The 57,671-nt window shown below is 65.9% G+C and carries 53 protein-coding genes, 1 tRNA gene, 3 pseudogenes and 2 riboswitches (1 of these 59 running past the window's edge); of the genes and pseudogenes, 38 read left to right on the top strand and 19 right to left on the bottom strand.

Features of this window, described 5'->3' with window-relative positions; translation table 11 throughout:
* The 6 genes and pseudogenes from gcvP to NG696_RS06980 all read left to right on the top strand — a co-directional run.
* On the top strand, positions 1-2,293 hold a 2,293-nt coding region (gene gcvP / locus NG696_RS06955), incomplete at its 5' end, for an aminomethyl-transferring glycine dehydrogenase (protein ID WP_252574911.1).
* A gap of 515 nt (positions 2,294-2,808) precedes the next feature.
* Positions 2,809-2,913, top strand: a pseudogene (locus tag NG696_RS06960) (DNA/RNA non-specific endonuclease); the annotation flags it as partial.
* 86 nt (positions 2,914-2,999) lie between these two features.
* A pseudogene (locus NG696_RS06965) lies at positions 3,000-3,254 on the top strand (DNA/RNA non-specific endonuclease); the annotation flags it as partial.
* Positions 3,255-3,266: 12 nt separating this feature from the next.
* On the top strand, positions 3,267-4,403 hold the full coding sequence (locus NG696_RS06970) for a lipid II:glycine glycyltransferase FemX (protein ID WP_374211189.1): 1,137 nt from the start codon (positions 3,267-3,269) through the stop codon (positions 4,401-4,403).
* Positions 4,404-4,487: 84 nt separating this feature from the next.
* A complete protein-coding gene (locus NG696_RS06975; RefSeq protein ID WP_252574912.1) occupies positions 4,488-5,804 on the top strand; it encodes a peptidoglycan bridge formation glycyltransferase FemA/FemB family protein in 1,317 nt (438 codons plus the stop codon).
* 39 nt (positions 5,805-5,843) lie between these two features.
* A complete protein-coding gene (locus NG696_RS06980; RefSeq protein ID WP_252564091.1) occupies positions 5,844-7,331 on the top strand; it encodes a threonine/serine exporter family protein in 1,488 nt (495 codons plus the stop codon).
* A 22-nt stretch (positions 7,332-7,353) separates the two neighbouring features.
* On the opposite strand, the gene NG696_RS06985 is transcribed toward NG696_RS06980, so the two are convergent.
* Together NG696_RS06985 and NG696_RS06990 are read right to left on the bottom strand one after the other, a co-directional pair.
* Positions 7,354-8,193: a siderophore-interacting protein gene (locus NG696_RS06985; RefSeq protein WP_252574913.1), complete on the bottom strand. Its 840-nt coding sequence runs from the start codon at positions 8,191-8,193 to the stop codon at positions 7,354-7,356.
* 9 nt (positions 8,194-8,202) lie between these two features.
* Positions 8,203-8,979, bottom strand: coding sequence for a uracil-DNA glycosylase (locus NG696_RS06990; RefSeq protein WP_252564080.1), 777 nt, complete (start codon positions 8,977-8,979; stop codon positions 8,203-8,205).
* A gap of 132 nt (positions 8,980-9,111) precedes the next feature.
* Between NG696_RS06990 and NG696_RS06995 the strand changes: the two genes are divergently transcribed.
* From NG696_RS06995 to NG696_RS07025, 7 genes are all read left to right on the top strand, one after another.
* Complete coding sequence (locus NG696_RS06995) at positions 9,112-9,441, top strand: DUF3263 domain-containing protein (RefSeq protein WP_252564077.1); 330 nt, start codon at positions 9,112-9,114, stop codon at positions 9,439-9,441.
* 51 nt (positions 9,442-9,492) lie between these two features.
* Positions 9,493-10,110 (top strand): LytR C-terminal domain-containing protein, encoded by a 618-nt coding sequence (locus tag NG696_RS07000; RefSeq protein WP_252574914.1) that lies wholly within the window; start codon positions 9,493-9,495, stop codon positions 10,108-10,110.
* A gap of 157 nt (positions 10,111-10,267) precedes the next feature.
* Positions 10,268-10,474, top strand: coding sequence for a cold-shock protein (locus tag NG696_RS07005; protein ID WP_141139551.1), 207 nt, complete (start codon positions 10,268-10,270; stop codon positions 10,472-10,474).
* Positions 10,475-10,485: 11 nt separating this feature from the next.
* Positions 10,486-11,763 (top strand): ABC transporter substrate-binding protein, encoded by a 1,278-nt coding sequence (locus NG696_RS07010; RefSeq protein WP_252564072.1) that lies wholly within the window; start codon positions 10,486-10,488, stop codon positions 11,761-11,763.
* 291 nt (positions 11,764-12,054) lie between these two features.
* Positions 12,055-13,683: a chaperonin GroEL gene (gene groL / locus NG696_RS07015; RefSeq protein WP_058929984.1), complete on the top strand. Its 1,629-nt coding sequence runs from the start codon at positions 12,055-12,057 to the stop codon at positions 13,681-13,683.
* A 310-nt stretch (positions 13,684-13,993) separates the two neighbouring features.
* Positions 13,994-14,260 (top strand): hypothetical protein, encoded by a 267-nt coding sequence (locus NG696_RS07020; RefSeq protein WP_252564068.1) that lies wholly within the window; start codon positions 13,994-13,996, stop codon positions 14,258-14,260.
* Between the two features lie 138 nt (positions 14,261-14,398).
* Complete coding sequence (locus tag NG696_RS07025) at positions 14,399-14,623, top strand: DUF2283 domain-containing protein (protein WP_252574915.1); 225 nt, start codon at positions 14,399-14,401, stop codon at positions 14,621-14,623.
* Between the two features lie 356 nt (positions 14,624-14,979).
* Here the strand turns inward: NG696_RS07025 and NG696_RS07030 are convergent.
* Positions 14,980-15,450, bottom strand: a pseudogene (locus NG696_RS07030) (transposase); the annotation flags it as partial.
* Positions 15,451-15,516: 66 nt separating this feature from the next.
* On the opposite strand from NG696_RS07030, the gene NG696_RS07035 reads away from it, so the two are divergent.
* Positions 15,517-16,518, top strand: coding sequence for an RNase H family protein (locus tag NG696_RS07035; RefSeq protein WP_252574917.1), 1,002 nt, complete (start codon positions 15,517-15,519; stop codon positions 16,516-16,518).
* Positions 16,519-16,538: 20 nt separating this feature from the next.
* On the opposite strand, the gene NG696_RS07040 is transcribed toward NG696_RS07035, so the two are convergent.
* The 4 genes from NG696_RS07040 to NG696_RS07055 all read right to left on the bottom strand — a co-directional run bounded on the left by NG696_RS07040 (position 16,539) and on the right by NG696_RS07055 (position 19,772).
* Positions 16,539-16,826 (bottom strand): WXG100 family type VII secretion target, encoded by a 288-nt coding sequence (locus tag NG696_RS07040; protein ID WP_058932786.1) that lies wholly within the window; start codon positions 16,824-16,826, stop codon positions 16,539-16,541.
* 109 nt (positions 16,827-16,935) lie between these two features.
* The gene (locus tag NG696_RS07045) at positions 16,936-18,483 is read right to left on the bottom strand and encodes a sensor histidine kinase (RefSeq protein WP_252564061.1); all 1,548 of its coding nucleotides are present in this window, start codon (positions 18,481-18,483) and stop codon (positions 16,936-16,938) included.
* Between the two features lie 2 nt (positions 18,484-18,485).
* Positions 18,486-19,196, bottom strand: a complete 711-nt coding sequence (locus tag NG696_RS07050) for a response regulator transcription factor (RefSeq protein WP_058929981.1) — start codon at positions 19,194-19,196, stop codon at positions 18,486-18,488.
* 75 nt (positions 19,197-19,271) lie between these two features.
* Positions 19,272-19,772: a DUF427 domain-containing protein gene (locus NG696_RS07055; RefSeq protein WP_252574923.1), complete on the bottom strand. Its 501-nt coding sequence runs from the start codon at positions 19,770-19,772 to the stop codon at positions 19,272-19,274.
* Positions 19,773-19,950: 178 nt separating this feature from the next.
* Between NG696_RS07055 and NG696_RS07060 the strand changes: the two genes are divergently transcribed.
* Together NG696_RS07060 and NG696_RS07065 are read left to right on the top strand one after the other, a co-directional pair.
* Entirely contained in the window at positions 19,951-20,208 is a 258-nt protein-coding gene (locus NG696_RS07060) for a hypothetical protein (RefSeq protein ID WP_252564055.1), read from the top strand.
* Entirely contained in the window at positions 20,205-21,083 is an 879-nt protein-coding gene (locus NG696_RS07065; protein ID WP_308291953.1) for an FHA domain-containing protein, read from the top strand. Before NG696_RS07060 ends, NG696_RS07065 begins: the two co-directional genes overlap by 4 nt.
* A 6-nt stretch (positions 21,084-21,089) precedes the next feature.
* Here NG696_RS07065 and NG696_RS07070 read toward each other — a convergent pair whose 3' ends face one another.
* Genes NG696_RS07070 through NG696_RS07080 form a run of 3 tightly spaced genes read right to left on the bottom strand, consistent with a single transcriptional unit; the run spans position 21,090 to position 25,483 of the window.
* On the bottom strand, positions 21,090-22,736 hold the full coding sequence (locus NG696_RS07070; RefSeq protein WP_252564052.1) for a DNA repair helicase XPB: 1,647 nt from the start codon (positions 22,734-22,736) through the stop codon (positions 21,090-21,092).
* Between the two features lie 13 nt (positions 22,737-22,749).
* The gene (locus tag NG696_RS07075) at positions 22,750-25,239 is read right to left on the bottom strand and encodes a helicase-associated domain-containing protein (protein WP_252564050.1); all 2,490 of its coding nucleotides are present in this window, start codon (positions 25,237-25,239) and stop codon (positions 22,750-22,752) included.
* A 10-nt stretch (positions 25,240-25,249) separates the two neighbouring features.
* Positions 25,250-25,483 (bottom strand): hypothetical protein, encoded by a 234-nt coding sequence (locus NG696_RS07080; protein WP_252564047.1) that lies wholly within the window; start codon positions 25,481-25,483, stop codon positions 25,250-25,252.
* 245 nt (positions 25,484-25,728) lie between these two features.
* On the opposite strand from NG696_RS07080, the gene NG696_RS07085 reads away from it, so the two are divergent.
* From NG696_RS07085 to NG696_RS07095, 3 genes are read left to right on the top strand one after another with little or no spacing between them, the layout of a single operon-like run.
* Complete coding sequence (locus NG696_RS07085) at positions 25,729-26,112, top strand: cold-shock protein (RefSeq protein ID WP_056347308.1); 384 nt, start codon at positions 25,729-25,731, stop codon at positions 26,110-26,112.
* Positions 26,113-26,121: 9 nt separating this feature from the next.
* Positions 26,122-26,667: a DUF3027 domain-containing protein gene (locus NG696_RS07090; RefSeq protein WP_252564045.1), complete on the top strand. Its 546-nt coding sequence runs from the start codon at positions 26,122-26,124 to the stop codon at positions 26,665-26,667.
* A gap of 45 nt (positions 26,668-26,712) precedes the next feature.
* Positions 26,713-28,047, top strand: coding sequence for an MFS transporter (locus tag NG696_RS07095; RefSeq protein WP_252564043.1), 1,335 nt, complete (start codon positions 26,713-26,715; stop codon positions 28,045-28,047).
* 83 nt (positions 28,048-28,130) lie between these two features.
* Here the strand turns inward: NG696_RS07095 and serC are convergent, their stop codons facing one another.
* Positions 28,131-29,261, bottom strand: coding sequence for a phosphoserine transaminase (serC, locus tag NG696_RS07100; RefSeq protein ID WP_252564040.1), 1,131 nt, complete (start codon positions 29,259-29,261; stop codon positions 28,131-28,133).
* A gap of 275 nt (positions 29,262-29,536) precedes the next feature.
* Here serC and NG696_RS07105 point away from each other — a divergent pair, with 275 nt between their 5' ends.
* The 10 genes from NG696_RS07105 (at position 29,537) to NG696_RS07150 (ending at position 40,902) form a co-directional block, all read left to right on the top strand.
* Positions 29,537-30,232: an iron-dependent transcriptional repressor DtxR gene (locus NG696_RS07105; RefSeq protein WP_252564037.1), complete on the top strand. Its 696-nt coding sequence runs from the start codon at positions 29,537-29,539 to the stop codon at positions 30,230-30,232.
* Positions 30,233-30,385: 153 nt separating this feature from the next.
* Positions 30,386-30,604, top strand: a riboswitch (cyclic di-AMP (ydaO/yuaA leader).
* A 3-nt stretch (positions 30,605-30,607) separates the two neighbouring features.
* Positions 30,608-31,432, top strand: a complete 825-nt coding sequence (locus tag NG696_RS07110; protein ID WP_252564034.1) for a M23 family metallopeptidase — start codon at positions 30,608-30,610, stop codon at positions 31,430-31,432.
* A 148-nt stretch (positions 31,433-31,580) separates the two neighbouring features.
* Positions 31,581-31,743: riboswitch (cyclic di-AMP (ydaO/yuaA leader) on the top strand.
* A 70-nt stretch (positions 31,744-31,813) separates the two neighbouring features.
* Positions 31,814-32,488: a C40 family peptidase gene (locus tag NG696_RS07115; RefSeq protein WP_252564115.1), complete on the top strand. Its 675-nt coding sequence runs from the start codon at positions 31,814-31,816 to the stop codon at positions 32,486-32,488.
* Between the two features lie 172 nt (positions 32,489-32,660).
* Positions 32,661-33,407 (top strand): C40 family peptidase, encoded by a 747-nt coding sequence (locus NG696_RS07120; RefSeq protein WP_252564031.1) that lies wholly within the window; start codon positions 32,661-32,663, stop codon positions 33,405-33,407.
* Positions 33,408-33,643: 236 nt separating this feature from the next.
* On the top strand, positions 33,644-34,144 hold the full coding sequence (locus NG696_RS07125) for an HNH endonuclease (RefSeq protein ID WP_104062827.1): 501 nt from the start codon (positions 33,644-33,646) through the stop codon (positions 34,142-34,144).
* Positions 34,145-34,203: 59 nt separating this feature from the next.
* Positions 34,204-34,974: an NTP transferase domain-containing protein gene (locus NG696_RS07130; protein ID WP_252574925.1), complete on the top strand. Its 771-nt coding sequence runs from the start codon at positions 34,204-34,206 to the stop codon at positions 34,972-34,974.
* Positions 34,971-35,264: a DUF6457 domain-containing protein gene (locus NG696_RS07135; RefSeq protein ID WP_056346664.1), complete on the top strand. Its 294-nt coding sequence runs from the start codon at positions 34,971-34,973 to the stop codon at positions 35,262-35,264. The genes NG696_RS07130 and NG696_RS07135 overlap by 4 nt, the downstream gene beginning before the upstream one ends.
* Entirely contained in the window at positions 35,230-36,666 is a 1,437-nt protein-coding gene (locus NG696_RS07140; RefSeq protein ID WP_252564026.1) for a molybdopterin molybdotransferase MoeA, read from the top strand. Before NG696_RS07135 ends, NG696_RS07140 begins: the two co-directional genes overlap by 35 nt.
* Positions 36,667-36,792: 126 nt before the next feature.
* Positions 36,793-37,728, top strand: coding sequence for a formate dehydrogenase accessory sulfurtransferase FdhD (gene fdhD / locus NG696_RS07145; protein WP_252574927.1), 936 nt, complete (start codon positions 36,793-36,795; stop codon positions 37,726-37,728).
* A 138-nt stretch (positions 37,729-37,866) separates the two neighbouring features.
* The gene (locus tag NG696_RS07150; RefSeq protein WP_252564019.1) at positions 37,867-40,902 is read left to right on the top strand and encodes an alpha-mannosidase; all 3,036 of its coding nucleotides are present in this window, start codon (positions 37,867-37,869) and stop codon (positions 40,900-40,902) included.
* Positions 40,903-41,193: 291 nt separating this feature from the next.
* On the opposite strand, the gene NG696_RS07155 is transcribed toward NG696_RS07150, so the two are convergent.
* Entirely contained in the window at positions 41,194-41,931 is a 738-nt protein-coding gene (locus NG696_RS07155; RefSeq protein ID WP_252564017.1) for a hypothetical protein, read from the bottom strand.
* The gene (locus NG696_RS07160; RefSeq protein WP_252564014.1) at positions 41,928-42,674 is read right to left on the bottom strand and encodes a hypothetical protein; all 747 of its coding nucleotides are present in this window, start codon (positions 42,672-42,674) and stop codon (positions 41,928-41,930) included. The genes NG696_RS07155 and NG696_RS07160 overlap by 4 nt, the downstream gene beginning before the upstream one ends.
* Positions 42,675-42,926: 252 nt before the next feature.
* Here NG696_RS07160 and NG696_RS07165 point away from each other — a divergent pair, with 252 nt between their 5' ends.
* Entirely contained in the window at positions 42,927-44,591 is a 1,665-nt protein-coding gene (locus tag NG696_RS07165) for an ABC-F family ATP-binding cassette domain-containing protein (RefSeq protein ID WP_252564012.1), read from the top strand.
* The gene (locus NG696_RS07170) at positions 44,588-46,501 is read left to right on the top strand and encodes an ABC transporter ATP-binding protein (RefSeq protein ID WP_252564010.1); all 1,914 of its coding nucleotides are present in this window, start codon (positions 44,588-44,590) and stop codon (positions 46,499-46,501) included. The genes NG696_RS07165 and NG696_RS07170 overlap by 4 nt, the downstream gene beginning before the upstream one ends.
* A gap of 24 nt (positions 46,502-46,525) precedes the next feature.
* Here the strand turns inward: NG696_RS07170 and NG696_RS07175 are convergent, their stop codons facing one another.
* The 3 genes from NG696_RS07175 to NG696_RS07185 form a co-directional block, all read right to left on the bottom strand.
* Positions 46,526-46,954, bottom strand: a complete 429-nt coding sequence (locus NG696_RS07175) for an NUDIX hydrolase (protein WP_252564007.1) — start codon at positions 46,952-46,954, stop codon at positions 46,526-46,528.
* Between the two features lie 23 nt (positions 46,955-46,977).
* Entirely contained in the window at positions 46,978-47,454 is a 477-nt protein-coding gene (locus NG696_RS07180; protein WP_252564004.1) for a DUF6314 family protein, read from the bottom strand.
* Position 47,455: 1 nt separating this feature from the next.
* Positions 47,456-47,528, bottom strand: a tRNA-Arg gene (locus NG696_RS07185).
* A gap of 83 nt (positions 47,529-47,611) precedes the next feature.
* On the opposite strand from NG696_RS07185, the gene NG696_RS07190 reads away from it, so the two are divergent.
* Positions 47,612-48,379: a DUF998 domain-containing protein gene (locus tag NG696_RS07190; protein ID WP_252564001.1), complete on the top strand. Its 768-nt coding sequence runs from the start codon at positions 47,612-47,614 to the stop codon at positions 48,377-48,379.
* A 56-nt stretch (positions 48,380-48,435) separates the two neighbouring features.
* Here the strand turns inward: NG696_RS07190 and NG696_RS07195 are convergent, their stop codons facing one another.
* Entirely contained in the window at positions 48,436-49,065 is a 630-nt protein-coding gene (locus tag NG696_RS07195) for a hypothetical protein (protein WP_252563999.1), read from the bottom strand.
* A gap of 32 nt (positions 49,066-49,097) precedes the next feature.
* On the opposite strand from NG696_RS07195, the gene NG696_RS07200 reads away from it, so the two are divergent.
* The 6 genes from NG696_RS07200 to sucD all read left to right on the top strand — a co-directional run bounded on the left by NG696_RS07200 (position 49,098) and on the right by sucD (position 57,075).
* A complete protein-coding gene (locus tag NG696_RS07200; protein WP_252563996.1) occupies positions 49,098-49,943 on the top strand; it encodes an inositol monophosphatase family protein in 846 nt (281 codons plus the stop codon).
* 98 nt (positions 49,944-50,041) lie between these two features.
* Positions 50,042-52,609 carry a DNA helicase PcrA gene (pcrA, locus tag NG696_RS07205; RefSeq protein ID WP_252563994.1) on the top strand — a complete coding sequence of 856 codons (2,568 nt, stop codon included), beginning with the start codon at positions 50,042-50,044 and terminating at the stop codon, positions 52,607-52,609.
* Positions 52,610-52,741: 132 nt separating this feature from the next.
* Positions 52,742-54,043: a glycosyltransferase gene (locus NG696_RS07210; protein WP_252563991.1), complete on the top strand. Its 1,302-nt coding sequence runs from the start codon at positions 52,742-52,744 to the stop codon at positions 54,041-54,043.
* Between the two features lie 18 nt (positions 54,044-54,061).
* Positions 54,062-54,769 (top strand): hypothetical protein, encoded by a 708-nt coding sequence (locus NG696_RS07215; RefSeq protein WP_252563988.1) that lies wholly within the window; start codon positions 54,062-54,064, stop codon positions 54,767-54,769.
* A gap of 222 nt (positions 54,770-54,991) precedes the next feature.
* Positions 54,992-56,161 carry an ADP-forming succinate--CoA ligase subunit beta gene (gene sucC, locus NG696_RS07220; RefSeq protein ID WP_252563985.1) on the top strand — a complete coding sequence of 390 codons (1,170 nt, stop codon included), beginning with the start codon at positions 54,992-54,994 and terminating at the stop codon, positions 56,159-56,161.
* A gap of 11 nt (positions 56,162-56,172) precedes the next feature.
* A complete protein-coding gene (gene sucD, locus NG696_RS07225; protein WP_058929951.1) occupies positions 56,173-57,075 on the top strand; it encodes a succinate--CoA ligase subunit alpha in 903 nt (300 codons plus the stop codon).
* Positions 57,076-57,162: 87 nt separating this feature from the next.
* Here sucD and rbsD read toward each other — a convergent pair whose 3' ends face one another.
* Both rbsD and NG696_RS07235 read right to left on the bottom strand, forming a co-directional pair.
* Positions 57,163-57,546: a D-ribose pyranase gene (gene rbsD / locus NG696_RS07230; RefSeq protein WP_252563982.1), complete on the bottom strand. Its 384-nt coding sequence runs from the start codon at positions 57,544-57,546 to the stop codon at positions 57,163-57,165.
* Positions 57,543-57,671, bottom strand: partial view of a ribokinase gene (locus NG696_RS07235; RefSeq protein WP_252574929.1) — the 3' portion only. 798 nt of this gene lie beyond the right edge of the window; only the last 129 of its 927 coding nucleotides appear in the window; its start codon lies off the right edge, out of view; the stop codon is at positions 57,543-57,545. Before NG696_RS07235 ends, rbsD begins: the two co-directional genes overlap by 4 nt.

Below are 57,671 nucleotides of genomic sequence, written 5' to 3' on the forward strand. Positions count from 1 at the left end.
GGCTCTCGGTTTCGAGGTGGAGGTCGCCGACCTGTCGATGGGGCTGCCCGACGGCGTCATCAACGGGATTGTCCTGCAGCAGCCGGGCGTGTCCGGCCGCGTCTTCAACCACGCCGACGTGATCGCGGCAGCCAAGGAGCGCGGCGCCCTCGTCACGGTCGCCGCCGACCTGCTGGCGCTGACGCTGATCACCCCTCCCGGGGAGCAGGGCGCGGACATCGCCGTCGGCTCCACCCAGCGATTTGGGGTGCCGCTGTTCTTCGGCGGCCCGCACGCGGCCTACATGGCGGTGGCGAAGGGCCTGGAGCGGTCCATGCCGGGCCGCCTCGTCGGGGTGTCCAAGGACGACGCCGGGACCCCCGCGTACCGTCTGGCGCTGCAGACCCGTGAGCAGCACATCCGCCGTGAGAAGGCCACGTCCAACATCTGCACCGCGCAGGCACTGCTGGCCATCGTCTCTTCCTTCTACGCCGTCTACCACGGCCCGGACGGGCTCAAGGCAATCGCCGAGACCACCCACAGCCACGCTGCAACCTTCGCGGCGTCCCTGAAGGCAGTCGGTCTGGACGTCCTGCACACAAGCTTCTTCGATACCGTCACGGTTTCCGTGCCCGGCAAGGCTGCGGCCATTGTTGCCGCCGCGGAAGCCAAGGGCATCAACCTGCGCCACATCGACGGTGACACCATCGGCGTCTCCGCCGATGAAACCACAACCCCGGCCATCGTCGCCGGTGTGCTGGAAGTCTTTGGTGCCGCAGCGGTGGACGCGGCCGCCGGCACTAACACTGAGTTCGCGCTGGATGCCGCCGTCGAACGTTCCTCCGGTTACCTGCAGCACCCGGTGTTCAACACGCACCGTTCCGAGACGCAGCTGCTGCGTTACATCCGCAGGCTGAGCGACCGGGACCTGGCGCTGGACCGGACCATGATCCCGCTGGGTTCGTGCACCATGAAGCTGAACGCCACGGCAGAGATGGAAGCCATTTCCTGGCCGGAGTTCGCCTCGATCCACCCGTTCGCCCCGGATTCCCAGACCGTGGGCTGGCGCGAACTGATCGGCGGGCTGGAGAATGACCTCGCGGAAATCACCGGGTACGACCAGGTGTCCCTCCAGCCGAACGCCGGTTCCCAGGGCGAGCTCGCGGGCCTGCTGGCCATCCGCGGCTACCACCTGTCCCGCGGCGATGACCAGCGCACGGTCTGCCTGATCCCGGCCTCGGCGCACGGCACCAACGCCGCCTCGGCTGTCCTGGCCGGCATGAAGGTTGTTGTGGTTGCCACCGCTGCGGACGGCAGCATCGACCACGATGACCTGAACGCCAAGATCGAGGCCAACAAGGACGTCCTCTCGGCCATCATGATCACCTACCCCTCCACTCACGGCGTCTACGACGCCGACGTCACCGAAATCTGCGACGCCGTACACGCTGCCGGCGGCCAGGTCTACGTCGACGGCGCCAACCTCAACGCCCTCGTGGGTCTCGCACAGCCGGGCAAGTTTGGCGGCGACGTCTCGCACCTGAACCTGCACAAGACCTTCTGCATCCCGCACGGCGGCGGCGGCCCCGGCGTTGGCCCGGTCGCAGCCAAGGCCCACCTGGCCCCGTTTATGCCGGGTGATGCGAACAAGGCGGCGCACGAAGCCGGCCACGGCGTGGCCATCAGTGCATCCAACTTCGGGTCCGCCGGCGTCCTGCCGATCTCCTGGGCGTATGTGAAGCTCATGGGCGCAGAAGGCCTGACCGAGGCGACCAAGTCGGCGCTGCTGGCGGCCAATTACGTTGCGGCCCGCCTGAACGAGTTCTTCCCGGTCCTCTACACGGGCGAAGGCGGTCTCGTGGCGCACGAGTGCATCCTGGACCTCCGCGACCTGACGGCCAGGACCGGCGTCACCGCCGAGGATGTGGCCAAGCGCCTCATCGACTACGGTTTCCACGCCCCCACCCTGGCTTTCCCGGTTGCGGGCACGCTGATGGTGGAGCCCACCGAGTCCGAGGACCTGGTGGAGATCGACCGGTTCATCGACGCGATGATCACCATCCGGAAGGAAATCGACCAGGTGGCCAACGGCGACTTCAGCGTGGAGAACAGCCCGCTGCGCCATGCACCCCACACCGCGTCCGCCGTCGTATCTTCCGACTGGACCCGTCAGTACCCGCGTGAGCAGGCCGCCTTCCCGGTCCACCACCTCAAGCAGGACAAGTACTTCCCGCCCGTCGGCCGCATCGACGGCGCAGCAGGGGACCGCAACCTGATCTGCTCTTGCCCGCCGCTGTCGGAATTCGAAGACTAAGGACCGCCGGCCGGCACGCCGGAGTTTTCACGCGTGCTGCGCCCACCGGCTCCCTAGCCTCGCAAGCTCGGCCAGGGAACCCTGCCGGCGTGGGCCCACGTCGCTTTGACGCACGCTTTCGAAACCCCGGCCCGCCGGCCCCTCGGGGGTTGAGCGGTTGGGGAGCGAAACCCCTGGATCTTGACAAGCTCGATCACTGGGGAGCGGTTCGGTCACTGAGTGGCCGGCATCCTTCGGGGGTCCGCGGTATCCGGCAGCATGCTCCCCACCGTCCCCCTATCCTCGCAAGCTCGGTCAGGGAACCCGGACGGCGTGGGCCCAGAGCATGCAGAGGATATAGGGGACCACCGTGCCACGACGGGTTGATGGCTAAGCGGACGGGGATGTAACAGGCTACGACGCAGGCTTCCTGCGCGTGCCCCTGGATCTGCCGGCTCCGGGCGAGCCTACGGTGCTTCTGGACTACGTTCATTTTCTCGGTCAGGCAGCTCCCGGCGCGGCGCCTCGCGGCCCTTGTGGGCGTCAACATCAACGGCCCGGAACTTCGTCCGCTGGCCCGCGAAGGCCGCTGGCACTTGGACGTGCGGATCCCCAAGGAGCAGCAGGCCGGCGCGGACCGCTACCGCAACAACGGCCTGGACCGCGGGCACCTGGTCCGCCGGCTTGACCCCGTGTGGGGCGCTGAGGAAACGGCCAAGGTGCGAACCAGGACACCTTCACGTACACCAACGCGGCCCCACAGGTGGATGACTTCAATCAGGGCAAGGACCTCTGGCCGGGACTGGAGGACCGTGTGCTGGACCAGTCACCCATGCTGGAACCGGCTGAACTGGAAGAGGCGGCCAGGGCCCGCAATCTGGTCTGTTCCTGCCTGGCAACACGACGGACTAAGATTCCGTGTCCGGCAGACCGGAGTTTTCAGAGGATGCCGGGGACCTACCGCCCTAACCGGAGGCTTTAGACTTGTGGCTACATGTCCGCACGTAACCACGAGTACAGAACCGCGCACAAACCCCTGAGATTGGACACGGCCCCCTTGCGAGAATTCACCGCCCGCTTTGCCACAGCGGAGGAAATTGAGAACTGGGACAAGCACGTCACGGCCAACCCGAACGGCGGCAACATGCTGCAGTCCGCTGCTTACGCGTCCGTGAAGAACGGCAGCGGCTGGACCGCCCGCTTCCTGGTCCTGGAGTCTGCCGGGACCGCCAGCTACAACCTGGTGCTGGAGAAGAAATTCCCGGTTCTGGGCCGCCTGTGGTACCTGATCAAAGGTCCTGACCTGGGTGCCGTCGAGGACCTGAAGCCGGTCTTGGACGCATGCGCTGCATTCGCCCGGAGCCGGAAACTCAATGTCTTCAGCATCAAGATTGAACCGGACATCGTGAGCACCCCGGAAGCCCGGGCACAGCTCGCCGCCGCCGGCCTGGTGAAGGCACCGAACATCCAGTCCAACGATTCCACGGCGCTGCTGGACATCGCGGCACCGGAGAACCAGGTGTTCCGGTCCATCTCCTCCCGCGCCCGCAACGCGATCCGCCGGGCAGAACGCGAAGGCTGCGCAGTGGTGCAGCAGGTGCCAAGCCCGGAAACGTATCGGGCGCTGTATGACCTGATGGCAGACACGGTGAACGCCAAGGGTTCCATGCCGTTGCGCAGCCTTGAGTACTACACCCAGTTCTGGGACGAATTCTGCACCCGCGGCCAAGGCAGCTTCTTCTTCGTTTACGAAGGCGGCAAACCCAGTGTGGGCGCCTTTGTGATCAACTACGGATCCAAGGCAACCTACAAGGACGGCGGCTCCACGCAGAACAGGAAGCAGTACGGCGACTCGCACCTAGTCCAATGGTCGGCCATCCGAAGAATGCAGGAACTCGGGTGCACCGAGTACGACTTCTGCGGCACGCCGCCGTCCGGCCTGATCAAGGACAAGTCCCACCACCTGTACGGCATGGGCATGTTCAAGACGAGCTTCACCAAGACGGTGACGGACTTCGTCGGCTGCTACGACTACGTGCTGTCGCCCGTCAGGCACACCTTGTGGGTCAAGGGCGCGGAACGGATCTTCCGCCGGCTTGAAACCGCACGCACCGGCCAGCAGTTCTACTGACAGCCCACCAGCCACTCTCACCACCCACACCACGAGGCCAGCGCCTGCCCCAGCGGCAGCGCAGCCATAGATGAGGTTATTTCTGTGAATCCAACCAAGGCCGGAGCCGGACTCGAGCTCAGCGTCCTCAGCGATGCCGAGTTTGAGTCTTTCTCCCACAAGCACCCGCAAAACAACTTCATCCAGTCCGCTGACTTCACCCGTTTCCAGCGTGCCCGCGGTCAGTCAGTGGAACTGTTCGGTGTAAGGCGCGACGGCGATCTGGTCGCCGCCGGCAAGTTGAACTACACCACCAACCGCTGGGGCTACAAGGTGTGCGAGTGCGCCAAGGGCCCCCTCCTGGACTACACGGACGCCGCACTGGTGCGTGACGTCGTCGGACTCCTCAAGGAACGTGCCGCGGAACGCAAGGCTGCCGAACTGCGGATTTCTCCGAACCTGACGTACATCACCCGCGATGCCGACGGCGCCGAACACCCCGAGATCGTGGACAACAGGCCGCTCGTGGCGGAACTGGCGGGACTGGGTCTTGATCACCAAGGCTCCGACATGAACTTCGCCAACGTGAACTGGATGTTCATCAAGCACCTCGACGGCTTCACGGACGTCGAGGAGCTCATTATGGGCACCAGCTACCGGACACGGAAGGCCATCCGGAAGGCTGAAAAGAACGGTGTGTTCCTGGAGCAGGCCACGCTTGAGACCCTCGACGAGTTCTACGATGCGCTGAGCACAGCGGGGGACGAGAAGGGCTTCTTCTACCGCGAACGCGAATACTACGAACAGCTCCTGCGGACCACCTCGGCCGAGTTCACCAAACTCATGATGGCCAAGATCGACATTCCCGCGTACAGGAAGTCCATTACCGAACGACTGGAAGCGGAATCCGCGTCCGCAGCCGAACTCCGCCGTGAAGTCGAAGAGACCGGCAGCAAAAAGAAAGCCAACCGGCTCAAAGTAGTCCAGGACCTCGTGGACAGCTACGAGCGCAGCCTCAAAGACATCGAGCGGTTCCCGGACTCGGTGGGTGTGGCTACAGTGGCCGCCATCCACTTCGTCTGCTTCGGCGACGAGGTGGTCTGCGTTATCGGCGGCACCAAGCAGGACTACATCTACTTCAACGGCGCCACGTCCCTGTACTGGGGAATGATGCTGCACGGGCTGGACAAGGGCTACTCGCGCTACAACTTCTACGGCACCTTCGGCATCCAGGGACAGGACGAGGAAGGCCACGGCGGCTACGAGTTCAAGAAGGGCTTCGGCGGCGACGTGGTCCAGCTGCTGGGTGACTTCGTGATGCCGGTGCGGCCGGTAGCCTTCCAGGCCAACCGCCTGTTCCGAGCGGCCATCGCGGCGGCGCGCACCCTGCTGGGCAAACTGCCACTGAAGCGCCAGGCCTAACACCAAACCACGAACTGCCAGAAAGGGAGGAGCACCAAGGTGAACGATCGACCTGAAAACCCAAGGCGCAGGCCTCCAACCGACGGTCTGCCCAAAACAGAGCCTCTCACCCCCTCCCAAATCCACCAGGATGCGGCGGCGAAGAGGATGCTGCGGCGCCTGGTGCGGGGGGAGAACCCGCCGACGGCGCCACTGAGCATTGTGGACAGGCTCGCCGGAAGCCCCTACGCCAACCCCATGATCCAGGTGGGAGGCGTGGACACGTCCGCACGCAAGACCCTGGACTTTTCCCTGCACCTGGCCGAGACCATGTTCCGGTACGGGGCAGGCGCCCTGGAAGTGGAGACGAGCATTATTGCCGTCACCGCGGCGCTGGGGCTGAAAAACATCGAAGTGGACATCACCAACCAGTCGGTGGCCATCAACTATGCGCCCAAGGACCAGACGCCCATCTCGCTGCTTCGGGTGGTGCGGTCCTGGACCAACAACTATGCCGGGCTGGCCAAGGTACACCGGCTGGTGACGGACATCGTGGCCGGGGGAGTGGGCCGCGATGAAGCCATCCGCCGGCTGGACGAGGCCATCACCAGCCCCAAACCCTTCCCGCGATGGATGGTCACCATAGCGTTCGGCGTGTTCGCCGCAGTCTTTGTGGGTGTGCTTGGCGGCGGCCCGGTGTCCTCGGGCATTGCCTTCGTGGCCAACATCGGCGTCAGCCTGCTCGCCCGCCAGCTGGGCCGGTGGCGGGTTCCGGACTTCTTTACGACGGCGGCATGCTCCTTCGCCGTCACACTCACCGCGTTGCTGTTGTGGCGCTTTGACCTCACCAACGCACCGGCGATTGTGGTGGTGGGCGGCATCCTCCTGCTCCTGCCCACCGGGCGCCTGGTCTCCTCGGTGCAGGATGCCATCAACGGGTTCCCCGTGACCGCAGCGGGCCGGTTTCTGTCCACCTTGCTGACCTTTGGTGCGATTGTGGCCGGGATTGCCGTGGCCTTTGTGGTGGGCGCCATGACCGGAATGCAGCCCATTAGTGTTACCCAGACATTCCCGCCGGCCTACGACCTCTGGGTCCTGGTGATCTTTATCGCCGTCGCAGTGATGGCCATCGGCGTGACGGAGCAGACCTCCTCGGAGCTGCTGCTGCCTACCGCGGGCGTGGGTGTGGTGGGCTATCTTGTGCTGCTGGGTGCCGCGTCCCTCGGCGTCGGTGACCGGTTCTCCCCGGCGCTCGCCGCCGTCGTGATTGGCCTGCTGGCGCGGGTGGTGGCGTTGAAGATGGGCGCACCGCAGCTGGTGGTGGCCGTCCCGGCGGCCCTGATCCTGCTGCCCGGGCTGACCATTTTCCGGTCCATGTATGTGCTGACCATCGAGGAATCCGAAATCCTCCTCGGCGCTGGCGGCATGCTCAACGCCGGCGCGATCGTCCTGGGCACAGCGGCCGGCATTGTCCTCGGCGACACCCTGGCCCGGCCGTTGACGCGGAGCCTGGCCAGCAACGAACGGCGACGCGCCCGGCGCCGCTAGGTACAGCTCAGATCTTCCCTGCTTAGATCTTCCCGACGGAGAGTTTCTTCTCGGCCTGGAAGTCGTCCTCCACCCGGCCCTGGGCCCAGTAGCCGGACAGCGAAACCTGGCTCCGTTCCAGGCCGCGCTGGACGAAAAACACGTCCCGCAGGCCCTTCATATAGCCGCGCTCGCCGTGGGCAAAAACGTCGACCCGGCCAGCGGCCCATTCGGCGTCGGCCACCGCTGAGACGAGGAGGTCCCCTACGCCGGCCGGCGCGCCGTGGCGGCGTAGCCAGGTCACCTTAACCCCCGCCGGGGACGCGAGGGGCTGGATGTCGGCGTCGCTGTCCACCTCGATGAACGCCAGGCCGGCCGCTTCAGCAGGCAACGATTCGATGGCGGCGGCGATCGCAGGAAGTGCGGCTTCATCGCCGGCAAAGAGGTACCAGTCAGCGTCCGGCGCCGGGTTGTAGGCACCGCCCGGCCCGGTGAAGGTGAAGGCGTCGCCGGGCTTGGCGGCAGCCGCCCACGGACCGGCCAGCCCTTCGTCGCCGTGGATCACAAAGTCGATGGCGAGTTCCTGCGCCTCGGTGTCCACCCAGCGGACCGTGTAGGTGCGGGTGAAGGGCCACTGCTCGCGGGGCATGGTTTCGCGGATGGTCCACAGGTCCAGCGGCTGGACATAGTCAACGCCGGGCTGCGGGAAGACAATTTTGATGTAGCGGTCCACGAAGCTGTTGTTCACGTAGGCGGTAAAACCTTCGCCGCCGGCCACGATCCTGACCATGTGTGGCGAGAGTTCTTCCCGTCGAATGACCGTGAGATCGATCTGCGGACGTGTTTTTTTCGTGGCGTTGGTGGCGGCCGGAAGAGTGATCATAAGGCAAGCCTAAGCTAAGGGATCGGGGGGGAGTTCCCAGGTTACGCCAGGGCTTCCCTGGTCCTCCAGCAGCTGGTTGATGGTGCTGAACGGCCGGGAGCCGAAGAACCCGCGCGACGCCGACAACGGGCTGGGGTGGGCGCTGGACACGATCGCCGCCCCCGGCAGGAGGGGCCGGACGCTCTCCGCGTCCCTGCCCCACAGCACCGCCACCAGCGGCGCCGGCCCGCCGTCGGAAGTGCGCCGGCTGGCAACCGCGGTGACTGCCGCCGTCGTGATGGCTTCCCAGCCCTTGCCCCGGTGCGAGCCGGCAGCCCCGGCGCGGACGCTCATGACCCGGTTCAGCAGCAGGACCCCTTGGCTGGCCCAGGCGGACAGGTCGCCGTGGGCGCGCGGGGCAAGGCCCAGATCGGACTCCAGTTCGCGGTAGATATTCGCCAGGCTCCGCGGGATGGGGCGGGTCCGCCCGTCAACGGCGAAGGACAGGCCGATCGCGTGGCCCGGCGTCGGGTAGGGGTCCTGGCCCACCACCAGGACCTTCACGGCGGCCAGCGGCTGCCGGAAGGCGCGCAGAACGTTCGACGGCGCCGGCAGGACCCGGTGCCCCGCGGCAACTTCGGCAGTCAGGAAGCCCAGGACACCGCGCAGCTCACTCTCTACGGGGCCCAGCGCCTCCGCCCAGTCGGCCGCCATCAGCTCACTGAGCGGCAGAATGGCCATCTCGGCAAAGCCAACGGGATCCGCCGGGTCCGCCGCCAGTTCGAACAGCGCGTCAGAATCAAACACGCTCCCATTCTCGCAGGGTTACCGGACACTGCGGCCGGGGAGCAAATGACAACCGTGTTATTCACGCCGTAGCATGAGGAGGAGATTTGTAACTCAACCGGTGATTCAGCGAGACCAGCGAAGGGGTGTGCCGTGGCGGAACCTGCTCGGGAACATTTGCCGGAGCCGGAGGAGCGCGGCTCTTGGCTGGCGGAATTTACCCTCCGCGACTCCCCATTGAGCGAGCGCGACCAGCAGATGCTGGCACTGGAGCGGCAGTGGTGGAAGTACGCGGGAGCCAAGGAACAGGCCATCAGGGAGCTGTTCGATCTGTCCGCGACCCACTACTACCAGCTGCTCAACGCCCTCATCGACACCGAGGCTGCACTGGCCCACGACCCCATGCTGGTCAAGAGATTGCGTAGACTACGTACGTCGCGTCACCGGGCACGCACTGCACGACGCCTGGGTTCCGACGCCTGACCACGCTCGTGCTGAGCCATCAGCAGCAATCAACAAGGACGTCTCCCCACCATGACCAAATACGCTCGGGATGAATTCGATAAGGTTCCGGAGTCCGCCTCGCGGCAGGGCGTCCACCGGGCGGCATCAGCGCCTGCCCGCCGGAAGCTGTGGCCCATCCTTGCTGTGGGGATTGTGGCATTGGCCATCGGAGTGGTGTCCTTCCTGATCCTTCCTAAGCTTGGGTTCACCCAGGCTGGCAGTGAAGCCTCCACCAGCCTGGAATCAACCGCGGCACCCGAGGCAAGCGCGGCTCCGTCGGTCACCGCTGAATCCACCGCGGACCCGGAGCCCTCTAAGAGCCCGGACGCCGAGCCCAGCGCTTCGCCCAGTAACGTTCCCTCCTCGGCTGTGCTGGACAAGACCAAGGGTGTTGCCATCTACAACGCGGCCGGTACGGCCGGACTCGCCGGACGCATCAGCTCGATGGTCCAGGCCGATGGCTGGACGCTGGGCCAGGTGGGAAACTGGGCCGGCGCTCCGCAGCAGACATCCGCAATCTTCTATGCGGGCCCGGCGCAGAAAGCCAACGCCGAAGCAGTCTCCGAACTCCTGAACATCCCCACGTTGGTGGAGAGCCAGGAATTCCAGGTGCCCTTGGTTGTTGTCCTAGGGCCGGGCTACCAGTAGTGCCTCGGGTCACGCCTGAATAACTTTTGGGCACCGGAGCGGCCGTGTGGTTCGGCCCGCCGGATGGCTTGTCGCTAGAGTGATTTCAGGCTTCGGTCCGTAACAAGCGGCACACTTCCGACGGGGACCGACGGCGCGACGGAAAAGAGTGGACATTATGGCATTGGGAACGGTTAAGTGGTTCAACGCCGAAAAGGGCTACGGCTTTATTACGGTGGACGGCTCCGGGGACGATGTCTTTGTGCACTGGTCGGCCATTGAGGGCGAAGGTTACCGCGCGCTGGATGAGGGACAGCGCGTCGAGCTTGAAGTCGGCGAAGGCGAGAAAGGCCCGCAGGCAGAAAACGTCCGGCCCGCTCAGTGATCTCCCGCAGCTTGCGTTCAACAATCGTCCGCACAACTACAGGGGCGGCACTCTTGCTCGCCCTGGCCGGCTGCGCCGGGGCAGGCGGCAACGCCCGCGTTGACTCCGCTGAAGCATCCGGTGACGGCACGCTGCGGATCGGGCTGATCCAGGACAGCATAGGGGAGCAGGCCTTCCTCAACGACTCGCAGCTCGCCGCGGCACAACTTGCCATCAAGGAAATCAATGCGGCCGGCGGTCACAAGGGCAGACCTGTTGATCTGGTGGTAGGCGCCGGTGATGGCGCAGATGCCCAGGCCAGGAATCTGGCCTCAGCCAAGGTTGATGCGGTGATCGGCCCCACGGATTCGAGTCACGCCGCCGCCGCCATCGACGTCCTCTCGGCCGCGCGCGTCCCGCTCGTCTCGCCGGCCAACTCCGCAGCCGGACTGTCCCGCTACAAGAGCGGCGGCTATTACTTCAGGACGGCCGCGGCGGACGTTGCCCAAGCCTCGGTGCTGGTGAAACTGGCCAAGGACGGCGGCGCCAAGAGCCTTGCGGTGGTCCACCAGGACAGTGCCTACGGCAAGGACGTTTCGGCCGCGGTGACCGGTGCCGCCAAGAACGCCGGCCTGGAAACCGTTTCCACAACCGCATTCAAGCCCGGCGACGCCGGGAACGCTGCAGCCGGTGCCAAGGCCGCCAGACCTGACGCGGTAGTGCTGATTGCGAGGGACGACGCCCAGGGCGCCATCGCAGAGCTCAATAACGCAGGGCTTTCGGGCAAGAGCATCATCCTGAGCGACGGCGCCTTCGCCCAGTACGGTTCGGGGCTGGGATCCAAGGCCCTCGACGGCGCCCGTGCAGTGGTGCCGGGTCTGTTGCCGTCTGCGGACTTCCAGGCCCGCCTTGTGTCGGTCAACCCTGCCCTGAAAGACCTTTCGTTCGCCGCAGAGACCTACGACGCCGTGAACCTTGCGGTCCTGGCGGCAGCGAAGGCTGACGACGATGCCGGCCGCTCCATCGCCGCCAACCTGATCGCCGTCTCCGGCGGAACAGCAGGCGGGACAGCAGGCGGGCAGCCCGCCGCGCAGGCCTCGGGCCCGGCCACCAAACCGTGCCTGTCCTACACCGACTGCCTCGCGGTCCTGAAGACCGGGGCAGGCATTAATTACGACGGCGAATCGGGGCCGGTTGCCTTCGACGCCAACGGTGACATCACCACGGCCAACTACATGGTGTTCACCTACGGCGCAGACAACCGGGCAGTGCTCAGCGGCCGTGAGGCGGCAGGCCGGGCCGCAGGCTGATCGCCGGTGGCGAACGGGCCGCCCTGACAGGACGATTTGCGGGACCTTTCGCTTGCACTCTCACCTAGGGAGTGCTAATTATTGAGTTAGCACTCCTACGTACCGACTGCTAAAGCAACGTCCGGTTTGTCCGGCATCGGGGCTTTGTGGCGGTCGTGGAGCGAGAGAAATACCTAGCTGGAGTGAGATCCCCAGCCGCGGCATACAGAGGCCGCCGGTGAAGGATCGTCCGTCGCGGGCACTGCAGTGAGGTTCATTCTTAACGACTGTCCCGAAAGGACTACTGCCGTTATGGCCAAGATCATTGCATTTGATGAAGAGGCACGCCGCGGTCTTGAGCGGGGCCTGAACATCCTCGCCGACGCCGTCAAGGTCACCCTCGGCCCGCGTGGACGCAACGTCGTCCTCGAAAAGAAGTGGGGCGCCCCCACGATCACCAACGATGGTGTTTCCATCGCCAAGGAGATCGAGCTGGACGACCCTTACGAAAAGATCGGCGCCGAGCTGGTCAAGGAAGTTGCCAAGAAGACGGACGACGTCGCTGGCGACGGCACCACCACGGCTACCGTGCTGGCGCAGGCCCTGGTCAAGGAAGGCCTGCGCAACGTCGCGGCCGGCGCTGACCCGCTGTCCCTCAAGCGCGGTATCGAGAAGGCTGTAGCGGCCGTCACGGTTGAGCTGCTGGCCTCCGCCAAGGAAATCGAAACCAAGGAAGAGATTGCTGCTACTGCCTCCATCTCCGCCGGTGACGACGAAATTGGCGCCCTGATCGCTGAAGCCTTGGACAAGGTGGGCAAAGAAGGCGTCATCACCGTCGAGGAGTCCAACACCTTCGGCCTGGAGCTCGAGCTCACCGAAGGCATGCGCTTCGACAAGGGTTACATCTCCGCTTACTTCGTTACCGATACTGAGCGCCAGGAAACGGTCCTTGAGGACCCGTACATCCTGATCGTCAACTCCAAGATCTCCAACGTCAAGGAACTGGTTGCTGTCCTGGAAAAGGTCATGCAGTCCAACAAGCCGCTGCTGATCATTGCCGAGGACATCGAGGGCGAGGCCCTGGCCACCCTGATCGTCAACAAGATCCGTGGCACCTTCAAGTCCGTTGCCGTCAAGGCTCCGGGCTTCGGCGACCGCCGCAAGGCCCAGCTGGCCGACATCGCTGTACTCACCGGTGGCCAGGTCATCGCCGAGGAAGTCGGACTCAAGCTGGAGACCGCCGGACTGGAGCTCCTGGGACGCGCCCGCAAGGTTGTTGTCACCAAGGACGAGACCACCATCGTTGAAGGTGCCGGCGACGCCGACCAGATCGCTGGCCGCGTTTCCCAGATCCGTGCCGAGATCGAAAACTCCGATTCGGACTACGACCGCGAGAAGCTGCAGGAACGCCTGGCCAAGCTGGCCGGCGGCGTTGCAGTCATCAAGGCCGGTGCCGCAACCGAGGTTGAGCTCAAGGAACGCAAGCACCGAATTGAGGACGCTGTCCGCAACGCGAAGGCTGCTGTTGAAGAAGGCATCGTCGCCGGTGGCGGCGTTGCACTGATCCAGGCCGGCGCCAAGGCGTTCGCGAACCTGAACCTGACTGGTGACGAAGCAACCGGTGCGAACATCGTCCGCGTTGCCATCGACGCCCCGCTGAAGCAGATCGCCTTCAACGCCGGCCTCGAGCCTGGCGTTGTTGTCGACAAGGTCCGCGGCCTGCCTGCAGGCCACGGCCTGAACGCAGCAACCGGCGAATACGTCGACCTGCTGGCTGCCGGCATCAACGACCCCGTCAAGGTAACCCGCTCTGCCCTGCAGAACGCGGCTTCCATTGCCGGTCTGTTCCTCACCACCGAGGCCGTTGTGGCCGACAAGCCGGAGAAGAACGCTCCGGCCATGGGTGGCGGCGACGACATGGGCGGCATGGGCGGCTTCTAGTCCCCAGCGCCCGGACTACGTTCCGCGCAAACCATAATGCGGCCCCCTCCACTGGAGGGGGCCGCATTTGTTGTACGCCCAGCGTGGGCATCCGCTTGGAGGTGTGAGTCCTCTGAAGGAGAAGGTGTTAACTTCTAGCCAATGGCAACTGCGTCATCGCGAGGTGGGGTGGCAACGAAGTCGGAGGCAATTCCCTGCACCGAGGGACACGATCCGCATAGAAGGCATGTTGGTCGGGGTAAGCCGGCAACAGATGGTGAAGCCCGTTCCACCGAAACGGCCAGTGTGTAGATGCGGCGGCAGGGGGAAAGTGAGTGTTCTTATCTGGGGAGGTCTGTCCCAGTGCGTCATCCAGGAGACCGGGTGGAGCGGCGCGGCTTTAAGGGTCGTCACTGATGCAACAGAATTCCTGATCGAGAACAACCGGTTGATTCAGAGGGTCCATTTCAACGCCACCTCCGCTTTTCCTGTTATCGCAGATCCGTTCTGGCTTCCTGTTCTGTTGATCCTGGCCCACGTCACCCGGCATGCGGCTATGCAGGCTGCCAAGCGCGGCGTACGTCAGGCACTCATCTAGCAAGTATTCCGCAACGGCGTTAGGTCCGCCCGAAACCAGGGGACATCCCGTCTTTACCAAGGATCAGGCACGAGCCGGATCCGGGTCATCGTTGACAACAGGACTGGCAATATCATTACGGTGACAAAGGGGTAGCCGATGAAAATTACCTATGACAAAGAAGCCGGCGCCGCATACGTCCAACTCGTCGATGAAGTCCGCGATGACGAAGCGTCGACGCAGGTGCATTCGATAGAAACACCCGGGCGGAAAGGCGAGATCATTATTGACTTTGATGCCGAAGGGCGCATTCTGGGCGTGGAAATTCTCGGGGCCAAGGATGTGCTGCGCGAAGAAACCCTCGCCCTGGCGGAACGTCTATAGCAGGCCCGGGCGGGCAGCGTGGACCGGCTGCCCGCCCAACAGGCGGCCCGCCGCAACCAATCTGCGCGGCTTTCCGGGCGTCCGCGGTCATCCGAAGCGGGACGGTGAATCCGAGAGATTCGGAATCTTCCCGACCGGCACAACAGCTGTCCGCACTAAGGGCGATGCTAACGACGGCGCCGGTCCTTCGCGAACTCGTGGTCCCGTAGCCGCTGATGTACGGTGCTCCGGCGGTCCTGATAACGATGCCGCGACGTCCAAACGGTCAACGCCTCGAACGTCTGGAAGGGCGAGGTCCCCGTTCGGAATCCCCGCCGTCTGCTAGCCGGATCGCTGGACTGTTCAGGCGGCCACCTGGCTGCCCTTACCGGGGCCGGGTTGTAGGTGGTGCCGGCGCGGAGCGGGGCCCAGAGGACGTTGAGACGGCGCCGTGCGAGGGAGAGCATGGCCTGGATGTGGGTTTTCCTTCGGTGCGTTTGCGGTCGTAGTAGGTCCGTGAGGCGGGGCAGCTTTTCAGGGCCGAGGGCCCGGAGAGGTAGAAGACCCGGAGGAGCCGCCGGTCGTAGCGCCGGGGCCGGTGGTGGTTGCCGGTTTTCCTGCCGGAGTCCCTGGGCGCCGGGGCGAGCCGGCGACGTCGGCGAACCGGTCCGCGGTTTGAAAAATCGTGAGGTCTCCGCCGGTGGCACCGAGGAACTCGGCGCGAGGACGGGTCTGAAGCCGGCCATGCTGAGCAAGGTCTGGGTGTGCCGGTGTTCGGTGACCTTGTCGCGGATCAGCGCATCGAGGTCGGCCCGATTGTGTCGCGCTTCGACTTCGGCGTCAAGGCTTTTCGGTAAGCGGTTTCCCGAATGCTGGCTGAACCGGTTGTCGCCGCTGTCTGGCAGGATGGTTAGGTGACAATTACTGCAGCGGCCGACGGTTCGGCTTTAGGAAATCCCGGCCCGGCCGGTTGGGCCTGGTATGTGAACGACGACTGCTGGCGCGCCGGGGGATGGCCGCACGGCACCAACAACCAGGGCGAGCTGATGGCCGTCCTGGATCTGTTCCGCGCCACGGCCCACGTCCCGGAGGAGGACCTGAGGGTCCTGTGCGACAGCCAGTACGTGATCAACTCCATCACAAAGTGGATGCCGGGCTGGAAACGCAAGGGCTGGCGAAAGGCCGACGGCAAACCCGTCCTGAACGTGGAGCTGCTCAAGGAACTTGACCGGGAAATCGCCGGGCGGAAATACACCTTCGAATGGGTCAAGGGCCACGCAGGCCACGACCTCAATGAGGCAGCCGATGTCCGCGCGCGTGCTGCCGCCACCGCGTACCAGCAGGGTGTGGCAGCGCGTTCAGGCCCAGGGTTCGCGGGAGCCCCGGAAGCGGTTGGCTCAGCGGTTGATAGCCGGGTCGCCGTCAGCTCCGGGGCAGGCACTGTAGTGACCGGCTCCGACGGTCAGGGTTCGTACGGCCAGGACCTCTTCAATCAAGGCCCCTACGACGAGCCGGACCTCTTCAGCGAACTGGAGAGCGACTCATTCATCCCGTCGGAGTCCGCCGGGGCTGAGATGAGCCCCGAAGCGATCGTCGAGGCCCTCGAACGCGAGTTGTCGGGCGCCGACATCCGTGGCGACATCGGCCGCACCGGCGTCCTCCTGCACCCTGATTTTATGGAGATCGGAACCTCGGGCAGGCTATGGACCCGTGACGCAACGATGATGGCACTGGAAGAGGAACCGGCCCAGCACACTGAACTGGAGGTCCTGGGTGCGGACCGCATCGGCACCAGCGCGATCCTGCTGACGTGCCGAAGCTACTCGCGCTTAGGCACGGTTCTCCATAGCTCATTGTGGGTCTTGGACGGCACCAGGTGGCGGCTCCGGTTCCGCCAGGGAACGCCGGAGGCCTAGAGGGCATTTCGGCCACGGACTCAGCTGAAACGCTGGGTGTTGCCCTGTTCGGCCTGGGCATAGGTGGACGCTGCCGATGCCAGCGCCATGTTGATGGATGCCAGCGACGCCTCCACCTTGCCCTGCGTGAGTGTCCACTCGGTCACCAGGGCCTGGAAGTTGTTGGCAGCCGAGCCTCGCCAGGTGGACTGCAGTTCGTCCAGGCCGCGCTTCATGGTCTGGACGTCCGAGCTGATCCGGTCCACGGTTGCTTTGACGTTGGCCGACTTGAGCTGAAGGAGTTCGGTGTCGACGGAAATGATGCTCATGGCTTGCTGCCTCTCGAAGTAGTGGGACAGCATCTGCTGCCCGCCCGGCTGCTCCGGGCCACTACAGCGAGCCTACGGACGGGCACTGCCCCCTTGCCACGCTCCATGGCTATATGTGGATAACCTTGCCATCTCCGTGGCCTCCGTCCAGAGGATCGCCATCCTGCCCGGCCGATCGGCCCGAAGGCGCTTCCGCTAGGTGCTCATCGCCGGAGGGAGCCTCGTTGGTGGCGTCGTCCCTGAGAGGCAGGCTGACCACCAAGGTAGCCCCGCCGCCGTCGGTCGTTTCCACCCTGACGGACCCGCCGTGTGATCCCACGATGGCAGCCACAATCGCGAGCCCCAGGCCGCTGCCGCCGGTCTCACGCGTCCGGGACGTGTCCGCCCGGTAGAAACGCTCGAACACCTTGGACGCATCCTCTTCCGAGATGCCAGGGCCATGGTCCCGGACCTCGATCACGGCGAGCGGCTGCCCGCCGTCGGAGGTCCGGACCCCGACGCCGAGTTCGATCGGGCTGCCCTCCGGGGTGTAGCGCAGGGCGTTCCCCACGAGGTTCCCCACCACCTGTCGCAGTTTGGCCTCGTCACCGAGCACCGGGGCGGGTGCGGCCCGGTCGTCACCAAGGCCGGTCAGGGATACGGGACGGGAGCGGTCGCTTGCCTGCGTGTCCACCACTGCATCGTGGGCGATCAGCTGCAGGTCAACGGGCTTTTGCTGGAGCGGGCGCTGTTCGTCCAGGCGCGCCAGCAGGAGGAGGTCCTCCACCATTGAACCCATCCGTTTGGCTTCACTTTCGATCCGCCCCATGGCCGTGGCCACGTCCTCGTTGGTGGCCAGCGCGCCATGGCGGTAGAGCTCGGAGAAACCCCTGATGGTCACGAGGGGGGTACGCAGTTCGTGGGAGGCGTCGGCTGCGAACCGGCGCATTCTGCCTTCGGAGGCTGTCCTGGCGGCGAAGGCCGTCTCGATGTGCGCCAGCATGGCGTTCAGCGAGCTGCCGAGCCGCCCCACTTCGGTGCCGGGATTCTCGACGTCCACCCGCCGGGACAGGTCGCCGGCGGCGATCGCCGCCGCGGTCTTTTCCACCTTGGCCAGTGGCCGGAACGACCGCGACACGGTCCAACTGGCGATCAGGGAGGCCAGCAGCAGGGTGAGCAGGCCGACGCCGGTGACCACCAGGGTGGCGTGCTTGAGGACATCGTCCACGCTTTGCAGCGGCAATCCAATGACAACCACGGCGGGACGGCCGATATAGAGCACGGTCACCGCGACCACCCGCCAGTTCTGGCCGTCGGTGCCCCTGACCTGGTACGGGCGGGTGCCCCGGTCCTGGGCGTCCTCAACGGAGATGGTTGAGATGTCGGGGTGGTCGTCCGGATCGCCGCCCAACAGCTGGGGGTCCTCACCAGGGGTGTAAAGGATCAGCGAATAGTCAGTGGGGACCATCGGGTTGGGTGCCTGCAGCTGGGTGAACGAGCGCTGCTTGCTGGCGAGGTCGACGGCGGCGTACAGCTTGTCATCCACCTGCCCCTGGAGGTAGCTGTGCAGCAGCGTGAGGGTGCCGGCGCCGGTTGAGGTCAGCGCAACAATCAGCAGTGCCATGATCATGGCCACCAGCTGGGACCTCAACGAGGCCGATTTCCACCGCTGGAGCAAGGTCAGCGCTTCTCTGCCGTCCGGAGCACGTAGCCGACTCCGCGTTTGGTCTGGATCAGGGCCGGTGCGTCCGGATCAATGTCCACCTTGCGCCGGAGGTAGGAGATGTAGGACTCCACGATCGAGGCGTCGCCGTTGAAGTTGTACTCCCAGACGTGGTCCAGGATCTGGGATTTCGACAGCACCCGGTTGGGGTTCAGCATGAGGTACCGGAGGAGCTTGAATTCCGTGGGGGACAGTTCGATCACGGTGCCGCCGCGGCGCACTTCGTGGGCGTCGTCGTCGAGCTCCAGGTCGTCCACCCGGATCACGGCGTCGTCGTCGAGCAGGGGCTGGGTGCGGCGCAGGACGGCACGGATGCGGGCTACTACCTCGTCCAGGCTGAACGGCTTGGTGACGTAGTCATCCCCGCCTACTGTGAGGCCGGTGACCTTGTCCTCGGTGTCGTCCTTCGCCGTGAGGAACAGGACCGGGAAGTGCTTGCCCGACGCCCGCAGCTTGCGGGTGACGGTGAAGCCATCCATGTCCGGCAGCATCACGTCCAGCACCGCCAAATCGGGCGCGTGGAGCTCGGCGGCGGCCAGCGCGTCACGGCCGTTGGCGGCAGAGACCACCTCGAAGCCTGCGAAGCGGAGCGAGGTGGACAGCAGCTCGCGGATGTTGGGTTCGTCATCAACAACTAGCAGCTTGGCTTCTGGGCCGGTCTTCTTCATGTTCCCATCATGCTCCCAGAATCTGTGAGTTGTCTGGATGTTCACTGTGCTTTGCGGGGGAGGCTGGAGGCCTTATCACCAGCCGAGCGTACCCGGGCCGCCTTTGAATGGGCCCACCACCTTGCCGGTGATCCAGCCTCCGTAAAAGCCGCCTTCCTGCGGGCGCACCCTTTCGCCGTCAATCTCACACCGGTCCATCCGGCCGGGGTAAAGAGCGACGCGGCCAGCAAGAATCTCAAACCCCGAGGCCGGCGTGGGGTAGTACCAGCCCGCTTCTTCCGCCACTGTCCCGCCGGAGCGAACGGTGAGGTACTTAGCCGTGCCCTTGAACTCGCAGAAACTGTTTCCGGGCGCCGGCTCCAGCATGCCCGGGCTGAACGCGGAACGGAGCAGGTAGTAGACCGGCGGGTGGCTTGTCTCCAACACCCGGACCGAGTCCGTCGTGTCCAGGATCAGTAGACCGCCCAGGAAGATCCGGACCCTTTCCTGACTTCGTTCAACGCCGGGCGGGCGTGGGTAGTCCCATACCGATTCCTGGCCGGGGAGGGGAACAACCCGCTTGATGTTTTTCTTCACTCTTCCAGTGTGGCAGGCGCCGTCGGGAACGTATTTGCAGTCCGGAACGTTCACGGCCTTTGGGTTCCCAGGTGGGGGGGCGCGGGAATATAGTGGGGCTATTGGCCCCGCCAGGGCCTACTTCCCGCTTCAAATCAGTGCCTCACAGCTTCACTGCCGCTTAAGGGGAACAACCACCATGACTGACTTCGACACGTCCGACAGCACCGCAACCACCGACCGCAGCATTCGGGACTGGGCCGACCTGGCGGAGGAGATGTGGTCTTATCTCACGGGCAAGGGCGCTGCCATCAATTACCAGTTCGTCGATATGACCGTAGAAGTTCCCCGGGACATCGGCCCCGATGCTCCGCGCGCGACTTGGAAGCTCAACGGCAGTCTGCGCGTGACCACCAGCGACAAGGATGCCCCAGGTTCCGACCAGAACGGCGCATGACTCCCATGTCCGGTTATCTGTTGGACATGAATCTGGACTTCTCCTACCAGGACGAATCCGGTTCCGTCACCCGCGGCAGTGCGAAGGCCGCGGGCACGGCGGTCAGCATCACCGTCGATGGCCTGGATGCGTTCCGCACCGGAGCAGTGCCTTCCCTGGACGAGATCCGGCCCCTGGCCAAAATGCTTGCCGACAAGGGACTGAGCGTGACCGTCAACGGGCCGGACGGTAGCATCGTCAGCCTGGGCGCGGTCAGCAGCCCGGCAGCCCAGCGGCTGGTCACCCGGTCCCCGCATATCAAACTGGGAAGGCTCGGCGCCCTTGTCCCCCTGATGCGGCGGGGCAAACGCCCGTCCCAGGTGTTCTCGCTGCTGCCTCCCGAGACCCCGCTGCCTCTGATGCCTATGGTCAGACGGAAGATCACGCGCCGCATAACAACCACGCATCACACCCGTGGCAGTGGGCGGCCCAGACTGATCTTCGTGCAGGACGCAGCCCATTGGACGGGCCAGATCCCACGGGAGGTGACCCTGGACCAGGAGACCTTCAGCATCGGCACCGATCCTGCCTCGGACTTGCAGCTCACCGGCCTGGATCCGTTGCACGCAGAGATCCGGCATGACCAGAATGACGAGTACATTCTGGTACCGCGCGGTCCCGTAAGCGGCAGTGTCAGCACATCCGGTCCCTCCGTGCTCCGCACCGGCGCCAGGATTCAGCTGGGCCAGTGGTGCGTTGCCTTCTTCCGGGAGGAGTTTGCCGATCACGGCAGGCCGTTCGGGGGCCGCAGCGGCGGCGAGCTGGCCTACCAGCGGCCCCAGTTTGATCCGCGTACCGGCACGACCGAACGTGACGGCTCACAGGGCATCACCTGAGCGGTCCTAGCCGGGCTGATCTACATCCTTGGCGTCCATGATCCGGTAGGCGTACCCCTGCTCTGCCAGGAAGCGCTGCCGCTTCGCCGCGAAATCCTGGTCCAGGGTGTCCCGGGCCACCAGCGAGTAGAAGCGGGCCGCCCGGCCGTCCTTCTTGGGGCGGAGCAGCCGGCCCAGCCGCTGGGCTTCCTCCTGCCGTGACCCAAAGGATCCCGAGACCTGGATGGCCACCGAGGCCTCCGGCAGGTCGATGGAGAAGTTGGCCACCTTGGAAACCACCAGCGTGTTCACGTCGCCGGCCCGGAATGCGTCGAAGAGCTTCTGCCGTTCCTTGACGGACGTATCGCCCTTGATGACGGGAGCCTGCAGGCGCTCGCCGATCTCGTCCAGCTGGTCAATGTATTGCCCGATCACCAGCAGCTGCTCGCCCTGGTGCCGGGCCACCAGCTGTTCCACGATCAGGGTTTTGGACTCGGACGTGGCGCACAGCCGGTACTTGTCGGCGTCCTCGGCCATGGCATAGGCCACGCGTTCGTCCCGGGGCAGGTCAATGCGGACCTCCACACAGTCCGCGGGGGCGATGTAGCCCTGGGCTTCGATGTCCTTCCACGGCGCGTCGTACCGTTTGGGCCCGATGAGGCTGAAGACCTCGCCTTCGCGGCCGTCCTCGCGGACCAGGGTGGCGGTGAGGCCCAGCCGGCGGCGGGCCTGCAGGTCCGCGGTCATCCGGAAGATCGGCGCCGGCAGGAGATGCACTTCGTCATAGATGATCAGGCCCCAGTCGTGGCCGTCCACCAGCTCCAGGTGCGGGTACAGGCCGCCGCGTTTGGTGGTGAGGACCTGGTACGTGGCGATGGTGACCGGCCGGATCTCCTTGACCGCGCCCGAGTACTCGCCGATTTCGTCCTCCGTCAGGGACGTCCGCTTGAGCAGCTCGTCCTTCCACTGCCGGGCTGCCACTGTGTTGGTCACCAGGATGAGGGTTGTGGTGGAGCTCGTGGCCATGGCCGCGGCACCTACCAGCGTCTTCCCGGCCCCGCAGGGCAGCACCACCACGCCGCTGCCGCCGGCCCAGAAATTCTCGGTGGCGAGCTGCTGGTAAGGGCGGAGCTTCCAGCCGTTCTCGTTCAGGGCGATCAGGTGGGGTGTACCGTCCACGTAGCCGGCCAGATCCTCCGCCGGCCACCCGATTTTCAGGAGCAGCTGCTTGAGCTGGCCCCGCTGTGAGGAGTGGACCACAATGGTTTCGCCGTCGATCCGCGGCCCCAACAAGGGCTGGATTTTTTTGGCCCGGATGACCTCCTCCAGTACGGGGTAGTCGTCCGTGCGCATCACCAGGCCGTGCTGGGGGTCCTTCTCCAGCCGCAGCCGCCCGTACCGGGACATGGTCTCTTCGACGTCGATCAGCAGCGAATGCGGCACCGGGAACCGCGAGTATTTGAGCAGGGTGTCGAGGACTTTTTCCGCGTCCAGGCCGGCGGCGCGTGCGTTCCACAGGCCCAGCGGCGTCAGGCGGTAGCTGTGCATGTGCTCCGGGGCGCGTTCCAGTTCGGCGAAGGGTGCGATGGCATGGCGCGCCTCGGTGGCCAGTTCGTGGTCCACTTCGAGCAGGATGGTCTTGTCACTTTGGACGATCAGCGGGCCGTCGTTCACGCGGGGGAGTCCTTCACTGGCGCAGTTCTTCTGCGGCCTCAATATCGATAATGCGGTGGATGGAGAGCACCCGCTCGGTTTCCTTGGCAGGATCGAAGACCCTGACGCGTCCGCCGTTTACGGAAAGGGGAACAACTGTCTCCAGGCAGGAATTCCCCTGGCTGTCCACCACGTTCATGCTCACGCGCTGCTTGAGCCGGATAGCCCGCTGCAGGGTCTCCAGCCCAAGCTGGGTCGCAGCTTCGCCGGAGCCAGGCACGGCGCCTGCATGGTTTCCGGCGGCTTCGGCCCGCCTGTTCCGCAGGACGGCCAGCTGCGCGGCGACGTCGTCCTCGGCGGGTGCGGTCCGCGGCGCCGTGTAGACGGGGCGGGCGCTTCCCGGAACACTGTTAGTACGGCGGAGCCGGACCACTCCGGGCTCGGCCTGGTCCACCGACGGCGAGAGGCCCAGTCCGCGCAGGACCTGGGCTGTTTCCCGCGGCGGAGCGGTGGAGATCAGTACAGTCGGCGCAATCCGGGCCAGCCCCAGGCCAGCCGCTTTGGACTCCGCCGCCAGCTCCAGCACCGTTGCCTCATCATCGCTTTGGATAAAGCTGGCGGCCGTTCCCACCCGGAGCCGGCCGTGCCGGGACGCGGTGTCCTCCACCAGGTATTCCAAGGGCTGGGGCACGGCCGTGGCCGAATGCTCACGCAGGAACTCCAGCAGGCTCGACGCGTCATGCCCGGCGTCCAGCGCCCGCCGGACCGAACTGGCGGAGAACCGGTAGATAGTGGCGGGCCCCTGCCCCTCGGCGTCGGCCATCACCAGGAGCTTTTCGGCCAGCTCGGGAGCCAGGTAGCCCGGGGCAACTGCGGTCAGGTCCGCCTGGAGCAGGACGTGGTTCAGTGCCGCAGGCAGATGCTCGCCCAGGATGCCCAATGCTTCGTCCGGGTTGTCTTCGGCAATGGCGCTACCCAGCTGGCTCAACGCACCGGACCCAGTCAGTCCCAGCAGCTCCGCCTCCGCCAGCACACCCCTGATCAGGGAACTGAACCGGCGGGCCATCCGCGGCTGCGTCCATTCAGCCCGCTGGAGCACAGCCGCGGCATCCAGGACCGGTGCCGTGCCGTCCGCAGCGGCAGCCTCCTGGGTGAGCTCCTCCAGAATTTCCAGGATCCGCTTCCTGACCACCGGGGCGTCCGGCCGCTGCGCCTCGGCTGAAAGGGCATTGACGGTGTTCCCGGCCAGGGCGCGGTGCGCGGCGGGGACACCGCCGGGGCCGTTAACGGGCTGGCCCACCAGTGAAGGCACACGCTCGCTCGCGAGCCAGGCGTTGACCAGCCACAGCCACTGCTCCTGGCGGGGGAGGGCCAGCCACTCGAGCTGCGGGGGCTGCACCCACGAGGACGAGTCCACATCAAGGCGCAACAGGCCGGAGAGGGCGCTGAGCTCCAGCAGCAGGCCCGCCCGGTGCTGGTCGATGCGCAGCGTCTCGGCCAGACGCTTCATTTCCCGGACACCTACGCCGCCGCTGCGCAGCGTGGCCAGCGGCTGCTCGCGGACGGCATGGAGGAGATCACCCACCAGCCGGAGGGTTTCAGCGATGGCGCCCAGCGCCGCGTTCCGGCGAAGCGCAGCGGTGGTGCTGCCCAGCTCCGGAACCGGCGGGGACAGGGAGAAGTCATTGATGATGGCGCCGCCACGCAGCGACAGCCCCACGCTGTGTGGCAGTTCCACGTGCGCGGCGTCCAAGGGGACCAGCAGGCCCCGGGCGAGGAGCCAGTCCACGGGCCCGACGTCGGCGCCCTGGTTCGAGACCGACGCTTTCCGTTGCGCCTGGGGGACGGCACCCATGGCCCAGTTGCGGAATTTGGCGAGCAGCGCCGTCGTGCGTTCCGGGGCGTCGGCCAAAGCCTCGCTGAGTGCCTCAGGCGAGGATGTCCAATGCTGCAGCGCGAGGGCTGCCTCCATGGGGGTGGTGGCGTTCTGGATAGAGACGCCGCTGCGGTGCAGCTCGGCGACGAGCTGGACTACCCGCTGGGCAAACGCGGGCTGAAGCCTGACCAGCTCGGTGTAGCTGCGCCCCAGCCCCGCAGGATAGATTCCCACCACGTCCTTGAGGCTTCCCACCGGCAGGTAGTACCGCTGTCGCTGGCCCGAAACCGCCATTCCATGCGGCGGCTCTGCCCGGTGCACCAAAGCCAGTTCCTGGAGCGAGGCCAGGATGCGTTCCAGCGCCGCCACCGTGGACCCTGCAATGAGTTTCCGGACGCCTGCCGCCGAGGCGCTGTGTTCGGTGTCCGTGTTCGTGCACAGGTGCAGGGTTTCCAGGACTTGCATCTGCGGCCTGTTAAGCCGTTCGAGAGCGCGCTGGACGCTGACCCGCGCGCTTGCCCGGGCGGCCAGGGCGGAAAAGTCAGGAACCGCGGGGGACATAAGGTCCGGCCGCGCTGCAAAGAGCGCCCGCAACGAGTCATCGCTGCGTGCTTCCAGTTCTTTGCTGAGAGCGCGGATAAGGGACATCAGTCCAACGTTACCGCCCGCTGGACTTTCCTGCCCGGCGCCGGCCCGCCACGCTGTCCAGGACCAGGAAGAGCATCAGCAGGAACGCCACAGGCAACCCGTACAGGGCAGTGGCAGTGACCCAGGCCGGAGCAGCGGAGCCTGCGAAGGCCAGCGCCATGACGGCTCCCACCGCCACGAGGGAAAGCATGGCAACAACCGCTGCGCAGATCATCAGTGGGCGCCGGTATCGCGAGGGTGTCATGCAGGTAACGCTAACAGCCGGGCGGCCGGCGGCGGCGCCACGGGCGGGCCTGAGCGGCGGGCGCACAGCCGCGGCAGGCGGCAGGACGAAGGGTGCGTGAAAGCAGGATTCCGGGCCCCGGCAGGATAACCTTGAAGAACAGACCAACACGGTCCGTCGCTGTCATACCCTGAACCCGCACATCAGTGCGGATGCGGTGACTGCCGGCCGTGTCAGAAGACGTCAGAACGAAGAAGGTTGATTACGTGCCTACCGGCAAGGTCAAGTGGTATGACAAGGAAAAAGGTTTCGGATTCCTCGCAGGCGAGGACGGCCAGGAAGTCTTCCTGCCCAAATCATCGCTGCCCGAAGGCATCACGGAGCTGAAGGCCGGCACCCGGGTTGAGTTCGGCGTTGCCGACGGCCGCAAGGGTGCACAGGCCCTGGGCCTGCGCGTCCTGGACAAGACGCCGTCCATCGCCAAGGCCAAGCGGCCCAGCGCCCGGGACCTCGCGCCGCTGGTCCAGGACCTGGTCAGCGTGCTGGACAACCTCTCCGGAACCCTGTCCGCGGGCAAGTACCCGGAAGGCAACAAGGGCAAGGCCATCGCGGCTGCCCTGCGTAAGGTTGCCGACGAGCTGGACGTTTAGGTCTTGGCCATGAACGCGGAAGCTGAACAGCCGGACACCACAACAGCGGGGAAAGCGGGCGCCAAGGCCGAGGCCAAGCGCCGCGCCGGCGTGCCCGTGTGGCGTACCGGAAAGCCGGATGCCTTCCTCGCTGCTGCCGTTGGCGAGGCGCGAACCGCCATCGAAGGCATCGCGGCGGCGTCGGACATTGGTGCGCACCTGGCTGCCAAAAGTGAGGGCGACCGCCTGGTCACCCACCTCTTCGAATCAAGAATGGCCGGCTACCACGGCTGGCAGTGGTACGCGGTCCTGACCAGGAACTCCCGCTCCAAGGTGGTCACGGTCAGCGAGCTTGGCCTCCTGCCGTCGGAGGACTCCATCCTCTCCCCGGAGTGGGTGCCCTGGGCCGAGCGCGTCCGCCCCGAGGACGCACAGGCGGCAGAGGAAGAGGAGTCACCCGCTGCGGAGGCTTTCGCTTCGGGGCCGGACACTTCGCAGGCCGAGGCTGACACTCCCGGGTCCGAAGACCGGGACGAAGAATCCGAAGAGGACGACCCCGCCGGCGAGGCTGACTAGGCAGTTGCGAATACGCAGGGTTGAGAACCAAGAAGGCCGGCACTGATGTCCACCTTCAAATCCCTGCACATCCCCAACTACCGGATCTGGTTCCTCGGCGCGCTGGTTTCCAACATCGGAACCTGGATGCAGCGGACTGCCCAGGACTGGCTGGTCTTTGACCACCTCACTGATCACGACGCCGGAGCCATGGGCATCACCATGGCACTGCAGCTGGGGCCGCAGCTGTTCCTGGCGCCCGTCGCCGGCCTCGTGGCGGACCGCTTCAGCCGCCGGCAGCTGCTGGTCATCACGCAGTCGCTGATGGCACTACTGAGCACCGGCCTGGGCATCCTGGTGGTGCTCGGCGCCGGCCAGCTGTGGCACGTCTACGGCTTCGCCCTGCTGCTGGGCATGGTCTCCGCCCTCGATGCCCCGGTGCGGCAGACCTTCGTTTCTGAACTCGTGCGGGACGACTACCTGCCCAATGCCGTGGCCCTGAACAGCGCCTCCTTCAACGTCGCCCGGATGATCGGGCCTGCCGTGGCTGGCGTACTCACCGTGGCGGTAGGTCCCGGCTGGGTGTTCCTGATCAACACCTGCACCTTCCTGGCCATGCTCCTGAGCCTGTGGAAGATCCCCGCCGCGTCACTGCGCCAGCTTCCCCGGGCGGCTCCGGGCAAGGGCCGGATCCGGGAGGGGCTGCGCTATGTGCGGTTCCGGCCGGACATTGTGGTGGTCCTGGTGGCCGTGTTCATCGTGGGAACACTCGGCCTTAACTTCGTACTGTTCATCGCCGCGATGGTGGGCACGGAATTCGGGTTGGATGCCAGCGCCTTCGGGCTCATGAATTCCATCATGGCCATCGGTTCCGTGGCAGGCGCGCTGCTCTCCGCCGGCCGCGGCAAGCCCCGCTTGCGGATGATCTTCGGCGCTGCGGCTGCCTTTGGGGTGACGTCGGGACTGGCCGCGCTTGCCCCGGACTACTTCTGGTTCGGCGTCGCGCTGGTGCCGGTCGGCCTGTTCGCGATCACCATGATGACCAGCGCCAACGGCTACGTCCAGACCACCACCGATCCCGTCATGCGGGGCAGGGTCATGGCCCTGTACATGGCCATCTTTATGGGCGGCACCCCCATCGGCGCCCCACTCGTGGGATGGGTGGCCAACGTCGCCGGCCCCCGGTGGTCGCTTGCCGTGGCGGCCGCCTCCGGGATCATCGCCGCCGTGATCGGAATGATCTGGATCATCCGCGCCCAGCAGCTCCGGCTCACCTTCAACCGGCGGGCCCGCGGCCTGCGGTACTTCGGCGTCGTCTCCCATCTGGGCGTCCAACAACCGGGGGACAACGCAAACGGCGCCGCCCGGGACGAAAACCCGGACGACGCCGTCGGACACTGACAACTGGCGTCACCACAAAACAGTGCGAACGGACACTTGGGGTCCCGGTATCTGGGCCCCAAGTGTCCGTTCGCGCGGGTGCGCTACTTGCGCAGCTCGCCCACCACGTAGTCGATGCTTGCCAGCAGCGCGGAGACGTCGGCCGGCTCGATGGCCACAAATGTGGCGATCCGGAGCTGGTTGCGGCCCAGCTTGCGGTACGGCTCGGTGTCCACGATGCCGTTGGCGCGCAGGACCTTGGCGATCGCGGCGGCGTCGATCGAGTCGTCGAAGTCGATGGTGGCGATGACGTTGGAACGGTCCTCCGCTTTGGCCACAAACGGGGTCGCGTACTCGGAGGCCTCGGCCCAGGAGTAGATCCGGCCGGCGGAGTCAGCCGTGCGGGCGGACGCGAAGTCCAGGCCGCCGTTGGCGTTCAGCCACTGCACCTGCGCGTCGAGGGTCACCAGCGTGGAGAGCGACGGCGTGTTGTAGGTCTGGTTCAGCCTGGAGTTGTCGATGGCGGTCTGGAGGTCCAGGAAGTCCGGGATCCAGCGGCCGCTGGCCTTGATTTGGGCGGCGCGTTCCAGCGCGGCGGGGGAGAAGAGGCCCAGCCACAGGCCGCCGTCGGACGCGAAGTTCTTCTGCGGGGCGAAGTAATAGACGTCGGCCTCGGAGACGTCCACGTCCAGGCCGCCGGCTGCGGAGGTGGCGTCCACCAGGACCAGGGAACCGGCGTCGGCGCCCGCCACGCGCTTGACCGGAGCCGCGACACCGGTGGAGGTTTCGTTCTGCGGCCAGGCGTAGACATCCACGCCTGCCTCGGCGGCCGATACCGGGCGGGCGCCGGGCTCGGACTTGATGATGGAGGAGGCGTCCAGGAACGGGGCCTTGTTGGTGGCTGAGGCGAACTTGGAGCCGAACTCGCCGAAGGACAGGTGCTGGGCCTTCTTTTCCACCAGGCCGAAGCTGGCGACGTCCCAGAAAGCGGTGGAGCCGCCGACGCCGAGGACCACTTCGTAGCCTTCGGGGGCGCGGAAGAACTGGCTGAGGCCTTCACGGACGGAGCCCACGAGGTTCTTGACCGGAGCCTGGCGGTGGGAGGTGCCCAGGATGGTCTTGGACGCCGCTGAGAGCGCTTCGAGCTGCTCCGGCCTGACCTTGGAGGGTCCTGCGCCGAACCGTCCATCTTTTGGCAGGAGGTCGGCAGGAATAGTGATGCTGGTTTCGCTCACGGGGGCTCCAATTTCGGCATGGACGTGACTCACGTCCGGGCGGTGGGTTGGCCGGTAGTCGGCGGTGACTGCATAAGGACCTCCTATATTCTGCCTGAACCCCTTGATTGGGCGGGAACCGGCGCCGTCATAGTCCGGCCAATGAGACCGTTCGTCCCCGCCCGGGGATTATCCAGACAAATTCAAAATAGGCTAAGCTTTTTACCGGACCTCGCCGCTGCTGGACGCGATACGGTGGGACAACGCAAGGTACTGCGCTCGAGGAGCTGAGCTGGATGACGGATCTGATCGATACTACGGAGATGTATCTTCGGACCATTTTGGAGCTTGAAGAAGAGAACATCGTTGCTCTTCGTGCACGCATCGCCGAACGGCTGCGGCATTCCGGACCCACGGTGTCCCAAACCATCGGCCGGATGGAACGCGACGGACTGGTCGTGGTCTCCGGAGACCGTCACCTGGAGCTCACGGAAGCCGGGCGGAAACGCGCTACGGAAGTGATGCGCAAGCACAGGCTCGCGGAACGGCTCCTGGCGGATGTGATTGGCCTGGACTGGGCCTATGTCCACGATGAAGCATGCCGCTGGGAGCACGTGATGAGCGAACGCGTAGAGCAGCGCATCTACGAATTGCTCAACCACCCGACCGAGTCTCCGTACGGCAACCCCATCCCAGGGCTGGCCGCCCTGGGCGGGCCGGCACCCGCGCTCCCTGACGCCGATGTGATTAATCTCCTTGATGCGATGCAAGGCTACGGGCCGGCGTCGAACGTGACAGTCAGCCGGCTGGCTGAGCCCATCCAGGTGGAACCTGAGCTGTTGGTCCAGCTGGATGAAGGCGGGATCAGGCCCGGTGCCTCGGTGTCCCTAGAGCGCGTGGGGGAGTACATTTCCGTGCGGGTTCCGGGAATCGAAGGGGCGCTCGAGCTGCCCCCGGAAGTGGCATCCCACGTCTTCGTTTCCGTCCGTTGACGGGAAGGCGGTCCGCCTGTGGGGCCGCCCCATAGCGCAGTGACCCCCGGTTCCGCAAAGATAACGGAATTGTTACTGTCCAGGTTAATCACTTATAGTTGGAACTCAGCGTCGATACAAAAGCGTTACCTGATCCGGAGCCGAGCTCTGCCAGCGGATCAGGTGCATCAGTCACCAACTGGCAGAGGCGGGGGAACCACAACCGGCAGTCGTAAGACTGCCTTGGGGTGAAGTCCGTCAGCAGCAAGCCTCTTCCAGCGAAGGATCCTCACGGGATATCTCTGCGCCAAGTGCTTGTCACGGCGGACCGGGTCTTTGAACTCTCTGACCCGAATCCGACAGCTAACTTCGCAGGCTATCCAGAGAGGAACATTCTTGACCACGCAATACTCCAGGGGCCGCCGCCGTGCGGTGGGTCCCGCCTCGGCGCCCAGAGTGGCCGAGGATTTCACCGCGGAGAGGCCCCGCGACCCACAGCGGGAAGCGCGCCGCCGCCGGGGTCCCTTCCGGCAGATGACGGATTTCGCCGCTGCCAGTGGCCTCGGCCAGAAGGCCGGCATCGCCTTGGCAGCAACAGGCCTGGCTCTCACCGTGACGGTTCCCGTAACCGGCCCCGTGATGGCCACTCCGGCACCCGGCCAGGCCGCGTCGGCCGTTTCCGCTGCTCCGCAGCCCGAAGTTACCGCCGAAGCCGCCGCCCAAATTGATTTCAGCCGCTCGTCCGTGGTGACCCAGGGTGATCCCGACGGCAAGCTGAAGCAGCTGCTGAGCGCACAGTCCGCGGGATCCATTACCCGCGCGGCCTCTGCCGGAAGCCTCGGCTCGCCGCTGGCCCAGCTGGCTACAGTCTCTCCGTTCGGATTCCGGGTCAGCCCCATTACCGGCGGCGCCGGAGACTTCCACCGTGGCCAGGACTTCGTGGCACAGTGCGGAACCTCCGTCCTGGCTGCTGCCAGCGGCACCGTGACGTTCGTCGGCTGGCACCAGTACGGCGGCGGCAACCGCGTGGTGGTGGATCACGGCAACGGCCTTGAAACCACGTACAACCACCTCTCCTCCGCCAGCGTCAAGGTAGGCCAGACGGTCAGCCGCGGCGACGTGGTTGCCCTCAGTGGCACCACGGGCGCGTCCACGGGCTGCCACCTCCACTTCGAGGTCCAGGTCAACGGCGAAGTCGTTGACCCCACCGGCTGGCTCTGACCCAAGTGATGGCGAACTCTCGAATCGCGGCGACGTGCCGTGACCTGAATGTGACATTGGCTCGGAACTCCTGTAACGTCTAAAGCGCGTCAACTTTTCCGAAGTTGACGTTCTTGAGTGGATTGCCTAGCTCTGCCACCGCTCAAGGTCCGTTCGCATGACATCGTCTGGCAGGGGCGGGGGAACCAATTTTGGTCTTCGATTCTGAAGGCCTTGGGGTTAAGTCGCAAAGCTTCCACTGTGAAGCAGCGCGGCCGGGTGACTCCCATCCGAATCCGACAGCTCACCTCGCAGGCATTGGGAGAGGCTACCTTCGTGTCTTCACGCCATACTTCTGCGCGTCACCGCGCACAACCGGTTCGCACCAACCCCTTGGGCTCCGTGTCCAAGGCCGTCAGTGCCAATGCCGGGACCGTAGGTCGCCAGGCTGCTGTTATCGCAGCTGCATCAGGTCTGATCCTGAGCATGGGGCTTCCGGCCAACGCCGCGGACACCACCGCCGGCGTTTCCGCCTCTACCGAGTCCGGTTCCGCGCAGACGGCACTTGCCGTAACTGCCGCGCCCACGGCTACCGTTTCCTTCGAACGCCCCGTCATCAAGACGACGCCGGCGCCGAAGGTTGAGACGGTCCGTGCGCAGTCCACGGCCTCCGAAACCGGGACTCAGGGTGGTGCCGCAACCGAGGCTGCGGCCTCCAAGCTCGCTGACACTGTCTCCTCCGCCGCCGCTTCGGGTCTGGCAGCACTTGCCTACACCGGTATCGGCAACCCCTACCTCTGGGGCGGCACCACTCCCAATGGCTGGGACTGCTCAGGCTTCACGCAGTGGGTCTACGCCCAGGCAGGCATCAGCATTCCCCGCACCAATGCCTGGACAGCCATGCGGCCCACGGCCACACCGGCCTCCGGTGACCTGGTCATGCAGAATGGCGGCGCCCACGTTGGCATTTACGTCGGCAACGGCATGATGATCAGCGCACTGAATCCGTCACAGGGCACGCTGCTCCACTCGGTGGCATCCACGGGCTCCTCCGCGTTCTTCACGATGGCCCCGTAGTTCCTGCAGTCCAGTAGTTCCTGCAGCCCTGTGCTGCCGGAACCGTTTCTTCACGAGAAACTCTTCGCTAAATCCCCGTTCGGGGCGTGCCGGCGTACCCCCAAGATGCCGGCGCGTCCAAAGCCCTTGGGCTGCCCACGCGGTCCTGAGGAAAACGAAAGAGAGAAAATTAATGACTACACGTGCAACTGTTGCACGGCACCGCGCCGAGGTCGCCAAGACCAACTCGCTGGCTGTCATTGCCAAGGCTGTCGGCGACAACGCCGGCGGCATGGGCCGTCAGGCTGCGGTTATCGCTGCTGCTTCCGGCCTTGTCCTGACCAGTGGTATCGCTGCGAACGCGGCTGACACCGGCATCCAGCGTGAAGCTGCATCCGCTTCGAACCTTGAAGCTGAGGTTTCCGCCCCGGCCATCATTTCGGCTGCTTCCACCATTGCCATCTCCTACGAGAAGCCCGCAGTGACCACCACGCCGGCTCCGGTTGAGGCTCCCGCACCTGTTGTTGAAGCTCCGGCTCCGGCCAAGGCCGCGGCCACCATCAAGGTAGCGTCGGCAACACCGGCCGCTCCGAAGGCGCCGGTCTCCGCAAGCGGCAAGGGTGCTGCCATCCTCTCCGCTGCCTACGCACAACTCGGTGTCAGCCAGGACTGCACCATGCTGGTCACCAACTCGCTGGCTGCCGTGGGGATCAACTTCCGCGACTGGCCCGCAGGCTACCTGTCCCTCGGTCAAACCGTGAGCGCCGCCGAGGCCCAGCCCGGCGATCTGTTGTACTACGCCGACGGCGGCGCGGGCGTTGCCCACATTGCCGTCTACGCTGGCAACGGCCAGGCCGTGCACGGGGGCTACAACGGCAACCAGACCGTTGTGTTCAGCGCCAATGTCGGCTCCGGCCCCGTTTACATCCGCGTGTCCTAGCACCAAAGTCAGCCTTCAAGGGACCCCTGCCTCACGGCTGGGGTCCTTTGCTGTTTCAGGGCTGCTGGCCTGATCCGGTGAGGTGCACGAATTCGACACGTGACGGCGGCCGCTTCTGCGATTAGCTGATCCCGGGATTCTTTGTTTACTCTTGTGGTGTCGATCCATAGCCCGGATATGCCGGGGGCAGCCGGCCCTCGTGCCCCTGACGGGTGCGGCCACAAAGAGGTACGTGCATGCGCACTCTCGTTCTGAATGCTGGATATGAACCGCTGGCGGTAGTCACCTTCCGCCGGGCGCTGGTGCTTGTGCTCACGGGCAAGGCCAGTGTTATTGCCGAGGGCGATGACCCTGTAGTGGGACCGCAGGAGATCCTGGGCCGCCCGTCCGTGATTCTTCTGAACCGCTACATCCGCCCCAGATACAACCAGGGCACCGCGGTCAGCCGCCGCGGAGTCCTGCGGCGGGACGGTCACCGGTGCGCGTATTGCGGCAAAGGTGCCCACACCATCGACCATGTGCAGCCCAAATCACGTGGCGGCGCCGACTCCTGGGAGAACCTGGTGGCCGCGTGCCTCCGGTGCAACAACACCAAGGGCGACCATACGCCGGCTGAAATGGGTTGGAAGCTCAGGTTTGTTCCGGAACCGCCGCATGGCACCATCTGGCAGATCAAAGAACTTGAGAAGCCCACTCCGGCCTGGGATCCGTTCCTGCTGCCTGAACGGGCCGCCTGAACGGGCCGCCTTGTTCCAGCCCCGCGGGGTATTCCAGCCCGCACGGTTAAGCTGGGAGGGTGGACGCTGACCCCCTCGACTTCGATGCCGTCATCCTCGCCGGCGGCCGTTCGTCGCGGCTCGGTGGTGTGCCCAAGCAGAGTCTGACGTACGACGGCGACTCCCTGTTGCGCCGCTCCGCCGCCGCTGCCGGGGGAGCCCGGGCCGCCGTTGTGGTTGGTCCGGACGCTGGCGAAGTGCCGGCCGGGGAAATCCCTGCCGGATTTCTCCGCTGCCGCGAAGAACCGCCGTTTAGCGGACCCGCGGCCGCTATTGCGGCCGGGCTCGCGGCCCTGGCTGCTGCGGGCGGCAGCCGCCCCGGGCTGACGCTGGTGCTGGCCTGCGACATGCCCAACGTGGAGCAGGCGGTGGTGGCGCTGAAGGCTGCGCTGCGTGCCCGGGCACGGGGCGCCGGAGGACCCGCCGCCGGAGGACCTGCCGCCGGAGAACCCGCCGCCGGGGGACACTCCGCAGGGCAGCCGGCAGGCTTGGGACCGGACGGCGTGGTGGCGGTCTCGGAGGATGGCCGCCGCCAGCCTTTGGTCGGTTTTTATAGCACAGTCGCGCTACAACGTTCCGTGGCGGAACTGGAAAGAACGGGACGCTTAATCAACGGGTCGGGGAGGGCACTCCTTGCTAGTCTGGACGTGCAGCTTGTCGCCGTTCCGGCCGGCTCCACGGCAGACGTGGACACCTGGGACGATGCCGCCGCACTTGGAGTGGCCGGTCCGGATCCCATAACCGGGCTCCGGGGCAACACTGCCGCAGACGATTTGGGAGGCAGAGCGTGAAAAGCCAGGAAGAGACGCTGGAAGAGTGGTGCAGGTCCTTGCTCCAGGCGTATGAACTGGAGGACGTCCAGATCGACGTCAACACCATCCTGTCGCTGGCCGGCGTTGCAGCCCACTCAGTGGTCCGCCCGGCCGCCCCGCTCACCACCTTTATTGCCGGTTTCGCCGCCGGCCTGGCTGCGGGAGCAGGGCAGGCCACGAACGCCGCCGCCATGACCGCTGCCATGGACCGTGCCCGCACCCTGGCTGCTGACTATGACGCCGAATCCGCCGGGACCCCCGTCGAATGACTCCCGTTCAGTGACCACCGCCCCCGGCGACGAATCCGATATCCCCGAGCAGCAGACAGCCCCGGCAAAGCACCTTGCCCACACCTGGGATGAGGCGCGCAAAGCCGCTTTTGATATCGCCACGCCGATTCCGCCGGGCCGGGTTCCCCTGGGCCAGGCCCTGGGCAGGGTCCTGGCCGGCGACATCACCGCGCTGCACGACATGCCCCACTACGCCTCGTCTGCGATGGATGGATGGGCCGTCAACGGCGGTGGCCCGTGGATCGTGGCGGAGGCCGGCCAGCGGCTGGCACCCCACCAGGCCAGCCCCATTGTCACCGGCGGACTGATCCCGCCCGGCGCCAAAGCGGTGCTACGCAGCGAAAGTGCCATGCTTGGAACGGACGACGACGGCCTGCCGCTGCTGATGACCGGCGGCACCGCCCGCCCCGGCGAACCCGGGAACGGCCAGCATATCCGCAGGGCCGGCGAGGAAGCAGCGGCGGGAGAGGTGCTGGTCAAGGCCGGTGTCACACTGAACCCGGCCCATCTGGCGGTCGCGGCGCTTGCTGGGCACGATGACCTGCTCGTCCAGGGCAAGCCCGTGGTCAAACTCCTGCTGACCGGCTCCGAAGTTGTGGCGCACGGGTTGCCGGTCCCCGGACAGGTCCGGGACACCTTCGGCCCGCAGCTCGCGGCCGTCGTGGAAATGCTTGGCGGTATCAACGGCGGCCAGGAACGGATCGGCGACTCCTATGCCGAGTGGCTGGACGGCCTGGCGGACCTCCCGCTCGAGGTGCCGGACCCCTCCGCGCTGCCGGCCGACGTCGTCATCACCACCGGCGGTACGGGCCGCTCGGACACCGACCACCTCCGCCGGGCCGTGGCGGAACTGGGCGGGCGGCTGGTCATCGACGGCATCGCCATGCGCCCCGGCCATCCGGCTGTCCTGGCAGAGCTCCCCGACGGGCGCTTTGTCCTGGGGCTCCCCGGGAACCCGCTGGCCGCCATGATGGCCCTGTCCACGGTGGGCGAACCGCTGCTGGCGGCGCTGGGCCACGGCACCCTGCCGCCGGTGCAGGAGGTCCCGTGCGGCACCACCATCGAGCCGGAGCCGGGCCGGACCAGGCTGATGCCCTTCCGCCTGCTGTACGGGATGGCCTCACCGGCCAAGCACACGGGGCCGGGGATGATGCGCGGGCTGGCGTCGGCACATGGGGTGATGGTTGTTCCGCCGCATGGCGTGCAGCTTGGCGAACCCGTGCCGGCGTTCGCCTTGCCGTGGGGGCCGCCCGTGCCCGCACCCGAGCAGCCGGGTACCAAGCCCAAGGGCCGGCCCGCCGCCAAGGCAGCCACCCGGGCGGTAGGTAAGGACACGGCGAAGCCCGCCGGCCCGGTGGACTGGAGTGCCCTGCTTGGGTAGGCGCCGGGCTGCTGGACCCAGTACGCCACAGGCTCGCCCGTGGTGCGATGATGGACCTATGAACAGTCCCAGCCGGCAGGTCCGGAACGTCCGCGGGGCCCTTCGAGACAGTCTGGCGGTTCGCTGATGGGGCGGGTGACGCAGCGCCGCAAGGTGCACAAGTACGTTCTGGATGGCTCGCCGAATGCCCTTGAATTCCCGGTCCGCCACCGCGAGGACGTCCTTGCGGTCGAAGAGCCGCTGGAAATACGGATCGGGGCGCTGTCGTTTTCGGTGACCATGCGGACGCCCGGGGACGACTTCGACCTGGTGGCCGGCTTCCTGGTGTCCGAGGGGATCATCTGGGCTCCCGAGCAGCTGGTGTCGTTGCGGTTCTGCGCCGGCGAGGACGAAAACGGCGTCCAGACGTTCAACGTGGTGGAAGCCCAGCTGCGGCCCGACGTCGAACTCCCGGCGAAGGGACGAAACGTCTTCACCTCGAGTTCCTGCGGTATCTGCGGCACGGACTCGATCAAGGCAGTGCGCAAGTCCTCCCATTTCAGCCCGGCGGCGGATCCGTTGACCGTACCGGCCGACGTTTTGGCTTCCCTGCCCGGCCGGCTCCGAGAAGCCCAGGACGTTTTTGACGTCACCGGCGGAGTGCACGCCGCTGGCCTCTTCCGCATAACGGACGACGGCGGCGTACAGCTCTTGTGCCTCCGCGAGGATGTGGGACGCCACAACGCCGTGGACAAAGTGGTTGGCTGGGCCCTGCGGGAGCGGTTGCTTCCGCTGGCCGGGCTGGTCCTGCAGGTCTCGGGCCGCGCGTCGTTTGAACTCGTCCAGAAAGCCGCGTTGGCCGGCATTCCCGTGCTGGCGGCGGTGAGTGCGCCGTCGAGCCTGGCCGTGGAGCTGGCCGAGGCCAGCGGCATGACCCTGGCAGGATTCAGCCGGGGCACCAGCCTGAATATTTACGCCGGACAGGGCAGGATTACGCTGCCCGCCGCGCAGGTTCCCTCGCCGGTTCCCGCGACGGTTCCGGGCGAGGACCCGGCGGAGGAAAAAGCGAACGTACCGGGATAAAAACGGCGCCAGTACCTTCGGCGAAGATTTCCGGTGACGCTTGGCTATTGAGCTACTAGCCGGTAGATTTTATCCATCGATTGGACGCGTTTGGTCCGGATTCGAGTACTCCAGTTCAAGCACCTAAGAGGGTTTACATTGCATGACGACCGCCGGATCACCGAAGTCCGCCTGGACCGGTTTGTCCGCGAGCGGATCATTCCCGCCGTATACGCCCGCACCGTTCCGCTAAACCTGAGCAGCTGGGATGCGCCCGGCGAACCTGTGTCAGTGATGGAAGCCCTGCGGAATCACTTCGCGCCGCAGGAACAAGGTGCCGCCTGGGGCCAGCCGTGGGGCACCAAGTGGCTGCGCCTGCAGGGCGACGTCCCGGAGGCCTGGGGCACCGGCCCGGACACCGCGGTGGAAATCGTGGTGGACCTTGGCTTCATCAACGAAGCCCCCGGATTCCAGTGCGAGGGAATCGCCTGGCGCCCGGACGGCACCATCATCAAGGCCATTTCGCCCCGCAACCAGTACATTCCCCTGAAGCTCCTGGGCAGCGGTATGTCCGTTGACTTCTATGTTGAAGCGGCCGCCAACCCGGACATGGCGCAGGGCTGGACCTTCGCCGCCACACCCTACGGGGACAAGGCAACGGCAGGCACGGCGCCGCAGTACAGGCTGGGCAGGATCGCCATCGCCGAACTCAACCAGACGGTCTGGGAACTCCAGCAGGACATCTGGACCCTCGCCGGGCTCATGCACGAACTCCCCCCGGAGCAGCCGCGGCGCCATGAAATCCTCCGTGCGCTGGAGCGCATGATGGACCAGATGGATCCCGACGACGTCCCCGGCACCGCCGCAGCCGGGCGGGCAACCCTGGCCGAGGTCCTGGCCAGGCCCGCCTACGCTTCCGCCCACCAATTGGTGGCTACGGGCCACGCGCACATCGATTCGGCCTGGCTCTGGCCGGTGCGCGAAACCATCCGCAAATGTGCCCGGACGTTCTCCAACGTGGTGGCCCTGATGGATGAGGATCCGGGCTTTGTGTTCTCCTGCTCCTCAGCCCAGCAGCTGTCCTGGATGAAGGAGTTCTACCCCGAGCTTTTCGGCCGGATCCGGGAGAAGGCCAAGGCCGGGCAGTTCGTTCCGGTGGGCGGCATGTGGGTGGAGTCGGACACCAACATGCCCGGCGGCGAGGCAATGGCCCGGCAGTTCATTGAGGGCAAGAACTTCTTCCTCGACGAGTTCGGCGTCGAATGCCGCGAAGCCTGGCTCCCGGATTCCTTCGGCTACTCCGCGGCCCTGCCGCAGATCGTCAAGGCGGCGGGCAGCCGCTGGTTCCTCACGCAGAAGATCTCGTGGAACCAGGTCAACCGCATGCCGCACCATACCTTCAACTGGGAGGGCATCGACGGCACCCGGCTGTTCACGCACTTTCCGCCCGTTGACACCTACAACGCCGAGCTCAGCGGACGCGAACTGGCGCACGCCGAACGGAACTTCCGTGACCACGGCCGCGGCAACACCTCGCTCGTCCCGTTCGGCTACGGCGACGGCGGCGGCGGGCCCACGCGGGAAATGCTGGCTGCCGCCAGCCGCACCGCAGACCTTGAAGGTTCGCCCAGAGTCCGTGTGGGTTCTGCCGAGAGTTTCTTCACCCAGGCGGAGGAGGAATATTCCTCCCTGCCCGTCTGGGTGGGGGAGATGTACTTGGAACTCCACCGCGGCACGTACACCAGCCAGGCCCAGACCAAACGCGGCAACCGGCGCAGCGAACACCTGCTCCGCGAGGCCGAACTCTGGTGCGCCACCGCTGCCGTCCGCAGCGCCGGTTCCTTCGAGTACCCGGCGGCCGAGCTGAAGCGGCTCTGGCGGCTGGTGCTCCTGCAGCAGTTCCACGACATCCTGCCCGGCAGCGCCATCGCCTGGGTCCACCAGGACGCGGAACGTAACTACGCCGCCATCAGCGCCAGCCTCGAAACCCTCATTGGGCGGGCGGCGGCCGTGCTCCTCGGCGAGGGATCGCGGACCTTCCTGCTCAACGCCGCACCCCACGCGCGCAACGGCGTTCCGGCCCTGGCTGCCGCAGAACTTTCGCCGGCCGGCCAGCCCGTTCAGGCAATCGCCGTGAATGGCGGATATGTGCTGGACAACGGCATCATCCGGGCCGTCCTGGATGCCGATGGCCTGATTGCCTCCCTCACCGACTACGCCACGGGACGCGAAGCCATCGCTCCCGGCGCCCGCGGCAACCTGCTGGAACTGCACCGGGACACGCCCAACGAGTGGGACGCCTGGGACATCGACGAGTTCTACCGCCGCAACGTCATGGCCATCACGGTGGCGCAGGCCATCCGGGTGGAGCACACCGGAACAAGTGCCGTTGTGGTGGTGGACCGGGTTGCCGGCTCGTCACCGCTCACCCAGCGGATCACGCTGGATGCCGGCAGCGGCTCCCTCACCATCACCACCACCGTTGAATGGCAAGAGAGCGAGAAGCTGCTCAAGCTGGGCTTCCCGCTGGACGTCAGGGCGGACCGCTCCGCCTCGGAGACCCAGTTCGGCCATGTCTTCCGTCCCACCCACGTCAACACCTCGTGGGAGGCTGCGAAGTTCGAGATCTGCGCGCACCGCTGGATCCACGTGGCCGAGCCCGGCTATGGCGTCGCGATTTCCAACGCGGCCACCTACGGACACGATGTCACCAGGAGCGTGCGGGACTCCGACGGCGGGACCACCACCTCGGTGCGTCTCTCCCTGTTGCGCGCACCGAAGTTCCCGGACCCGACGGCGGACCGGGGCCGCCAGGAACTGACCGTGACCATCCGCCCCGGAGCCGGAATCGCCGAAGCTGTGGAGGAGGGGTACCGCACTAACCTTGAACCCCGGCTGGTGAAGGGCGCCCGCGGCGTGGAGTCGCTGTTCTCCGTGGACAACCCGGCCCTGGTCATCGAGGCGGTCAAGCTTGCCGAAGACGGCTCGGGCGATGTTGTGGTCCGTCTTTATGAGTCCCTGGGGCAGCGGTCCGCCGGCGTGCTCACGGCCAGCTTCCCGGTCACGGCCGTCCAGGCCACGGACCTGCTGGAGCGCGCCACCGACGCGCCGGGCGTCAACACTGCCGCAGCAGAGCAGTCGGTGGAGCTTTCGCTGCGCCCGTTCCAGCTGGTCACCCTGAGGTTCGCTCGGTAGCTTCCATAGTTCCACCCGGATCCGCTTACCACTCATCGACTGCTCCGTAGAGGCCGTTTTGAGGGCTCAAAAGGGCCGTTACGGAGCAATCGATGATGGTTGGCGTGACCTGGCCGTTAAATGGCTGAGTGGGGGCGGTCCCCAACGGCCCGCCACCACTCATCCCCCCAAAGAATGCAAAGACCCAACGGGCCCGGCGTCCAGGAATCTATCCCCGTTCGCGAACGCCGGCACCCAACTTCACACATTCATGATTGTGCCATGTCTAATGATTTTGTGAAAGTTTGAAGGCTACTTTGCAGTAGAAGTCTTTTGTCTCGGCTCATTCTGCCCGGACCGCAGCTTGGCTACCCAGATCAGCGCCAGCCCGATGACAAAACATAGGACGGCTGTGTAGTTGATGACAAATTCCACTGAACCCAACGCCGATGGGAGCACAGGGAACAACAGGCTCGCGCCAATGGCAACCGCTCCGAGGGCCAGCAGGAATGCCGCGACCCGGACCAAGAGCGGAAAAGTACTCCGGCAGGCCCGCGCCATGGCAGGCAGCAGGACCAGCGAAACGTACGCAGGGTAGGCGCGGCCTGCGGCACCGTAGTACTCAACCAGCAGTCCGTGCCGGGCGTCCTTGACTGACACCGAGCCCATGCCCGCGGAGGACCCCGCCGTGTCCATCATGAGGAACACAACCACCACCATCAGCGAGGTCAGGCCCAGCACAGCCAGTCCGATCCGTCCGGTCAGCAGCCGGTAGGCGTCGTCGGCCCCAAAGCCCCGGGTGACGCGGATGCCCACGAAGAAAATAGCGGCGAAGATGACAAAGCGGAGCAGGAGGTTGGCCACATTAACACCGCCGAGCGCCTGGTCGATGGCAAGGTACGGTGCCTGGATGCTGAGCAGAATGGCGAGCGTCATCAGCGCAAAGATGTAGAAGAGTATCCGATTCCTCCCCCTCACGGCACTGGGAACCCGCGCGACGGCCACCAGGCCGCAGACAGTCAGCGTGGACCACTGCAGGATTTCGATCATCCCAGGTTCTCCCAGATCTTTTCGGTTTTCTCGTGGTCATGTTCCTGCCGGCGGAGGGCCCTGCCGAGAGTCTGCAGCCGGTCACCGGCCAAGGTGGTCAGCTGTCCGTCGGACAGGCTGTCCAGGGCGGCCTGCCGGGCTCCGGGAGGCCAGCCGGCCTCAGCTTCCGTGACAAGCCCGGTGGCCACCAGGCCGCTGGCAGGGCCGACGCCGGCGGCAAGGGAGGTGGCAACCGCCAGCTCCGGAGCCAGCCGGTTTGCGGTCAGTTGTGCCGAATAGTTCTGAGGAGCGATTCCGGTGGCGGCGGAGACCCGGTGCCTCAGTTCGCCGTCGTCGATTGCCTCCACCCAGTTCTTGACCGAGGTGGCGTGCGGGGCCGGCTCCAACGCAGTCGAACCGGCCGGCGCGGCAGCCGCCGGCACGCCGCCCGGGTCCGCAGCGGAACGGGCCAAAACTGCCCGCAGGAGGTCCGGGGTGGAGATCTGGCTGACCAATTCGGACCTGGTGGGCGGGTGCGGGTCCGCGAGCTGGCTGTAGGCATCGAAGGCCGCCAGCGCCGAGACGGGGTTGACGTTGTACGCCCGGCTGATGCTCACCACTGTTGCCTCTGCCACCTTGCCCCGGACAAGCTGCTGGGCAAGGGTGGTCCGCTTGATGCCGGAGACGCGGCAGATGTCGGACGTGCTCGTGTTGGGGGCGATGCCGTGCAGCCAGCGCTGGAACGCTTTGGCAGGAATTGGCATATCGGCTCTCTGCTGAACGGATGATTGCCTTTTGATATTAGCCTGACCTCTCGGAGGCGGTTTGATGCGGCGTGCTGAGTCGACTATGCTTGATGGTCGAGCCCGTTGGTCCGTACACCCCCCAAGTCCGGACCGGCGGGCTCTTTAGTGCCCCGGCACTTCTCGGGGCGGCACATTGCGGATTCACCGCAGTTTCGGGCCGATTCAGGCGGGCTCCTCCGGCCGGGCGGCGGCGAGAGGATGGACCAACCTATGACTGCAACACTTGTTGCCAAAGATCTTTCCGGCGGCCACGACCACCGGACACTGTTCGACAAACTTTCCCTCACGGTGGCTCCCGGTGACGTGGTGGGTGTGGTGGGCTCCAACGGCGCCGGCAAGTCCACCCTGCTGCGCCTGCTTGCCGGCGTCGACCAGCCCCAGGGCGGCAGCGTCAGCCTCGCCCCCGCCGATGCCTTTGTGGGCTGGCTGCCCCAGGAACACGAGCGCGTCGAAGGCGAGACCGTGGCCGGCTACATCGGCCGCCGGACCGGCTGCGCCCAGGCGACCGTGGAGATGGAGTCCACCGCGGAGGCATTGGGATCCGGCGTACCGGGAGCTGATGACGCCTACTCGCTGGCCTTTGACCGCTGGATGGCTTCAGGTGCGGCAGACCTCGACGAACGCATCCCGCCCGTCCTTGCCGACCTCGGCCTGGACACCGGAGCGGACGCTCCCATGACCGGGCTCTCCGGCGGCCAGGCCGCCCGCGTGGCCCTCGCTGCGCTCCTGCTCAGCCGGTTCGATGTTGTGCTGCTGGACGAGCCAACCAACGACCTTGACCTGGCCGGGCTGGCCAAACTGGAAGCTTTCGTCCAGGGACTGCGCGGCGGTGTGGTGCTGGTGTCCCACGACCGCGAGTTCCTGGCCCGCTGCGTTACCACCATCGTGGAACTGGATCTGGCGCAGAATTCCGTGGCGGTATACGACGGCGGCTATGAGGCCTTCCTGGAGGAGCGCGCCGTGGCGCGGCGCCACGCGAGGGAAAAGTTCGAGGAGTTCGCGTCCACCAAGGCAGACCTGGTCTCCCGTGCCCGGACCCAGCGCGAGTGGAGCTCCCAGGGCGTGCGGAATGCCATGAAGAAGAGCCCCGACAATGACAAGATCCGCCGGGCCGCCAGCACCGAGTCATCGGAAAAGCAGGCCCAGAAGGTCCGGCAGATGGAATCCCGGATTGCCCGGCTGGACGTGGTGGAGGAGCCGCGGAAGGAATGGCAGCTGCAGTTCACCATTGGCCAGGCGCCCCGGTCCAGTGCGGTGGTGGCCACCTTGCGTGACGCCGTCGTGAAACAGGGAAGCTTCACGCTGGGCCCGGTGAACCTGCAGCTCAACGCGGGGGAGCGGATCGGCATCACCGGCCCCAACGGAGCCGGCAAGTCGACGCTGCTGCGCCTGCTCCTGGGCGTGCAGGCGCCCGACGCCGGCAACGCTGCCATGGGCGCCTCGGTGGCCATCGGCGAAATTGACCAGGCCCGCGGACTGCTGGCCGGCCATCTCACCCTTGCCGACGCCGTCGAAGCCGTGCTCACGGACCTGACAGCGGCGGAGGTCCGCACGCTGCTGGCCAAGTTCGGGCTGAAGGCGGACCACACCACCCGCCCCGTGGATTCCCTGTCACCGGGCGAACGCACCCGCGCCGCACTGGCGCTGCTGCAGGCCCGCGGGGTGAACCTGCTGGTCCTGGACGAACCCACCAACCACCTGGACCTGCCCGCCATCGAGCAGCTGGAAGAGGCGCTGGGAAGTTATGAGGGCGCTTTGCTGTTAGTAACCCATGACCGGAGGCTGCTCGAGAACGTGCGGCTGGATGTCCGGTGGAATGTGGACAACGGAACGGTAACTGAACTGATGGCAGACACAACGGAGCAACAGCGATGAGCATGGATGGCGTCGCCTGGCACTCCCTGTACAACATCTCCCGGGCCAAGAACGGCTCCCAGCCCTTCTCCAAGGCCACCCTGAAACGGGTCCTGGGCTTCGCCCGCCCGCACCGGACAAAACTGATCGCGTTTGTGGCGCTGTCCATTGTGATGGCGTTCCTTGCCGTGGCCACGCCTGTTTTGGCCGGCCAGGTGGTTGATGCCATCGTGGCCAAGGCGGGTACAGACGACGTGATCCGGCTGGCGCTGCTGATCGCCGTGGTGGCCGTTGCCGAAGCCGGACTGGGGCTCGTGAGCCGCTGGCTGTCCTCCACCATCGGCGAAGGCGTGATCGTGGACCTGCGCACCAGAGTCTTTGACCATGTGCAGAAGATGCCCATCGCATTCTTCACCCGTACCCGCACCGGCGCACTGGTCAGCCGCCTGAACAACGACGTCATCGGAGCGCAGTCCGCCTTCGCCGGCACGCTGTCCGGCGTGGTCAGCAACGTGGTGGCACTGATCCTGACGCTGATCGTAATGCTCGGGACTTCCTGGCAGGTCACCGTGCTCGCCATGATCCTGCTGCCGATCTTCCTGATCCCTGCCCGCCGGATGGGCTCCAAGCTTGCGGACCTGCGGCGTGAGGCGGCAAACCACAACGCGGCCATGGGCACCCAGATGACCGAGCGCTTCTCCGCTCCGGGCGCCACGCTGGTGAAGCTTTTCGGCCGCCCGGACGAGGAATCCCGCGAGTTCGCTGTCCGGGCCGGCCGGGTCCGTGACATCGGCGTCCGCACGGCCATGCTGCAGTTCACCTTCGTCACCGCGCTGACGCTGGTATCCGCACTCGCCCTGGCCCTGGTCTACGGCCTGGGTGGCTGGCTGGCCATCGGCGGTCAGCTCGCCGCGGGCGACGTCGTGGTGCTGGCCCTGCTGCTGACCCGCCTGTACGCCCCGCTCACCGCCCTGTCCAACGCCCGCGTGGAAATCATGAGCGCGCTGGTCAGCTTCGAGCGGGTTTTCGAGATCCTGGACCTCAAGCCCCTGATCCAGCAGAAGCCCGACGCCGTGGCCATCCCGCCGGGAAACGTTTCGGTGGAGTTTGACGACGTTCGCTTCGCCTACCCCTCGGCGGACAAGGTCTCGCTGGCCTCGCTCGAGGAAGTGTCCACGCTGGACACCCGCGGCGGCGAAGAGGTGCTGCATGGCATCAGTTTCCGGGTGGAACCCGGGCAGACCGTCGCCCTGGTGGGTTCCTCCGGTGCCGGAAAGTCCACTATCGCGCAGCTGCTTTCCCGGCTGTACGACGTCGATTCCGGCGCCGTGCGGCTCGGCGGCACCCTGCCGGGCTCGGGGCTGGACGTCCGGGACGCCACGTTCGATTCCCTGCGGGACACGCTGGGTATGGTCACCCAGGACGGGCACCTGTTCCACGAGTCGATCGCTTCCAACCTCCGGCTCGCCCGGCCGGACGCCACCGAGGAGGACATGTGGGACGCCATCCGGCAGGCCCGCCTGGAAACCATGATCCGCTCCCTGCCTGACGGCCTGGACACCGTGGTCGGGGAGCGCGGCTACCGGCTCTCCGGCGGTGAACGCCAGCGCCTCACCATCGCACGGCTGCTGATCTCCCAGCCCCGGGTGGTCATCCTGGACGAGGCCACCGCCGCGCTGGATTCCACGAACGAAGCCGCCGTGCAGGCGGCTCTGGGCGCCGCGCTCGAGGGGCGCACCGCCGTCGTGATTGCCCACCGGCTGTCCACCATCCGGGCCGCCGACGTCATCCTGGTAGTGGAGGACGGGCAGATCGTGGAGCGCGGGAACCACACTGATCTGCTCGCGGCCGAGGGCCGGTACGCCGAGCTCTACCAGACGCAGTTCGCCGAGGCCACGGCCGTGGCAGCGGAAGCCGTTCCGGAGTACTAGAGCTAAGCCTTCCCCAACTGCTACCTACTTGGGGCCGGGGCGCAGGGTGGCCAGTTCGGGCAGGATGTGGTCTGTCAGGAGCGGGGCGAGGTCTGCGGGCAGCGGCGCGCCCCGGTCCAGCGCCGCCAGGTCCAGCCAGCGGATCTCGGCGATCTCAGCCGAGGGGTGCGCCGTCCAGGTTCCGGGTGCCGTAAACACCGTGGCCTCGATGTCCGTGGCGGCCTCGTTGGCGGCGTCCGCGATCCAGACGCCCATCAGCTCCAGCTCGCGCGGATCCACCACGATTCCCACTTCCTCCTGAAGTTCCCGCGCGGCGGCGTGGACGGCGGTTTCGCCGGCTTCGGGCTTGCCTCCCGGGTGCATAAACATGCTGGTGCCGCGCTTGCGGACGGTCAGGAGCCGGCCGGCGTCATCGAAGACACAGACGGCGGAGACAACAATGCGGGATTTCACGGTTCCGAGCCTAGCGTGCCGCTTCAGACTTGCCGCTTCAGGGCCGACGTCAGCAGCAGGTCCTTGCGCGGGCCGGTCACATCCCAGGTGTAGCTGAACGTGTCCGGGTCCGCATAGGTGTAGGCCACGCGGTAAATATCGGGATCGCACCAGTGCTGGTCCAGGTTGGCTTCCGGCGTGAAGCTCATCCGGTGGAAGGGCCGCCCGTCGGCAAAATACACGTCCAGGGCGTCGGGCCGGTCGGCGGGTTTCAGGACGTATTCGCGGGAGGCGGGGCCGGTAAAGTTGGGCCAGCGCATGGTGCCTTCTTCACGGAAGGCCAGGCCGCCGTCGTCCGCGGGGGAAAAGCGTACGACGCCGGAAAAGGTTCCGCGGGTGCCGGCCGCCCGGTCCACCAGTTGCCGTTCAACGGCCCAGCTTCCCTCAACGGACAAGTTCCCGGCCGGCGAGGGGCCGAGCAGGTAGGCGCGGAGGTCGAACTCCGGTGAAGGAAGATTCAAGTGCCCTCGATTGGAATCGAACCAACGACACCGGCTTTAGGAGAGCCGTGCTCTATCCACTGAGCTACGAGGGCGCATGTCCGCTGTTCCGGCAGGGCCGGTCCGTCCGGACACGGATACAAGCATACAAGGTGGTGGGCCGTACTACGCTCTTGGCATGAGATCAGCCCCGACGTCCGCCCCCGCCGTGGCATTCCTCCCGGACACCGCCTCCACCCGCCAGTACATCGGCGCCTGGTCCGTCCTGAGCGTCCTGCAGTATTTTGTGGCGGAAGCGGCCGTGATCGGCGCCTGGGGCGGGCCGCAGCCCTACGACCGCCGGACCGGATACATCAGCGACCTCGGCGCGCTTCACTGCGGGATCTACGACGGACGGGATGTGTGTTCGCCGCTGCATTGGCTGATGAACGCCTCGTTTGTGGTCCAGGGGCTGGGCATGCTGGTCGGTGCGCTGCTGCTGGGTTCGGGGCTGCTCTGTGTCGCCGCCCGGGCAGGGGCCCGGGTCCAGCCGGGGCGCCGGAAACCCTGGCAGGCGGCGGTCGCCGTGCGGGTCCTGACCGGTACTGCCGGTGCGGGGACCATGATCGTGGGCCTGGTGCCGGAGGACGTCGGCTCCGGCTGGCATTTCGTCGGCGCGTTGATGTACTTCCTTGCCGGCGCGCTGGCGTTGGTGCTGCTCGGGGCGTTATGGCTGCGGCAGACTCCGCTGGGGTGGTTCGTGCTGGTGTGCGGGCTGGTGTCCCTCGCCGCGCTGGTCACAGGCGGGCTGACAGGCCTGGATGTTCCGGAGCCGGGCACCCTGGAGCGGCTGATGGGTTATCCGGTCACCGTGGGCGTGGCAGCGGCGGGCCTGGTGATCGCCCAGCGTATGCACCGGCACCGCAGGGAGGGGCGCGCTACCGTCACCATATCGATTGCTCCGTAAGCGCCGTTTAGGGGCTCAAAAGGGCCGTTACGGAGCAACCGATGAGGTGGAGTGAGTCAGTTGGCCGTTTTTGCGGGCTTTTTGCGCAGGAACACTGCCGCTGCCCCGGCCAGCAGGCTGAGGACGAACAGTACCCACCCCGCAACGGTGAGCGTGGACGCCAAGGCGACCTGGCCGGCGTCGGCCGTTTCCGAAGCCAGTGCGGCATCGATGGCGACATTGCCCCACAGCCGGACCACCACAAACAGCAGCGGCACCGCCCAGAGTGCCCAGCGGAGGGTCTTCTTGGCGACGTTGGTCCCGATCAGCAGCAGCCAGGTGAAGCCGAAAATGAGCGGGAACAGGGTGCCTGCGGTCTTGTGGACGTAGTTGAGCTGGCCGCGGGCGTCGTTGTCCATGGCGGCGTTCAATTGGCCAACGTAGCCGGCGTCAAAACCTCCCACGAGCGAGTCCGGCATGGCCAGGCCGCCGGAGAGCTGGGTGAGCTGCTGGAGCGTGAGCAGGTGGACGTACCAGAACAGGAAAAGGCTGACAACGACGCCCGCGATGAGGATCAGGTTGGTGTTGTTCTGGGCCTTCTGCGGCGAACGGCTGGTGGTGGGGTTGATGACCGGCGGAAGGCTGTGCTGCGGAACAGTCGCCTTCGTGCCGTGCTTTTTGATCCGCTGCGCTGGGGTTTTGGCCATGGCACCATTATCCCGCCACCTAAACTGGGTCCATGACCACTGGCCGGCACAGCGCCCTTGAACTTGACCCCGCCCTGGACGACTATCAGCTGGCATCCGCATTGGTGCGCGAAGCCGGGCAACTGGCGCTCCTGATGCGCATGGCCGGGCTCCAGTCGCAGCAGAAAACCTCCATCTCCGACGTGGTGACCGCCGCGGACCACGCTGCGGAAGCCTACGTGCTGGGTCAGTTGCAGCGCTGCCGGCCGGAGGATGGCATCGTGGGCGAAGAGGGCGCCGCGGTGGCCGGCACCAGCGGCCGCACCTGGGTGATCGACCCCGTGGACGGCACCTACAACTTCCTGCACGGATCTACGTACTGGTGCTCGGCCCTCGCGCTGAAGGACTCGTCCGATGTGCTGCTCGGCGCGATTTTCCAGCCCGAGGAGGACAAACTCTGGCTCGGCGGCACGGCCCACGCGGCCACGCTGAATGGCGAAGTGCTGACCGCCTACCGGGACACGGGCGCTGTTCAGGACGGCGGGACGCGCAACGCAACCGCGCTCGCCGAACTCGGCGCAGCCACCTACATCCACCCCACCTGGCTCATGGATCCGCTCTGCGCCATGCCTTGGCACGCTGCGGCCACCTCCGCCGCGGCGCTGCGGATGTTCGGGTCCGGGTCCTGCGACCTGGGCAGGGTGGCCGATGGCCAGCTGGGATGCTGGTTCCAGCACAGCTGCCCGGAATGGGACTGGCTGCCCGGCAAGGCGATCGTCCGGGCCGCCGGCGGCGCCACGGACACGGCCCGGATCAACGGCCTGGACTGGTTTATGGCGGGAGGCACGACGGCGGTGCGGGAGTTGCGTGCGGCCCTTGAGTCGGGCTCGGTGGCCTGAGTCCGGGCCGGCCTTTGCGTGCTTCCGGGGTTGGGGTGGCGGTGTTATCCACAGGCTGGACCTAACTGTCAGTCCCACCGCCTAGACTTGTAGGCACCATGGATATGTTGTTTGACCCGTACTCTGACGGACCGTTCAAGGCCGCCGCGCCAGCCTCCGCCCGCACCAAGTCGCGCCCGGAAGGCCTTGCCGCGGCCGCCGAATTCGGTGGCGGCGGGCCGGGCGGCGGGTCCGAACACGCAGCAGAACAGGGCGCCCAGCGCACGGGCGGCTGGGCCAACCAGCAGCCCTCGCATGACGGCAACGGCGAGCCGGCCCACCACCGGCCGAATGCCGAGGAACTCCTTCAGGGGCTTAACCCGCAGCAGGAGGAGGCCGTTAAGCATGCCGGCGGCGCCCTGCTGATCGTGGCCGGCGCCGGCTCGGGAAAGACCCGCGTCCTCAGCAACCGGATCGCGTACCTCATTGCCACGCACCGCGCGCATCACGGTGAGATCCTGGCCATCACGTTCACCAACAAGGCGGCCGCCGAGATGCGGGAGCGCATCGCGGCGCTCGTGGGTGGACGGGCCAAGATCATGTGGATCTCCACGTTCCACTCTTCCTGCGTGCGTATCCTGCGCCAGGAGGCCGCCAACGTCGGCCGGAAGTCGAACTTCTCCATCTACGACTCCGCGGACTCGCTGCGGCTGGTCATCCAGGTCTCCAAGAGCCTGGACCTGGACCCCAAGAAGTTCGCGCCCAAGGCCATCCAGCACAAGATCTCCGCGCTCAAGAACGAGCTCATCGACGCCGATTCCTACGCGTCCTCCGCGAACTACAACGATCCCTTCGAGTCCGCCGTGGCTGACGTCTTCAAGGGCTACACCCAGCGGCTGCGCCAGGCCAACGCCATGGACTTCGATGACCTCATCGCCGAGACGGTCTACATGTTCCGTGCCTTCCCGGCGCTGGCCGATTCCTACCGGCGGCGTTTCCGGCACGTCCTCGTGGACGAATACCAGGACACCAACCACGCCCAGTACGCCCTGGTCCGCGAGATTGTGGGTGAAGGCCCCGGTGCGTCCGAACTCACTGTCGTGGGCGACTCCGACCAGTCCATCTACGCCTTCCGCGGTGCCGACATCCGCAACATCGTGGAGTTCGAAAAGGACTACCCGGACGCCCGCACCATCAAACTGGAGCAGAACTACCGTTCCACGCAGAACATCCTCAGCGCGGCCAACTCCGTGATCTCACGCAACCCTAACCGCCCCGACAAGCGGCTGTGGACCGCCGAGGGCGAGGGCCATAAGATCGTCGGCTATGTGGGCGAGAACGAGCACGCCGAGGCCCAGTTCATTGCCAAGGAGATTGACCGGCTCCAGGACGAGGACAACCTCCGCCCCGGTGATGTCGCCATTTTCTACCGCACCAACGCGCAGTCCCGTTCCATTGAGGACGTGCTGGTCCGGGTAGGCCTGCCTTACAAGGTGGTGGGCGGCACCCGCTTCTACGACCGCAAGGAAATCAAGGACGCCCTCGCGTACCTCCGGGTTCTGGTGAACCCGGACGACGACGTCAACCTGCGCCGGGTGCTCAACGAACCCAAGCGCGGCATTGGTGACCGCGCCGAAGGTGCCGTGGCCGCACTGGCCGAGCGCGAACGGATGTCGTTCATGGCCGCCGCCCGGCGGGCTGAAGAAGCTCCCGGCATGGCCACCCGTTCCGTCAACGCCGTCCTCGGGTTTGTGAAACTGCTGGACGACCTCGCAGAGGTTGCCTCCGGTTCAGGCGCCGCCGCCGCGCTGGAGGCCGTCCTGGAACAGACCGGCTACCTCGCCGGGCTGCGTTCCAGCACTGATCCACAGGACGAGTCCCGCGTGGAGAACCTGGCGGAACTCGTCGCCGTCGTACGTGAATACGAACAGGAGAACCCGGAAGGGTCCCTGGGCGCGTTCCTGGAACAGGTGTCCCTGGTGGCTGATGCGGACCAGATCCCGGACGCGCCGGGGGCGGACATCGACGCCGCCGTGGCCGAAGCCAAACGCCTGGGGGTGGTCACGCTCATGACCCTCCACACCGCCAAGGGGCTCGAATTTCCGGTGGTGTTCCTGACCGGTATGGAACACGGGCTGTTCCCGCACCAGCGCTCGGCCACGGACCCCAAGGAACTCGCCGAGGAACGCCGGCTGGCCTACGTGGGCCTGACCCGCGCGCGCAAGCGCCTCTATGTCACCCGGTCCGAAGTCCGCAGCATGTGGGGCCAAAGCCAGTACAACCCGGCCAGCCAGTTCCTCGAGGAAATTCCGGCCGAGCTGCTGGACTGGAAACGCGAAGGCACCAGCCGGCAGTCCGGCGGGTGGGGGAGCAGCAGCGCGTCGATCGGTTCCAGCCGTTACGGCGGATCCTTCTGGGGCGCCGGCACGTCCCGCGGCGCGGCCGCCGATTCGTCGGCGGGCTTCAACGCGGACATTCCCGCAGCCATCGCCAAGAACCGCGTCCAGCCGCAGAAGGAGATTGTGGCCGTCAGTGTGGGCGACAAGGTCAACCACACCAGCTTCGGCAACGGCACGGTGCTGGCGCTGGAAGGCGCGGGGGACAAGACGGTGGCCAAGGTGAAGTTCGACGTCGGCGAGAAGCGTCTCCTGCTCCGGTACGCGCCGCTCACAAAGCTCGACGCCTGACCACGCCTGCCCTTGTCCGGGTACCCCGGCTGGCTTAAAGTTCAGGAACGCGCGGTACCCGGGAAACAGCCGGTAGCCGGGGAACCGGTGAAGCGCAGGCCACTTGAGCACAGCAGATTCGGGGGCGCCACCGTGAAGATCCTGTTCGCCAGCCAGGCCATTGACGGCCATTTCAACCCCATGACGGGCGTGGCGATGCGGCTCAAGGACCGCGGCCACGAGGTGGCTTGGTACACGGGTCCGGTCTATGCGGACAGGCTCGGCGGCATGGGAATCCAGCACTTCCCCTTCCGCAGGGCCATCGAGCACCGCGCGGATAACCTCAATGAGCTCTATCCGGAGCGGGCCAAGCTCAAGGGCCCACGGGCCATCGGCTTCGACGGCGAGAAGATTTTCGCCAGCAACGTCAGCCACTTCTTCGAGGACATCCGCGAGGTCGCGCAGCAGAATCCCTTCGACGTTCTTGTGGCTGACAGTTCCATGTTCATTCACCGGCTCGTCTCCCACTTGATGGGCAAGCCGGTGGTGAATTTTGTTGCGATCCCCAACATGGAAAGCGACCCGCAGGTGCCGCCGCTTTTCTTCGGGTTCCGGCCGCCCCGCAATCCCGTGGAGAAAGCGGTCCAGGGCCTGGCGGGCCTGCTGTCCGACAAGGTCATCCTTCGGCCGGCCAGTCAAAGCTACCGCCGGCAGCATGCCGCCTACGGCCAGGCTGTTCCGCGGGGAGGTCGGCTGGCGGACGAACCTTATCGGTGCTCGGACGCCATTATCCAGACCGGCACGGAATCCCTCGATTTCCCGCGGCGCCGGGTCAACGCCAAAGTGCACTACGTCGGGGCGCTCCTGCCATACCGGGCGGCTGGGCAGGCGCCCGCCGGTCCTGGTGGGGGCGGCGGCTTTCCCCGGTCCTATCCCGCAACACTCGTTGTCACCCAGGGAACTGTGGACAACGTGGACCAGGACAAACTCATCGTTCCGTCGCTTGAGGCGGTCAAGGACATGGATGCGTTGGTCATCGTGGCAACCGGCGGGCACGGCACCGAAGAGTTGAAGGCCCGGTACGCGCAGCCCAACGTGGTGGTCCGGGACTACGTGGACTTCGCGGAGGTCTTTGACTTCACGGATGTCTTAATCACCAACGGCGGATTTGGCGGTGTGCAGCTGAGCCTGTCCAAGGGGGTTCCCTTGGTGGTTTCGGGCATCAACGAGGGCAAAAGTGACGTCAACGCCCGGGTGGAACACGCCGGCGTCGGCATTAACCTCAGGACAGAGTCACCCAAGCCCGCCGACATAGCCGCTGCAGTTCGAAAGGTCCTGGCGGATCCCGGCTGGAAATCCCGCGCCCGGACGATGCAGGAGCAGTTCGACCGTGAGGATCCCGCCGAAGCTGCTGCCGCCGTCGTAGAGGCCGCGGGCAGGCGTACGCCGGGCTGAGGCCGCTACCGGGGCATAATGGGTGCCATGCGACGGACTGTATTGGGGATCCTGGCCGCCTTCTTCCTGCTGGCGGGCACTGCCTGCAGCATCACCACCGAGGACCCGGGCTATGTGGCCCCGCCGCCGCTGCCGGCCATGGAACAACTCGAACAGGCGGCCGTGGCGGACCCCGCCGCGTTCAGGGCCAGCGGGGACGTGCTGTCCTTCATCACGGAGGACCGGAACATTGTGTGTTCCCTGACGTCGGCGCGCGGGGAACACCTTAACCTCCCGTATGAGTCGAACAGCTTCAGCGATGCAGCCAACAACAAGCTCGCCACCGTCCCCGTGGCGCATTGCGAGCTTGCCGGTTATCCCAAGCCTGCTGCGGGCGACGTCAAGGACGACTGTGCCGGCACCGGCCTGGGCTATCTGGGCGGAACGGCGCTGCTCACCCCGGACAAGGCAACGTACGGGGAGTGCCGTTCCGGCGTCACACAAATGGAGGCAGCCTACGGACCCAAAGGAAACAAGAGCGGCCCGCTGACGGAACTGCGGGTCCTCGCCGAGGGCCAGAACCTGGAACGGAACGGGCTGCGCTGTTCGGCCCATAACGGCGGCGTGGCGTGCGGAAACGTCTCGGCCGGCGTCGGATTCTTTGTGGCCCAGGGCCGCTACGAACTTATTTCCAAGGACGCGGCAACAGCCTCCCCGGCACCCGTGGAGGCCTCAAAAACCCCGTAATCTAGGCGTTTTTCTACGCTCCATAGAATAGTGTCGTTACTCACATAAGCGGTAGTGTGGAACGGGCCGGTCCTCTGAGAGGGCTAGAGTTCCGAATGGAGCATTGCGCTGTGGGGCCCGTTTCCGGACGGGTCGCAGGTGCAGGCAATCCGCAGCCCGGTCATCGTCTTCGGCGGTGCCCGACTGTACAGAAACTACTTCGACGTAGAAGGACACTAAACCGTGGACCTGTTTGAATACCAGGCGCGCGATATGTTCGAGGCGCACGGTGTACCCGTGCTTGCCGGCATCGTGGCGTACACCCCAGAAGAAGCAAAGGCAGCTGCCGAGAAAATCGGCGGCGTAACTGTCGTTAAGGCCCAGGTTAAGGCCGGTGGCCGCGGTAAGGCTGGCGGCGTCAAGGTTGCCAAGACCGCCGATGAGGCGTTTGAGCACTCCACCAACATCCTGGGCATGGACATCAAGGGCCACACCGTCAACAAGGTGATGATTGCCCAAGGTGCCGACATTGCCGAGGAGTACTACTTCTCCGTCCTGCTGGACCGGGCCAACCGCAACTACCTGGCCATGTGCTCGGTAGAAGGCGGCATGGAAATCGAACAGCTCGCCGTCGAACGCCCTGAGGCGCTCGCCAAGATCGCCATCGACCCCGCTGTGGGCATCGACCAGGCCAAGGCTGACGAAATCGTCGCAGCTGCAGGCTTCGATGAGGAACTGCGCGGCAAGGTCGCCGCCGTGATCCTCAAGCTCTGGGACGTCTTCAAGAAGGAAGACGCCACCCTCGTTGAGGTCAACCCGCTCGTCAAGACCGGCGCCGGCGACATCGTGGCACTGGACGGCAAGGTCTCCCTCGACGAGAACGCCGACTTCCGCCACGCCAAGCACGCCCTCCTTGAAGACAAGGACGCTGCAGATCCGCTCGAGGCCAAGGCCAAGGCGCAGGACCTGAACTACGTCAAGCTGGACGGCTCCGTGGGCATCATCGGCAACGGTGCAGGCCTGGTCATGTCCACCCTGGACGTTGTTGCCTACGCCGGTGAAAACCACGGCAACGTCAAGCCCGCCAACTTCCTGGACATCGGCGGTGGAGCTTCCGCCGAGATCATGGCTGCCGGCCTCGACGTCATCCTGGGCGACCCGCAGGTCAAGTCCGTGTTCGTGAACGTCTTCGGTGGCATCACCGCGTGTGACGCCGTCGCCAAGGGCATCGTTGGTGCGCTGGCCGAGCTGGGCCACTCCGCGAACAAGCCGCTGGTAGTCCGCCTCGACGGCAACAACGTTGAGGAAGGCCGCCGCATCCTGGCCGAGGCCAACCACCCGCTGGTTACCCTGGCCGCCACCATGGACGAGGGCGCCGACAAGGCCGCCGAGCTCGCCAACGCAGCTAAGTAAAGGGACGCACCATGTCTATCTATCTGAACAAGGACTCCAAGGTCATCGTCCAGGGCATCACCGGCGGCGAAGGCACCAAGCACACCGCCCTGATGCTGAAGGCCGGCACCAACATTGTTGGTGGCGTCAACGCCCGTAAGGCCGGCACCACGGTCCTGCACGGCGACACCGAGATCACCGTTTTTGGCACCGTCAAGGAAGCCATGGCTGAAACCGGCGCCGACGTCTCCATCGTCTTCGTCCCGCCGGCATTCACCAAGAACGCCGTGGTTGAGGCCATCGAGGCAGGCATCGGCCTGGTCGTCGTCATCACCGAAGGCGTGCCGGTCCAGGATTCCGCCGAGTTCTGGGCACTGGCCCAGTCCACGGTTGACGCCGACGGCAAGCAGGTCACCCGCATCATCGGCCCGAACTGCCCCGGCATCATCACGCCGGGCGAAGCGCTGGTTGGCATCACGCCGGCCAACATCACGGGCAAGGGCCCCATCGGCCTGGTTTCCAAGTCCGGAACCCTGACCTACCAGATGATGTACGAACTGCGCGACCTGGGCTTCTCCACCGCCATCGGCATCGGCGGCGACCCCGTCATCGGCACCACGCACATCGACGCCCTGGCCGCGTTCGAAGCTGACCCCGAGACCAAGGCGATCGTGATGATCGGCGAAATCGGTGGCGACGCTGAAGAGCGTGCTGCCGACTACATCAAGGCACACGTCACCAAGCCGGTTGTTGGCTACGTTGCCGGCTTCACCGCTCCCGAAGGCAAGACCATGGGCCATGCCGGCGCCATCGTCTCCGGTTCCGCTGGAACCGCCCAGGCCAAGAAGGAAGCCCTCGAGGCTGCCGGCGTGAAGGTCGGCAAAACGCCGTCCGAGACCGCCAAGCTGCTGCGCGAAGTTTTCGCAACGCTCTAGCACCGTTTGTAGAAATAACAACGGCGGCTGCCCACCTTCTTGAAGCGAAGGTGGGCAGCCGCCGTTGAACTTTAAGCGGAAATCAATCTAGAAGGGAACGCCGCATTCGAGCAGAACGTTGGCGTACGGGGTTGCCTCGCCCGTGCGGATGAACAGTTTGGCAGAGCCGGACAGCTCCTTGAGCTCCTTGTGGCTGACGTAGCTCACCTGCTCAAAGCGGCTGCTGACCCACCCTTCCGCCTCGGTGCCGCGGACCTCCTGGGCCATGATGCTGCCTTCAAAGACGAGATCGTCCAGGAGAGCAGTCAGTACCTGTTCGAAACGGGGCACACCATGGATGAGTGCCAGATCCACCACCGGAACACCGGCGGGCGCCGGCATGCCGCAGTCCGCCAACAGCACCAGATCTCCGTGCCCCAGGCGGCTCACGGCCGCGTTGAGCTCGGCATGCAGAATTCCGCCGCGTTTCACTGCGCCGGCTGCGGAAGGAGATCGGACAGCTTCGGGTACGAAGGCTGGGTTCCGTGGCCCTGCACCGCGAAGGCGCCGACTTTGGCCGCAAAGGTCGAAGCGTCCAGCAGCGACTCTCCGGCAGC

The organism is Pseudarthrobacter cellobiosi (assembly GCF_023913755.1).
In the GTDB taxonomy this organism is placed as follows: Bacteria; Actinomycetota; Actinomycetes; order Actinomycetales; family Micrococcaceae; genus Arthrobacter; species Arthrobacter cellobiosi.

Bases quoted from the DNA above. Each gene is read 5' to 3' on its own strand.
- NG696_RS06970 (WP_374211189.1), top strand. From the start codon at position 3,267: ATGTCCGCACGTAACCACGAGTACAGAACCGCGCACAAACCCCTGAGA.
- NG696_RS06985 (WP_252574913.1), bottom strand. From the start codon at position 8,193: ATGATCACTCTTCCGGCCGCCACCAACGCCACGAAAAAAACACGTCCG.
- NG696_RS07000 (WP_252574914.1), top strand. From the start codon at position 9,493: ATGACCAAATACGCTCGGGATGAATTCGATAAGGTTCCGGAGTCCGCC.
- NG696_RS07005 (WP_141139551.1), top strand. From the start codon at position 10,268: ATGGCATTGGGAACGGTTAAGTGGTTCAACGCCGAAAAGGGCTACGGC.
- groL (WP_058929984.1), top strand. From the start codon at position 12,055: ATGGCCAAGATCATTGCATTTGATGAAGAGGCACGCCGCGGTCTTGAG.
- NG696_RS07025 (WP_252574915.1), top strand. From the start codon at position 14,399: ATGAAAATTACCTATGACAAAGAAGCCGGCGCCGCATACGTCCAACTC.
- NG696_RS07040 (WP_058932786.1), bottom strand. From the start codon at position 16,826: ATGAGCATCATTTCCGTCGACACCGAACTCCTTCAGCTCAAGTCGGCC.
- NG696_RS07050 (WP_058929981.1), bottom strand. From the start codon at position 19,196: ATGAAGAAGACCGGCCCAGAAGCCAAGCTGCTAGTTGTTGATGACGAA.
- NG696_RS07060 (WP_252564055.1), top strand. From the start codon at position 19,951: ATGACTGACTTCGACACGTCCGACAGCACCGCAACCACCGACCGCAGC.
- NG696_RS07065 (WP_308291953.1), top strand. From the start codon at position 20,205: ATGACTCCCATGTCCGGTTATCTGTTGGACATGAATCTGGACTTCTCC.
- NG696_RS07075 (WP_252564050.1), bottom strand. From the start codon at position 25,239: ATGTCCCTTATCCGCGCTCTCAGCAAAGAACTGGAAGCACGCAGCGAT.
- NG696_RS07080 (WP_252564047.1), bottom strand. From the start codon at position 25,483: ATGACACCCTCGCGATACCGGCGCCCACTGATGATCTGCGCAGCGGTT.
- NG696_RS07090 (WP_252564045.1), top strand. From the start codon at position 26,122: ATGAACGCGGAAGCTGAACAGCCGGACACCACAACAGCGGGGAAAGCG.
- NG696_RS07095 (WP_252564043.1), top strand. From the start codon at position 26,713: ATGTCCACCTTCAAATCCCTGCACATCCCCAACTACCGGATCTGGTTC.
- NG696_RS07105 (WP_252564037.1), top strand. From the start codon at position 29,537: ATGACGGATCTGATCGATACTACGGAGATGTATCTTCGGACCATTTTG.
- NG696_RS07120 (WP_252564031.1), top strand. From the start codon at position 32,661: ATGACTACACGTGCAACTGTTGCACGGCACCGCGCCGAGGTCGCCAAG.
- NG696_RS07125 (WP_104062827.1), top strand. From the start codon at position 33,644: ATGCGCACTCTCGTTCTGAATGCTGGATATGAACCGCTGGCGGTAGTC.
- NG696_RS07140 (WP_252564026.1), top strand. From the start codon at position 35,230: ATGACGCCGAATCCGCCGGGACCCCCGTCGAATGACTCCCGTTCAGTG.
- fdhD (WP_252574927.1), top strand. From the start codon at position 36,793: ATGGGGCGGGTGACGCAGCGCCGCAAGGTGCACAAGTACGTTCTGGAT.
- NG696_RS07155 (WP_252564017.1), bottom strand. From the start codon at position 41,931: ATGATCGAAATCCTGCAGTGGTCCACGCTGACTGTCTGCGGCCTGGTG.
- NG696_RS07160 (WP_252564014.1), bottom strand. From the start codon at position 42,674: ATGCCAATTCCTGCCAAAGCGTTCCAGCGCTGGCTGCACGGCATCGCC.
- NG696_RS07165 (WP_252564012.1), top strand. From the start codon at position 42,927: ATGACTGCAACACTTGTTGCCAAAGATCTTTCCGGCGGCCACGACCAC.
- NG696_RS07170 (WP_252564010.1), top strand. From the start codon at position 44,588: ATGAGCATGGATGGCGTCGCCTGGCACTCCCTGTACAACATCTCCCGG.
- NG696_RS07190 (WP_252564001.1), top strand. From the start codon at position 47,612: ATGAGATCAGCCCCGACGTCCGCCCCCGCCGTGGCATTCCTCCCGGAC.
- NG696_RS07195 (WP_252563999.1), bottom strand. From the start codon at position 49,065: ATGGCCAAAACCCCAGCGCAGCGGATCAAAAAGCACGGCACGAAGGCG.
- NG696_RS07200 (WP_252563996.1), top strand. From the start codon at position 49,098: ATGACCACTGGCCGGCACAGCGCCCTTGAACTTGACCCCGCCCTGGAC.
- pcrA (WP_252563994.1), top strand. From the start codon at position 50,042: ATGGATATGTTGTTTGACCCGTACTCTGACGGACCGTTCAAGGCCGCC.
- NG696_RS07215 (WP_252563988.1), top strand. From the start codon at position 54,062: ATGGGTGCCATGCGACGGACTGTATTGGGGATCCTGGCCGCCTTCTTC.
- sucD (WP_058929951.1), top strand. From the start codon at position 56,173: ATGTCTATCTATCTGAACAAGGACTCCAAGGTCATCGTCCAGGGCATC.